Origin of the sequence: Oceanicaulis alexandrii DSM 11625, from assembly GCF_000420265.1 — a bacterium.
Taxonomy (GTDB): domain Bacteria; phylum Pseudomonadota; class Alphaproteobacteria; order Caulobacterales; family Maricaulaceae; genus Oceanicaulis; species Oceanicaulis alexandrii.
In genome coordinates this window covers 1-56,597 of the sequence record NZ_ATUP01000001.1, presented here as the reverse complement: position 1 = coordinate 56,597, position 56,597 = coordinate 1, and the positions used below count along the sequence as shown (strand labels likewise).

Genomic DNA, 56,597 nt, shown 5'->3' with positions numbered 1-56,597 from the left:
CCACATGGTCCGCGCGCGCCGCGTAGAGCAGCAAGGTTTCCGCCAGCGGCGACCAGCGGCCTGTCTCGCCCTCCACCAGCAAATGGCGCAGCGCCTCCGCATTGGGCGTACCGCCGGGCTCGCGGGTGATCAGGGTTTCGAAGCCTCGAGCCTGAAGGCCGGCCGCGAGCGCTTTGGCGAGCGTGGTCTTGCCAGCGCCCTCGCCGCCTTCAAGCGTGATGAAGCGTCCTTGCGTCATGCCGGCTATCCGCCGCGAATGAGGCGCGCGAAGGCTGCGCCTGCTCGCCCAAGCGCTCCTTTGCGGGCCACGGACTGAGCCGCTTCGACCGGTACGCTCAGTTCGCGGCCATCAGGCAAACTCACTTCAAGATGACCCACGAGGTCACCTTCCTGAACCGGGGCGTTCAGCGGCCCCTCATAAACCAGCTCGGCTGTGACGCCGTCACGATCGCGACGGTGCAGGCCAAAGGACAATGCCTCTGAGGCACGCAGCTCGACGGACGGTTCCAGCCCGAGATAGATGTCGGCGCGGCCCAGAACCTCGCCTGCAGCCACCAGGTCTATGGTCGAGAATTCAGAGAAAGCGGCGCGCATCAGGCGCTCGGACTCGTCGGCGCGGTCACGATTGGAGTCCATACCGTTGAACACCACGATCCGGCGTTGGCCATCGCGCTCCGCCGAGGCGACCAGCCCATAACCGGATTCTTCTGTGTGGCCGGTTTTCAGGCCATCAGCGCCTTCAAACACGCCGAGCAACGGGTTGCGGTTGAATTGACGGATACCGTTATAGGTGAACTCACTTTCCGCATAGATGTCATAGTATTGCGGGTATTGGGTGATGATGTGGCGGGCCAGTCGGGCCAGGTCGAGCGCGGAAATTCTGTGCTCGGGATCTGGCCAGCCCGTCGCGTTGGCGAAGCTGGCGCTATCGAGCCCCAGCTCGTGCGCGCGTTCGGTCATCATCTGGGCGAAATTCTCTTCGGTGCCGCCAAGCGCCTCTGCGACCACGATGCAGGCGTCATTGCCGGACTGGACGATGATGCCGCGGATCAGATCGCCCACCGCTGCGCGTGAGTTCACTTCCAGAAACATGGTGGATGAGCCGGACGCCGCCCCGCCCCGGCGCCAGGCGTTTTCGCTCACTGGCAGGGTCGTCTCCAGCGTCAGGCGTCCGTCTTCGAGGGCTTCAAACACCATCAAGGCGGTCATCAGCTTGGACATGCTGGCGGGCGGCATGGGCGTGTCGCCATTCTTGGAGAACAGCATGTCCCCGGTCTCATGATCCAGGATCACCGCATGTGAGGCGCGAGTGTCGAACGCGCTCTGGGCCAGCGCTGTTGCGGGCGTCAGGCTCAGGGTGATCAGGGCGAACAGGCAAAGCAGTCGACGCATGAGTGGAGTCCCGGGTTGGCGGTTGCAGCGGAATCGGTGAGCGAGTGACGACACCCTAGCCTTCATCGGAACCAGGCTGAAGCGTATCACCCAGATTTTGGGTGTTTACCGGATTGTGGGTGCCTGGCGGCCCGAAGTCCGGGTCAAAGAAGACGGGCGGCGCTTCGCGATCCTCGGGATCGGCGGGGCCGAGCCCTTCCACGCGCACTTCAGCCAGCCCGTCATCTTCAAAGCCCAAGGCCTGAGCGGCGGCATGGCTGAGGTCGATCAGGCGACCGTCGATATAGGGACCGCGATCATTGACTCGCACGATAATGCTCTTGCCGGTGTCCAGCCGTGTCACGCGGGCGCGACTGGGCAGGCGCATGGTCCTATGGGCGGCGGTCAGAAGCGAGGAGTCGAACACCTCGCCATTGGCGGTCTGTCGGCCTTCAAAGCCCGGGCCGTACCAGCTGGCGACGCCAGTCTGCACGCTTTGCGGAGCAAGGGCCTGATTGGCGTCAGGGAGTGAGGACGGCGCGTGTTGTGCGACGGGCGCTGGCGCGAAGTCCGGCCGCGTTTGTGGCGCAGGCTGGCCTGAACATGCCGATAGCGCCAAAGCGCTGACAAGCCAAATACATTGAAAGGTCCGTGTACGGAGATGTGCGTGCATGAGCTGACCCTGAATGCTGACACCAGTCTAATTCATGGTCAGTGTGGCGAAAGTGCGCAACACACGAGGCCTGAATGCAGCAAGGGCCGCGATCACAGATCGCAGCCCTCGCCGTGTTCAGATGCAGATGCGTGACTAGCCGTTGGCGAGATCGAACCGATCCAGCTGCATGACTTTCACCCAGGCGTCTACAAAGTCGCTCATGAAGCGCTCTTCCGCACCGTCAAACGCATACACTTCCACGACAGCGCGAAGTTCTGCGTTGGAGCCGTAGACAAGATCCGCTTCGGTGGCGGTCCATTTCAGATCGCCGCTCTGACGGTCACGGCCTTCAAAAACATATTCCGCATCTGTGGCGTTCCAGACGGTGTTCATGTCCAGCAGGTTGACGAAGAAGTCATTGCTGAGCACGCCTGGCTGGTCGGTCAGCACCCCATGCTCCGCACCGCCGGTATTGGCGTCCAGAGCGCGCAGGCCGCCCAGAAGCACCGTCATTTCCGGCACGGTCAGGGACAGCGTATCCGCCCGGTCGACCATCAGTTCTGACGGCGACCGGCGGTTCGCGGGATCATAGTAATTGCGGAACGCGTCGGCCCGAGGTTCGAGATAGCTGAACGCGTCGGCATCCGTCTGGGCCTGGGACGCATCGGTGCGGCCTGGTTCAAACGGAACCGTAATGTCATGACCGGCCTGTGAAGCCGCGCGTTCAATACCCGCAGCGCCGCCCAGCACGATCAGGTCTGCGAGTGAGACGCGGACATCATCGGCCTGGGCGTCATTGAAGTCGGATTGCACGCTTTCAAGCACGGACAAGACACGCTCGATCTCTTCGGGATTGTTGACCGCCCAATTGCGTTGCGGGTCCAGACGCAGACGCGCGCCATTCGCGCCGCCACGCATGTCGGTGTCGCGATAGGAGGACGCCGCCGCCCAGGCGGTGCGGACCAGCTCGGCATTGGTCAGATCTGTGTCCAGAATGGCGTCCTTGAGCGCGGCGATATCGCCTGCACTGACCAAGGCGTGATCCACGCTCGGCACCGGGTCCTGCCAGAGCAGTTCCACATCCGGGACATCTGCGCCCAGATAGCGGGCGCTCGGCCCCATATCCCGATGAGTGAGTTTGAACCAGGCGCGCGCAAAGGCGTCTTCAAACTCTTCCGGGTTCTCCAGAAAGCGCGTGGTGATCTCGCGATACGCCGGATCGACTTTCAACGCGAGGTCGGTCGTGAACATGATCGGGGTTTCAAATTCGTCCGGATTATGGGCGTCCGGAACGATCATCGCCTCTTCCGCATTCGCCGGAACCCACTGAATGGCGCCGGCCGGACTGCGGCTCTGAACCCATTCAAAGTTATAAAGGTTTTCCAGATACTGCATGGTCCACATGGTGGGGGCGGCACTCCAGGCGCCTTCCAGGCCCGAGGTCACCGTGTCTGCGCCATTGCCGGTTCCGCATGAATTGTCCCAGCCCAGGCCCTGGGCTTCGACGCCATTGGCGGCCGGCTCCGGTCCCGTGCATTCCTCAGGGCTGTGAGCGCCGTGCGCCTTGCCGAAGGTGTGGCCGCCTGCGATCAGCGCCGCGGTTTCCTCGTCATTCATCGCCATGCGCCCGAAAGTGTCGCGGATGGCGTCAGCGGCCAGTTGCGGGTCGGGAACGCCATTCGGGCCTTCAGGATTCACATAGATCAGACCCATCATGGAGGCGGCGAGCGGACGCTCGAGCTGACCTTCCTCCGAGTAGCGTTCTTCGTTGCCAAGCCATTCTTGTTCGGCGCCCCAATAGACAAGCTCGGCCTGCCAGTCGTCTTCACGGCCGCCTGCGAAGCCAAGCGTGTCAAATCCCATGTCTTCCATGGCGACGGTGCCCGCCAGGATCATCAGATCCGCCCAGGAAATGTTCTCGCCATACTTCTGCTTGACCGGCCAGAGCAGGCGTCGCGCCCGATCCAGGTTTGCGTTGTCTGGCCAGCTGTTGAGCGGCTCAAAGCGCTGTTGGCCGCCACCGGCGCCGCCGCGCCCGTCAAAGGTGCGATAGGTGCCCGCGCTGTGCCAGGCCATGCGGATGAAGAACGGGCCGTAATGCCCCCAGTCAGCCGGCCACCAGTCCTGGGACGTGGTCATCAGCTCGCGTAGATCCGACTTGACGGCGTCAAGGTCCAGAGACTGGAAGGCAGCGGCGTAGTCAAAATCCTCGCCGAGCGGATTGGAGCGGGTGGTCTCGTTCTGTCGCAATTGCGTCAGGTCCAGTTGTTCCGGCCACCAGGCGGAGTTGGGACGCGGCTGTTGAACGCCATGGCCCATGGAGGCGTGCGGATAGTCACGAGCCTGCATGCTCTCGGGAGCCGGTTCATTCACCTCAGACTGGATTCGCGTGCCGGGGAAGCTGGCGCACGCCGAAACGCTCAGCGCAATGAAAGCGCTAGAGGCGAGCAGAACCCCTTTGTTAAACAGCGTCATATTGAAGTCTCCCTATGTAAAGAATGACACGCAAAATCAAGTCCAGATGATCGATTGCGCACTATGGGCGTGTTGAGACGGCCCAAAAAATAGCTGACACCATAGTGCATGCTGCATCTCTGACAGATTTGTGCGTTTTATATTACAGGAAATACAGGGTCTGCCTCAAATTCGTCAAAATGATTGCTTTGATGGCTGCGATTAAAACTTTTTATGGGGCGCCGCAGCATTTGCTGCATGATTTACTGCACGGCGCTCCTGCGCCAGCTTGTGTCCAGACCCCGTCGCAGGCTAGAAACTGTGTGACGGAGGGGTGGCAGAGTGGTCGATTGCGGCGGTCTTGAAAACCGTTGAGCCGCGAGGTTCCGGGGGTTCGAATCCCTCCCCCTCCGCCACATTTTCCCGTTCAGGACCTTTTGTCTCACCATCGCTTCTGCGGGTTGCGAGGCCCTCTTGATCGAGACAATCTCCGATTCTGTTGCGGTTGATCAGCCAATGAGGACGAGCCGTGTCCCGCCTGCATACTCATGCCGAACATCACCTTGTCTCTCGTGTGGGCTGGCTGCGTGCGGCGGTTCTGGGCGCCAATGACGGTATCGTCTCGACCGCCAGCCTGATCGTCGGGGTCAGCGCAGCGTCTGCGGCGACCTCAGATGTAGTGATCGCCGGTGTCGCAGGACTGGTCGCAGGCGCCATGTCCATGGCGGCGGGTGAATATGTCTCCGTCAGCTCTCAGTCAGATACGGAAAACGCCGACCTCGCGCGTGAGCGCGAAGAATTGTCGACGCAACCCGAATTTGAACGCGAGGAACTGGCCGAAATCTATATGAAGCGTGGGCTCGATCCTGATCTGGCGCGCAAGGTCGCTGACCAGCTGATGGCGAAAGACGCTCTGGGCGCCCATGCGCGCGACGAGCTGGGAATCTCTGAAATCAGTACGGCCCGCCCCATCCAGGCGGCTTTCACTTCGGCTGCGACTTTTGCCGTTGGCGCAGCTTTGCCCCTGTTGATGGTTTTTCTGATGCCGTCCCAGTGGTTAGCGGCGGGCGTGTCTGCCGCATCACTGGTCTTTCTGGCGCTTTTGGGCGGAGTCGGCGCACGCGTGGGCGGCGCCAATGTCACCAAGGCCGCTGTCCGTGTCACATTCTGGGGCGCGCTGGCGATGGCGTTGACCGCCGGGATCGGGTCCTTGTTCGGCGCTGTGGTCTGAACGCAGAGACGGGCGGACTCAATGCGCCTTAGAACTGGCTTTCAAAGCTGGCTTGCGCCGCTGCATAGGCGCTGGCCCAGGCCCATTGAAAATTATAGCCGCCCAGCCAGCCCGTCACATCCACGCATTCGCCGATGAAATAGAGCCCCGGACATTGACGGCTTTCCATCGTCTTCGATGACAGGCCCGCCGTATCAACGCCGCCGAGCGTGACTTCAGCGGTGCGATACCCTTCGGTGCCGGCCGGTTTCAAACGCCAGTGCGACAGGGCGTCAGACAGCGCTTCAAGGTCGGCATGGGAGACATCAGCCAGACGTGACCAGTCCGGCAATTGACCGCTTTGGTCCAGATGCTCGACCAGACGCTTGGGCAAGATTGCTTCGAGCGCCTTGCCCAGGGATTTCATGGGCATGTCTTTTTTCAGGGCTTTCAGGCGTTCCGCGCCCTTCCCGCCCGCGAACAGATCGATCTCGATCTCCTCACCCGGACGCCAGTAGGACGACACCTGCAAGATCGCAGGGCCTGATAATCCGCGGTGGGTGAACAGCATCCCTTCTTGAAACGCACCGTCGCCAGCGCTGGCGACAACCGGGGTGGAAACCCCGGCCAGGCTGGCGAATTCGGCTTTGGCCTCGCCTTCAAATGTCAGCGGCACAAGCGCGGGTTCAGGCGTGATGAGTTCATGTCCGAACTGACGCGCCAGATCATAGGCGAAGCCGGTCGCACCGATCTTGGGGATGGACAGCCCGCCCGTGGCGACCACCAGCCGGCGAGCCTGTACGGGGCCGTTTGACGTGGTCAGCTCAAACAGATCATCACTCTTGACGACCTCCGAGATCTCGACACCGAGCTTCAGGACCGCGCCTACATTGCGCATTTCATCGAGCAGCATTGTGATGATCGCGCCCGATTTCTGATCGCAGAACAGCTGACCAAGCGTTTTCTCGTGCCAACTGAGGCCATGGCGCTCCATCAGCGCCAGGAAATCGGTCGGCGTATACCGGGCCAAAGCCGATTTGGCGAAATGAGGATTGGCCGACAGAAAGTTGGCCGCTCGGGTTCCCAGATTGGTGAAATTGCAGCGCCCGCCGCCTGAAATGCGGATCTTTTCAGCCGGCTTTTGCGAGTGATCGAGCACCAGAACGGACAGTCCCAGAGCGCCAGCCTGCCCGGCGTAGAACAGCCCGGCGGCGCCGCCGCCCAGAACCACAGCGTCATAAAGGGGAGAAGGTCGGGTCATACGCAGTGCGATGGCGCATTCAGACAGTTCGCGCAAGACGAAAGCCTGCAATGAAAGTCTTGCTTCTGGTTCTGGTTTTCCTTCATGCGGCGCTCTGACTGGGTTAGGCTCTATCCACTTGAAGACGCAAAGAAGGACCTGATGATGCGCCGCCCTGCCCGGTTTGGACTTCGCGCGCTGGCGCTGTCCCTGATTATGTTAGGGGCGCTGATCTGGGGCGCAGACAGCTTGGCGCGTCAGGCAGAAGTGGATCAGGCGCGTGTGATGAGCGCCGAGATCATCGGACCGATTGGTCCGGCGACGTCCGCCTATATCCAGCGCGCCATAACACTCGCGAGTCAGGAAAACGCACAGGCCCTGATTGTGGAAATGGACACTCCGGGCGGTCTGGATACTTCCATGCGCGACATCAATCGCGCCATTCTGTCCAGTGAGACGCCGGTCATTGTCTTCGTTCACCCTTCCGGCGCGCGGGCGACCAGCGCAGGCGTCTATATCCTCTACGCCAGCCATCTCGCCGGCATGGCGCCCGGCACCTCCCTGGGGGCGGCGACGCCTGTTCAACTGGGCGGTTTGCCGGGCGGTGATCCGGCCCCGGCCCCCGAAGGCACCGATCCCGCGTTTGAACGCGCTGCGGAAGGCGCAGGGGAAGAGTCCGGCTCAACACCGCAAAACGCGACTGGAAACGCGCAAGCCTTGCGCAACAAGGCCGTCAATGACGCCGTGGCGTATGTCCGGTCACTGGCCGAACTGCGCGATCGCAATGCGGACTGGGCGGAACGTGCGGTGCGCGATGGCATAAGCGCGACGGCGGATGAGGCTCTGACGCTAGGCGTTATTGAAATCCGGGCAGATAACCTGTCAGACCTGCTTGCGCAGGCGGACGGTCAGTCCGTGCAGTTAGGGTCCGGAGATGAACGCGTCTTATCCGTGACTCAGGCGCAGATCACCCGGATCGAAAAGACCGCTGCGGAAGACATCCTGTCGGTGATCACAGACCCCAATATCGCGTTCTTGCTCGTAAACCTGGGTTTTGTCGGCCTTCTGGTGTCTTTCTATAACGGGCTTGAGCCTGTCACGGCGATTGCCGGCGTGATCTGTCTGATCGTCGGATTTTACGCGCTGAACACCCTGCCCGTGAACTATGCTGGCGCTGCCCTGGTGGTGCTGGGGCTCGCCCTTTTGGTTGCGGAAGCGTTTTTCGCGTCTTCAGGTCTATTGGCGCTGGGTGGGCTGGCCGCGTTCGTTTTGGGCGCCTTGATGCTGATCGAGACAGACGCCCCTGCCTTCCGCATTGATTGGCGTCTGATCGCCGTCATGGCTGTCGTCCTTGGCGGGACGATGTTTGCGATGCTGAGTTATGGTCTCGCCGCTCAGGCCCGCAAAGTCACCACGGGCGGCAAAAGCCTCATTGGTGCTCAGGGGCATGTGCTTGAATGGTCGGGACAGTCCGGCTTTGTGCAGGTTCAGGGCGAGCGCTGGAAAGCGGTGGCTAAGACGGCGCTGAATCCAGGTGACGCGATTGTGGTCACCAAGCTGGTCGGATTGACCCTTTATGTGAAGGCGAACGGATGAAGCCTCAGCAAGCAATCGAACCCGCCGCTCAAATGGCGCAAGACGGAGTATTGAACATGGCTGAACTCGGCGTGAATCTCGGCGTATGGGTCGCCTTGGCGTTTGTCGCCTTCGGTGTGATTTCCTCAGCGCTGAAAATCCTGCGCGAATACGAGCGGGCGGTGATCTACACGCTTGGCCGCTATACCGGAACCTCCGGGCCGGGGCTGATCATCCTGATCCCCTTCATCCAGCAAATGGTGCGCGTGGATATCCGGACCGTGGCTGAAGACGTGCCCAGCCAGGATGTGATCAGCCAGGACAATGTCTCGGTGAAGGTGAATGCGGTGCTTTATTATCGCATCATTGATCCGGCCAAGGCGATCAACCAGGTCGAGGATTTTCGCATGGCCACCAGCCAGCTCGCCCAGACCACGCTGCGCTCTGTGCTGGGCAAGCACGAGCTTGATGAAATGCTGGCCGAGCGCGACAAGCTCAACTCTGACATCCAGCAAATCCTCGATGACCAGACCGAAGCCTGGGGCATCAAGGTCGCCAATGTCGAGATCAAGCATGTGGATCTGGACTCCTCCATGATCCGGGCGATCGCGCGGCAGGCCGAGGCTGAGCGCGAACGGCGCGCCAAGATCATTTCAGCAGAGGGCGAACAGCAAGCCTCGATCAAGCTCGCAGAAGCCGCACAAGTGCTGTCATCCCAGGAAGGCGCCTTGCAGCTTCGCTATCTGGGCACGCTGACTGAAATTAGCAGCGAAGGCACGCAAACCATCGTCTTCCCCATGCCGATTGATCTGTTGGGCCAACTCTCCAAGGCTCCGATTCCGACGAAATCGGACACATCTGAAGCGTAAGCCTGAGCTTGCGGTCCGCGGCAGGCTCGCTAGTTTCGAGCTGAGTCAGCAAGAAAGATCACGCCCATGACCGCTTATGTCATCAACCCGCCGGTTGAAACACTTATTCCGGTGGAAGGCGGCGGTCAGTTTCCTGTCCGGCGGATTTACTGCGTCGGTCGAAACTACGCAGATCACGCACGTGAAATGGGCGCTGATCCTGATCGTGAAGCGCCCTTCTTTTTCTCCAAACCCCGCGATGCGGTGACCAGCCGCAGCGAAGTCGCCTACCCGCCCGCGACTGAAGACCTTCATCATGAGGTGGAGCTTGTGCTGGCGCTTGGAGCCGGCGGCGCGGATCTGAGCCCGGAACGCGCGAAGATGATGGTTTATGGCGCGGCGGTCGGCGTGGACCTGACACGTCGAGACCTTCAGGCCGCCGCCAAGAAGCAGGGACGTCCCTGGGATGCGTCGAAAGGCTTTGACCAGTCCGCGCCCATCGGCCTGATCCGTCCGGGGCATTCTCCGTCTGAAGGTCCTATAACGCTCAGCGTAAACGGTGAAACCCGGCAATCGGGCGATCTGGCGCACATGATCTGGTCCAGCGCCGAAGTGATCTCACATCTGTCGAGCCTGTTTCGCCTGGAGCCGGGCGATCTCATCTATACCGGCACGCCCGCCGGTGTGGGGCCTGTTGAAAGAGGCGATCAGATCGAGGCCTCCATTACGGATCTGCCGCCCCTGCGCTTTAGCCTGATCTAGACAGCCGTACCGGGCGAGCGGACTGACCGCGCAGCAGTTTGCGGCTGTGGCGAAGATGAGCCCTCTTGGCTTGCCCGGCTGGCTCAGCCTGTCTACATGCGGGGCGATGTGGCGGCGAACGGAACCGGTATGAGCGATCAGTTCAAGACATCTGTCGACCTTCAGGGCGAGGATATCCATTGGGATCCAGACGCGGGTCTGTCCTATGGCCGGTATCTGGGTCTGGATAAGGTGCTCAGCGCGCAGACGCCGCTGACCGATGAGCATGACGAGATGATGTTCATCATCATCCATCAGGCGTCTGAGCTCTGGCTCAAACTGTGCCTGCATGAGCTCAACGGCGCCCTCTCCCATCTGCAGAACGATGAAGTCCGGCCAGCGATGAAGATGCTGGCGCGCATCGCCCGCATCCAGGAGCAACTGACCCAGTCCTGGTCAGTGCTTTCCACCATGACGCCGGCCGATTACCTGAAGTTTCGCGACGCGCTGGGCCAAAGCTCGGGCTTTCAGAGCCATCAGTATCGCATCCTCGAATACCGCTTGGGCAACAAGAATGCGGCGCTGGCCCGCGTGTTCGCCAACGAGCCTGAAGCGCACGCCGCCGTCACCGCTGCGCTCAATGCGCCGTCGCTTTACGATGAAACGCTGAAGCTCGCCGCCCGTCAGGGCGCAGCGCTGCCCGAGGACGTGATCGAGCGTGACTGGTCGAAAGCGTATGAGCCGAACGCCCAGGTCGAAGCGATGTGGCGAGAGGTTTACCTCGACACCGCGAAATGGTGGGAACTCTACGAATTCGCCGAAAAGCTCGTCGATCTGGAACAGAAATTCCAGCAATGGCGCTTCAACCATATGAAGACCGTCGAGCGCATCATCGGCTTCCGGCGCGGCACCGGCGGGTCCGGCGGCGTCAGCTATCTCGTCAAGGCGCTCGACCTGCGCCTGTTCCCTGAACTCTGGACCGTTCGCACACAGCTTTAATTCCGCCTCGGGAGTCTTTCATGCGCAGCTTTTACATCTTCATCAAATGCGAGCTGGGCCGCACCTATGACGTGGCGTCCGCCATTGTCGATACGGTCAGCGAGACCCGTCAGGTGCATTCGGTGTCTGGCGAATTTGATCTGCTCGCCCAGTTCGCTGTCGATGACGGCGCGGATATTGGCCGCTTCGTGAACAAGTCGGTGCAGACCATTGACGGGGTGAAAGACACCCAGACCCTGATCTGTTTCAACGCCTTTACGCCTGATCGCGGTCAGGGCCTGGATTAAACAATGCATTTTGGCGTTTTCGACCTGTTCAAGATCGGCGTCGGCCCGTCGAGCTCTCACACTGTGGGGCCGATGAAGGCGGCGCGCCTCTTTCTAGAGCGCGTGGATGAAGAGCATGGCTTGTCGAGCGTCAAACGCGTGCAGGCGGAAGCCTATGGCTCGCTGGCGCTGACGGGCTCCGGCCACGCGACGGACAAGGCGATCCTGTGGGGGCTGGAAGGCGTGACGCCCGAAGGTGCGGATCCTGACGCTCTGCCCTCGCGTATCGACCGCATCAAGGCTGAAAAGACGCTGAAACTGCTCGATACGCATGAGATCGATTTCAACTGGGATGCTGATCTGATTTTTAACGGATCCAAGCGTCTGCCGTTTCACTCCAACGCCATGAAATTCATCGCCTTTGACGCATCTGGCGACGCTTTGCGCGAGGAAATCTGGTACTCGATCGGCGGCGGCTTCGTGATTGATGAGACGGAAGCGGGGCGTAATTCCGCCGCGGAAGCGCTGAAGGGCGAACCCTATCCGTTTAACTCCTGTGATGAACTGCTGGAAATCTGCGACCGCGAAGGCCTGACCATCCCTGAGCTGATGATGGCCAACGAAACCGCTTTCCGCGAGGAAAGCGAAGTCCGTGGCTGGATCACCAGCGTCACCCAAACCATGGAAGACTGCATCGAACGCGGCGTGCGCCAGCGCGGGGAATTGCCCGGCGGGCTGAACGTCAAACGCCGCGCGCCCCTAATGCGCGACAAGCTGATGGCGGAAGCGGCGCGGGCGGAGACCGACCCCCTCGCCTCGATGGAATGGGTCAATCTGTGGGCCATGGCGGTGAATGAAGAAAACGCCGCCGGCGGCAAGGTCGTCACCGCGCCGACCAATGGCGCGGCGGGCATCATCCCGGCTGTGCTGCGCTATTACGACCGCCACCATCGCCGCTCGAATGATCCTGACGCCATTGCGCGCTTCTTCCTGACCTCAGCCGCCATTGGCGCGCTCTATAAGCAAAACGCGTCCATTTCGGGCGCGGAAGCGGGCTGCCAGGGTGAAGTTGGCGTCGCCTGCTCCATGGCCGCCGGCGGGCTCGCCGCGGCGCTGGGCGGCACGAACCGCCAGATCGAGAATGCCGCCGAGATCGCCATGGAGCATAATCTGGGGCTGACCTGTGATCCTGTGGGCGGGCTCGTTCAGATCCCTTGCATCGAGCGCAACGCCATTGGCGCGATCAAGGCGATCAACGCCGCCCGTCTGGCGTTGATGAGCGAGGATGCGGATTACAAGGTGTCGCTTGACCAGGTGATCGAGACCATGGCCCAGACCGCCGCGGACATGAACGACAAATACAAGGAGACCTCCACAGGTGGTCTCGCGGTCAATGTGCCAGTGTGCTGAGGCTGGCGTCCGAAAGATAATGAAAAACCCCGGAGCATCCGCCCCGGGGTTTTTTACTTCAGCGCCACTGACGCGGCTTAAGCCGCCAGACCCTCAGCCACCGTGTATTTGGCTTCAGTCTTCTCGGCGATCTCATCAAGGGTCACGCCGTCGGCCAGCTCCACGAGCTTCAGGCCGTCCTCGACCACATCAAACACACCCAGCGTGGTGATGACGCGATCGACGCAGCCCTGACCAGTCAGCGGTAGGGAGCATTCCTTCAAGAGCTTGCTTTCGCCCGCCTTGTTGGTGTGGTCCATGATCACCACGACGCGCTGCACGCCGGCGACCAGATCCATCGCGCCGCCCATGCCCTTGACCATTTTGCCCGGGATCATCCAGTTGGCGATATCGCCATTCTCGGCCACTTCCATCGCGCCCAGAATGGACAGGTTGATATGTCCGCCGCGGATCATGCCAAAGCTGTCCGCCGAGCTGAAATAGCTGGTCTTGTCGAGCTCGGTGATGGTCTGCTTGCCGGCGTTGATCAGGTCGGCGTCCACCTCGTCTTCAGTCGGGAACGGGCCCATGCCCAGCATGCCGTTCTCAGATTGTAAGGTGACGTCCATACCGTCAGGGATGAAGTTCGCGACCAGGGTCGGAATGCCAATGCCCAGATTGACGTAAAACCCGTCCTGCAGCTCTTTGGCGGCGCGTTCAGCCAGTTGTTCTCTCGTCCAAGCCATGTGTGAGATCCTCCTGCTTACGCGCGCACGGTGCGTTGCTCGATGCGCTTTTCGAACGAGCCTTGAACAAGGCGCTGAACGAAAATGCCCGGCGTGTGGATGTGGTCGGCGTCAAGCTCGCCGTTCTCGACGATTTTCTCGACCTCGGCGATCGTCACCTTGCCGGCGGTCGCCATCATCGGGTTGAAGTTGCGGGCGGTTTTGCGGAAGACGAGATTGCCCGCCTTGTCCGCTTTCCAGGCCTTCACGATGGAGATGTCGGCCACAAGGCCGGTTTCCATGATGTAGGTCTCGCCGTCAAAATCCTTGTGCTCCTTGCCTTCCGCGACCAGCGTGCCGACGCCGGTCTTGGTGTAAAAGCCCGGAATGCCGGCGCCGCCTGCGCGGATGCGCTCGGCCAGCGTGCCCTGGGGATTGAACTCCAGCTCCAGCTCGCCGTTCAGATACTGTTTCTCGAACGTCTTGTTCTCACCCACATAGGAGGAGACCATCTTCTTGATCTGGCGGGTGTGCAGCAGCAGACCCAGGCCGAAATCATCAACGCCCGCATTATTGGAGATCACCGTCAGGTCCTGGGCGTTGCTGTCGCGCAGCGCCAGAATGAGGTTTTCCGGAATGCCACACAGCCCGAAGCCGCCCGCCATCACGGTCATGCCGTCAAAAGTCAGCCCGTCGAGGGCCGTTTTTGCATCTGGGTAGACTTTGTCCGCCACCGCGCGGTCTCCTTCCCTGAGTTTTTCAACGATCGTTTAATTTGGGTTCGCGTTATAGCCCATATCGCTCTTGAGGCTAGTGCTTTTCCTCCGGCGCCGGTTTTTGATCAGGGTGGGCTTCACCTCTGTGACGATCAATCTCGACGGCGAGCGCCCCGCCGAAAAACACGGCGTAGGCTGACCAGTAGACCCATAACAGAAACACGATCAGCGTGCCTAGCGGTCCATAGGTGCTGGGATTGACGATGGTCGCCACATACAGCGTGAAGCCTTTGGACGCGATCAACCACAAGGTCGCGCCGGCGCCGGCTCCGATCAGCGAAGCGGGCCAGCTGGTCTCTCCGGCGCGCTGCATCACGAAGCGATAGAGCAGCGTCAGAGCCGCCAGCATGGCGAGATAGGAGATCGACCATTCATTGATCAGGCTGGCGCCGAAATCTGCTGCTTCGCTGCCCAGCAGGCGCAAGGCGGGACGGATCATGTTAGGGATGGTCAGGATCGCCAGATTGGCCAGGACCAGCAAGGCCCCGCCGGCGATCACAGCTCCCATGGCCAACAGGTTGAAATGGAGGATATTGCGCAGATCGCCCCGCCGCGCGATTTGATTGAGGCCTGCGATCATGGCCTTGGCCCCGCGCGCTGCGGCGAACCAGGCGATGAACAAAGCCACGGCGCCTTGCAAGGTCAGCGACGCGTTCGACGTTCCGGCGAGTTCAGACAGCTGAGTGGTCAGGAAGGTGTTGGCCGACGGCGGCAAAACGTCAGTCACTTCAAGTCGCGCGACCTGATTGACGGCGTCATCAGCTGAAAACCACAAGCCATATATGGACGCCGCCACCAGGACGGCAGGCACAAGCGCCAGAAGACCGAAAAACCCCGCGCCGCCCGCAAACAGCATCACTTCGCGGGCCATCATGCGGTCCACGGCGCGAATAGTGATCTTGATCGCCGGGATGTCCCAGGCGCGGCGGATCAGGGATTTGATTTTGACCAGCGGCATGGCGCCCAGCGTTCAAACCTGTTCGAGCATAAAGACACCGAAGGCCGTACGCCCGCGATTTGCGTCTGTTTAGCGCCTATTGCAGCGCTGTGTCAGCCTAAACCCCCGGCGTTTTTCAGCGTGCCGATCTCGGCGTCGGAAAAACCCCAGTCGCGCAGGATGTCTTCGGTATGCTCGCCGGGCTTGGGCGCAGCGCCTTGAATGGCGCCGGGCGTACGAGAGAAGCGCGGCGCAGGCGCGGCCTGCCGCACACCCTCGACCTCGACAAACACGCCTCTGGCTTTCATATGCGGATGCTCTGTCGCGTGCCCGGTATCGAGAACCGGAGCGAAACAGCAATCCGTGCCGTCCAGAAGCGCCGTCCAGTGTGATTGCGGCTCGGCTTTGAACGTCTCTTCAAACACTTGCCGCATGGCTGGCCAGGTCTTGGCGTCATATTGCGCCTGCATGGCGGGATGGTCTGACAGGTCCAGCTTGTCGATCAACAGCTGGAAGAATTCCGCCTCCAGCGCGCCGATCGAGACAAAAGCGCCGTCCGCACAGGGATACACATCATAAAACGGTGCGCCGCCATCGAGCAGGTTTTCGCCGCGTGGCTGGTTCCATAATCCCATGGCGTCCAGCTGATGCACCGCGCCCATCAAATGCGCAGCGCCATCCACGATCGCCGCATCGACAACCTGCCCTTCGCCCGTTGCTCGCGCATGATGCAAGGCCGACAGAACCCCGACGGCGAGATACATCGAACCGCCGCCGAAATCGCCAACCACATTGACGGGAGGAACCGGTTTGTCTTTGGGGCCAATGGCGTCGAGCGCGCCGGTCAGAGCGATATAATTGAGGTCATGACCCGCGGCATGGGCGAGCGGGCCGTGCTGCCCCCACCCCGTCATGCGTCCATAGACCAGCGCCGGATTGGCTTTCAACGCCTCTTCCGGTCCCAGCCCCAGGCGCTCCATCACACCCGGGCGATAGCCTTCGAGGATGATGTCGGCGTTTTTGATCAGCTTCAGACAGGCTTTGACCGCGTCGGGACTTTTGAGATTAAACGCCGCCGATCGCCGACCGCGCGCCAGGATCTCAGCCGGACCGCCGCCGCCAGCATGCGGGCGGTCAATCCGGATGACCTCTGCGCCCAGGTCGCTGAGGAGCATGGCGCAAAAGGGCGCAGGCCCTAATCCGACAAATTCCAGGACTTTAACGCCACGCAAAGGGCCTTGTGCTTTTGTATCGGTCGGCATGTTGCTGAATCGCTTTGTGACAATTTCAGGAATCAAAGTTTTGACACTGAACTCAGAACGACACAATCTTGCTGCCTCGGGTCGAGGGGGGCAGACGGGGCGGATGTTTTCCATAGCAGTCATTGGCGATGACGCCGCTGCGCGAGAAACCGCAGAGCTATTGGCTCAGATGGGGTTTCTGGTCGCCACTCATATTGAGCCTGGGTGCGAAGCCGTCGTGAGTTTTGGCGCTGTTGACGCCGACCTGCCTTCGGAAACCCTGCATCTGGCGATTGGCGAGCATGACTGCGCCCAACCGGATGCACGACTTCCCAAGAACGCTCATCCCATCCAGATCGCTTCGCGTTTGCGCGCCCTGTCCCGCCTTAAAGTGCTGGAACATACGGCGCAGCTGAGACTGCAAAGCGCCCTAGAGGCGGGGTATCAGCCCGCACCGGTGCCTGTGAATGCTGATGACTCGACGGTTTTGTTCGTCGGCGCGCCCGGCCCGTCTTTCATGCGGCTGCAGTTTGCGATGTCCAAAGCGGGCATTCAGACCATCGCCGCTTTTTCGACCTTCAACGCCTTTGATTACCTGCATGAACGTACGTTTGACGCGGTGATCCTGAACACCCGCCCGGAACCCGGGCTGGCGCACACCGTCTGTTCGGCCATGCGGCGCAATACGCGGCTCTATCATACGCCTGCGATCTTGCTGACCGCCGAGACCGACTATGCGGGCGCGGATGAAGCGTTCGCGCGTGGCGCATCCGACATTCTTTCCGACGCCGCCAGCAATGATGAAATGCGCGATCGCGTGATGGCGCTGGCGTCTGAACGCCGCCGCCGCCGCTTGGCCAAAGCGCGGCTGGAAGCGTGCCGCCTGCCCAGCCTGCTCGACGAAACCTCCGACCTCTACAATGAAGGTTTCGGCCGTATTCATCTGCAAAGCCTGATGGATCAGGCTGCAGCGCGGCTAGAACCGCTCAGCCTGATCATGTTGACCGTCAGCGCGCCGCAGGAAGCGGGCATGAACGGCTTCGCAAAGGCGTCCAACCAGTTCGCCGGCATGTTGCGTCACTGTGTGCGCGCCGAAGACTTTGTCGTGCGCCTGGGTCAGGACCGATTCATTATCGCCCTTCCCAAAACGCCCAAGGTCGAAGCGACGATGGTGTCCAATCGCGTCTCCGCCATCGCCGAATGCACGGCCTATGAAGGCGCAGATCCGCTCAAGCCCTTCCGGCTCGAGCTGAGCCCGTCTATCGAGGACGCTGGCGGTGAAACCAGCGCTGAAGCCCTGATCGACCAGATGGTGCGGCGCTCGAACGTCTTGCCTTTCAGTTCCGCCAAGACTGGTTAAGCGGCGTCTTTCGCCCGGCGGGCGGCATCAGCCACGGGCGCAAGAAGTCGTAGCGCGCCTTTGAGGCGATCCATGGGATCGGGGAAGTCGCCCTTGAGAACCAGTGTGTTGTCTGGCCGCAGCTTGTAATCGGCCGGGCGCTTGGTCATGAGTTCGACAAGCGCCGCCGGATCGCCGAAGCCGTGCTCACGGAATGTCGCGACGGCACCCTTGGGACCCGCATCGAGCTTAGCCACATTCGCCCGTTTGCATAGGGCTTTAAGGGCTACAACCTGAAGCAGGCTCTCAACTTCGTCAGGCAGCTTGCCGAAGCGGTCGATCAGCTCGGCCGCGAAGCCTTCGCGCTCTTGTTTGGTGTCCAGAGACGACAGACGGCGATAGAGCGCCATGCGCACGTCGAGATCCGGCACATACTCTTCCGGGATCAGCACCGCCGCGCCCACATTGATGGCAGGCGACCAGTCGCGCTCTTCCAGGCTGGAATCGCCCTGCAGGCTGGCCACGGCTTCTTCGAGCATGGACTGGTAAAGCTCCACGCCCACATCCTTGATGTGACCTGATTGCTCTTCGCCCAGGAGATTGCCGCCGCCGCGCAGGTCCAGGTCGTGGCTCGCCAGGGTGAAGCCGGCGCCCAGGCTATCAAGCGATTGCAAAACCTTCAGCCGCTTGTCCGCTGTGGCGGTCAGCTTCTGATTGGCTGGCGTCGTCAGATAGGCGTAGGCGCGGGCCTTGGCGCGTCCGACTCGACCGCGTAGCTGATAGAGCGGCGCCAGGCCGAACATGTCGGCGCGGTGGATGATCATGGTGTTGGCGGTCGGGATGTCGATGCCGGATTCCACAATGGTGGTGGAGACCAGAACGTCGTACCGGCCTTCATAGAACGCCGTCATGATGTCTTCGAGCTGACTGCCGGACATCTGGCCGTGCGCGACCACGAAACTGACCTCGGGTACCTGTTCACGCAGGAACCGCGAGATCTCGTCCAGATCTGTGATCCGCGGCGCCACATAATAGCTTTGGCCGCCGCGATAGCGTTCGCGCAGCAGGGCTTCACGTACGGTGACGCTGTCAAAGGGCGTCACATAAGTGCGCACCGCCAGACGGTCCACCGGCGGCGTGGCGATGATCGACAGGTCTCGAATGCCCGCCATGGACAGTTGCAAGGTCCGCGGGATCGGCGTTGCGGTCAGCGTCAGAACGTGGACGTCCGATTTGAGCTCCTTGAGCCGTTCCTTGTGCTTGACGCCAAAGCGCTGCTCTTCGTCGATCACCAGAAGGCCCAGATCGGCGAACTTCACGGTCTTCGCCAGGAGCGCGTGGGTGCCGATGACGATCTCGCACGTTCCCTCCGCCAGCTCCTTGCGCGTGGCGGTCGCTTGTTTCGCGGGCACGAGCCGGGAGAGTTGCCGCACTTTCACCGGCCACCCCTTGAAGCGTTCTTCAAAGGTTTTGAAGTGCTGGCGCGCGAGCAAGGTGGTCGGCGCGACGATCGCGACTTGACGTCCGCTCATGGCGGCGACAAACGCCGCGCGCAGGGCCACTTCGGTCTTGCCGAAGCCCACATCGCCGCAGATCAACCGGTCCATGGGGCGGCCCCGGGCGAAGTCAGAGAACACGTCATCGATGGCGTGTAGCTGATCATCGGTCTCCACATAGGGGAAGCGCGCCGCGAACTCGTCATAAAGCCCGCTGGGCGGGGTCAGCACTTCGGCGTCGCGCGCATTGCGGGTGGCGGCGATCTTGATCAGCTGATCGGCCATGTCGCGCAGGCGTTTCTTGGCCTTGGCCTTGCGCGCTTGCCAGGCGCCGGCGCCCAGGCGGTCAAGCTGGGCGGTTTCGCTGTCCTGACCATAGCGCGACAACAGCTCGATGTTTTCGACCGGCAGGTAAAGCTTGCTGGCGCCGGCGTATTCCAGCTCCAGGCAATCATGCGGCGCATCACCCACCGACAGGGTTTTCAGGCCCAGATAGCGCCCCAGACCATGATCGGCGTGAACCACCAGATCTCCGGGCGTCAGCGCGCCAGCTTCTGCGATGACGTCCGCCGTCTTTTTCTTGCGACGAGGCCGCGCCAGGCGGTCGCCCAGCACATCCTGCTCTGCGATGACCACGAAGTCAGGCGTCTCAAACCCGTGCTCCAGCGGCAGAACGATGCGCGAGATGGTCTGCCCGCTCATCTTGTGAGCGGCCCGCCAGTCGGTCGCCTCCATGATCGGTTTCAGGCCATGATCGCCCAGCACGCTGGCGAGACGGTCAGAGCCGCCTTCCGACCAGCTGGCGAATAGCACACGCTTGCCGGATGAACGCAGGGCGACGGCATGCTTAGCGGCGGCGTCAAAAACGTTCTGATCGGCCTGGCGTTCAGCGGCGAAGCTGCGCCCCTGCTTGCCGCCCATGTCGATAACGTTCTCGCCCGCTTCCTGAAACGCGGTAAAGCGGCGCGCAGCATGCCGGTCTATTTCACGCGCCCATTCGTCTTCATCAAGATAGAGCGATGTGGGTTCCAGCGCGCGATAGGCGGGCGCGCCCATGGCCCCGGCGCCGGATTTCGACGCGGCCTGCCGAGCGTCGTAATAGTCGCGGATTTGCTCGAGCCGCTCATCAAGCGCGTCCTTGACCAGCGGGTCGAGCCCGACCAGAGCGCCCTCGCCTACATAATCAAAGACCGTATCGAGATGATCATGAAACAGCGGCAGCCAATGTTCGGCCCCGTTCGGGCGTGCGCCTGCGCTGACAGAATCATAAATCGGATCGCCGGAGCCGACCGCGCCGAAATTTTTCAGAAAGCCCGAGCGGAAGCGCGAAATGGCGTCAGCGTTCAGCACGATCTCGCTGACGGGCGCGAAGCTGACCGATTTGAGCTGACTGGTGGTGCGTTGGGTTTCAGGGTCAAAGCCGCGCACGGTTTCAAGCACATCGCCAAAGAAATCGAGCCGCACCGGTTCTTCCGCATCGGCGGGGAAGACATCGATCACCCCGCCGCGCACGGCGTAATCGCCGCGTTCAGTGACGGTGGCGGTGCGCACATAGCCGTTTTCCGCCAGATGCTGTTTGAGCACTTCGGAATCGAGCACCCCGCCGGGCTTGGCGCCTAACCCCCCGCCTGACATCGCCGCTTTCGGCGCGCAGCGCTGGATGGCGCCAGATACGGTGGAGATCACCAGAAGCGGCTTTTTCTCTTTCGGATCGCGTTGCGCCAACGCATGAAGCGCTCCGGCGCGCCGGGCCGCCGTGCGCGGACTGGGGCTGATCCGGTCATAGGGCTGACAATCCCAGCCCAGAAGCCGCAATTGTTCGAGGTCTGGCGCGAAGAACCGCGCCGCCGCCGCGAACGCGCTGGCCCGCGCCTCGTCGGTGGCGATGTAGAGCCCCACCCCGCCACGCGCCCGCAAGGCGTCGCAGAAGATCAGGGCGTCAAAGCCCTCAGGCGCGCCGCAAACGGTCAGCGATTGGGTCGACTCAGCAAGCGCTTTGAACTCGTTCACGGCGGGGCGTCCTCAATACAATTTCGCCCCCGCGCCAGTTTGACGGGGGGTGATTGGTTCTCTTTACACCACTCTTCCCCGGCGAAGGTCGGGGAACAGAGCAGTCAAACGTCGCGCTCGATCCTCTCTGGATCCCGGTCTTCACCGGGAAAGAGGGCAAATGCTGACGGTTTAGCTCGACGGGCCGTCGCCCTCGGCGGCGAGCGCCTCATAATCAAAGCTTTTCAGCGCATCCAGCACCGGGCCGTCATAATTGGCCGGAGTCTCGATCGTGCCGCAGATCCAGGCGTAGACCTCGGTGTCGGGCGCATCGAGCAGACGCTCAAACTCATCCACCTCGTCTGGCGACAAGTCATAGAGCTTGGTGTCCGCGAAGCGTCCCATGATCAGGTCGGCTTCCTTGAACCCTCGCCGCCAGGCGCGAAACGTCAAACGCTTCAGCCGCGCTTCAGGGTCCAGGGGCGTATTCGGATCGGAGAAAGGATTATCACTCATGTGAGCGCATATAGCGCGCGGAGGGGCGCGGGTGAAGGGCTGCGCCTTCACCCGGTTCAAGCCTGTTCAGATCAGGGGCGTTTTCGACCGGTTATCATGGAGGCTGGCAGGTTCTCACGATGCACGAGGCTTGAGACCAGCACGCCGATCACATGGATCCCGGCGAGCGCGAGCGTGATGTAAACAAAGATCGAATGGAGCGACTCGTATAGCTCTTCTGCGCCTTCGTCGCCCGCTTCTCCGGCTTCATAGCGGTCGTCATGCTCTTCATGTTCATCGTCATAATCTTCATAAGCTCGCGTCTGATGGTCTTGCGACGCCTCGCCGAGTTCCGGCACAGGAGGGCCTGAGCTCGCCATGATCCCAGCAAGCGGGCCTGCCCCGTCTTCGATCGCTTGCAAGGCGAGACCGGACACCATCACGCCTGACAGAGCGATCAGCAAAGCCACCGTCATGGCGCCGCCAGCCGCGTTATGGCCAATGGAGCGTTTGGCTTCGCCCTTGAGCAGGCCCGAGACATAGCGCCAGACCGACCCTGGGCCTTTGACAAAACTGGAGAACCGGGCGTGTCGAGTGCCGACAAAACCCCAGATGACTCTCACAATAACGGTGATCCCGACGATGTATCCGGCCCAGATGTGGACGTTGGGCACTTCATCGCCAGTGAAGTATGCGGTCAGGACTCCGATGACGATAACCCAGTGACCGATCCGTACGACGGGGTCCCAGACCTTTACAGTGGTCAGTTCGTGCGAACCTGATCCGTCTGCTTGTTGGTTGTTGCTCATATCGCTCTCCAGTTGACGCTGACGGTCGAGGATTGCGCTTGCGGTTTTCCCTGCTCGTTTCCTCGGTCGACGGCTGTGGATCAGTGCTGGCGCGAACAGAGAGCAAGGGCCATACGTCTTTTGACAGTTCCCCCGGTCCCGCGTGTGAATGGAGGCGTCCTATGTCGGAAAACAGATCCCAGAGGCTTATCCACATTGTCACATCAGGCGTCTTCGGTTTGATCGCGTTGCTGATAGCCGCTGACCTTCTGATTGACGGGCGTGAAGGCGTGAGCCTGACCCATCTGATGCTTGAAGGGTTTGTCCTGGTGGCGGCGCTGGTCGGAGCGGGTCTGACCTTGCGCCGTTTTTTGCAAGTCAATCGGGATCTGGTCATCGCGCGACGCGACACAATCCATTGGCGCGATCAACACCGCGCGCTCGTGCAAGGCCTGAGCGCGGCCATATCTGATCAGTTTTCGGCCTGGAACCTGACCCCGTCAGAGACCGAAATCGGCATGCTCTTGCTCAAGGGGCTTTCACATGCCGAGATCGCAGACATTCGCGGCACGTCAGAACGGACGGTTCGGGAGCAATCGCGATCCCTGTACCGGAAGGCGGGGCTGGAGGGTCGGGCGGACCTGGCCGCGTTCTTTCTTGAAGACCTGTTGCCGCCCCAACGCTGAAGGCGGGTGCGGTTGGGTGAAGGGCGAGACTTTCGCGAATCCAGTTCACGGGCGATGTTAGCGACATGCGCCCACAATCGCTCTTCCCGCTGTTTGCTGATCTGACCACGCTGAAAGGCGTGGGGCCTCGGCTTGCGGCCTTGATGGAGAAGGTGGCGGGGCCGCGGGTGAAGGATCTGATCTTCACCGCGCCCACGGGGCTGGTGGACCGGACGCACCGGGTGTCGATCTCTAATGCCGGTGACGCCGGAAACCAGGTGCTGGTCAGCATCGAGGCGGAGGTGGAGGCCCATATCCCCCGCCCCACCATGAAGCAGCCCTACAAGGTGCGCATGCGCGACGAGACGGGCTGGCTGCATCTGGTGTTTTTCAACGCCAAGTCCGATTATTTGCGCCGCATGCTGCCCGAAGGCTCAACCCGGCTGGTGTCAGGCAAGGCGGAGCGTTTCGCCAGCGAGATCCAGATGGTGCATCCCGATCTGATCGCCGACCCCAAAGAGGTCGAGGACAAGGATCTGTTGCAGCCGGTCTATCCGCTGACGGCGGGGCTCTCGATCAATGTGATGCGCAAGGCGATGGCTGAGGCGCTCGGCACCCTGCCCGATCTGCCTGAATGGATCGATCCGCCACTGAAAGCGCGCGAGGACTGGCCGGGCTGGCGTGAGGCGCTTTTGGAGCTTCACGCCCCGCAATCAAATCTTGATCTGGAGCCCGGCGCGAGGGTTCGCAAACGTCTCGCTTTTGACGAGCTGTTCGCCCACCAGCTGGCTTTGAAACTGGCGCGGCGCGATCGCAAGGCGCGCAAAGGCCGACCTTTATCGGGAGACGGCGCCCGTGTGGCGCAAGTCCTCGAGCATGCGCCCTTCACGCCGACCGGCGCTCAGATGCGCGCGTTTGAGGCCTGCAAGACCGATATGGACAGCGCGCAGCGCATGATGCGGCTGGTTCATGGCGATGTGGGCTCGGGCAAAACCTTCGTCGCCGCGCTCTGCGCCGCCCATGCCGCCGAAGCCGGGGTGCAGACTGCCCTGATGGCGCCGACTGAAATCGTCGCCCGTCAGCACGCCAAGGTGATGAGCGACTTGCTCGCGCCCGCCGGGATAACGGTCGTGGCGCTGACCGGACGCGACAAGGGCAAGGCGCGCAAGGAGTTGGAGGCGCAGATCGCCTCAAGCGAGGCGCAAGTGGTCTGCGGCACTCACGCCCTGTTCCAGGACAGCGTGGAGTTCGCCGATCTGGGCCTGGTGGTGATTGACGAGCAACACCGTTTTGGGGTGTCTGACCGCCGCAAGCTGACCATGAAGGGCCGTGCGCCGGATGTGCTCGCCATGTCCGCCACCCCTATTCCGCGTACGCTGACGCTCGCGGCGTTCGGTGATCTCGATGTCAGCCGTCTGGATGAAAAACCCGCTGGCCGCATTCCGCCTGACACCCGCGTCGTGTCCGGCGAACGGCTCTATGAGATCGTCGAAGGGCTCAAGCGCGCTCTGGCCAAGGGTGAGCGCGCCTATTGGGTCTGCCCGCTGGTGGAAGACAGCGACACGTCCGATCTCGCCGCCGCCGAAGCGCGACACCACATGCTGTCGGAAATGCTGCCGAACGCGCGCATCGGTCTGGTGCATGGCCGCATGCCGGCGCGCGACAAGCAAAAGGCCGCCGAGGATTTCCGCGCTGGCGAGATTGATGTGCTGGTCGCCACCACTGTGATCGAGGTCGGTGTGGATGCGCCGGACGCCACCATCATGGTGATCGAGCACGCCGAGCGGTTTGGTCTGGCGCAGCTCCATCAGTTGCGCGGGCGTGTGGGTCGGGGCGACAAGCCCTCCACCTGCCTCTTGCTCTATCATGGCCAGCTGGGCGAGACCGCCCGGGCGCGGCTCGAGATCATGCGCAATTCCGATGACGGCTTCGTCATCGCCGAGGAAGACTGGCGCTTGCGCGGCTCGGGTGATCCGCTGGGGCTGAAACAGTCGGGCCTGCCGGATTACCGAATCGCCGATCTCGCCGCTCATGCCGACCTTCTGGAACTCGCCAGCGACGCGGCGCAGTATGAAGCCGCCCGTGACGACGTGTTCGCCGGAGAGCGTGGAGAGGCCCTGCGCACCTTGCTGTACTTGTTTGAACGCGATGAAGGCGTGCGATTGATGCGGTCGGGATAGACCGGGCCGCAGATTTCTCTGGCTATCGGCTTCGGTCTGTAGTATCTAATCGCCATCGATACATGGCCAGGTTTTCGGTCACCGCGCTTCGGCGCTGATTCCACTCCCTCCAAATGTCGATGTCCGCCATGCTCTTATTCGGAGGGCGTGGTGATTATCTCTTGTCTAAAAAAGGACATTCATCAATGGCTACCGGCATTGTGAAGTGGTTCAACGCCACCAAAGGCTACGGTTTCATTCAACCTGACGACGGTTCCAAGGACGTGTTCGTGCACGCGTCCGCCGTTGAGCGTGCGGGCATGCCCGAGCTCACCGAAGGTCAGCGCATTTCTTATGAAGAAGAGCGCGACCACAAAAGCGGCAAAACTTCCGCAGGTTCGCTTGCGAAAGCCGACTAATCTGATCTGAAAAGATTTGGATGAAGAGCCCCCCGGATGGATCATCCGGGGGGCTTTTTTATGTCGCTATCTCGAAAACTCAGGGCTTCGGGGAATCAGGGTCTTCAGACTCGGGCGCATCGCCGCCCTGGGTATCGTCGGGCATCAGGCCAGCGCCGGCCTTGCCCGGTTCGGCTTGCGGGATCGCGCCGTCCGGCAAGCGATCCGGCGTCACCATGCCGAAGGAAATGATCAGCTTGGCGGCTTCCTCCACCGTCAGGTCGAGCGCGATCGCCTTGGAGCGCGGCACGAACAGCAAGAAGCCCGATGTCGGGTTTGGCGTGGTCGGAATAAAGACGCCGATGACGTCATCGCCCTTGCCCACGACCGAGCGGATGACGCCGCGGCCGGTCGAGGCCACGAAAGCGACCGCATAGCTGCCCGCCATGGGGTATTCCACCAGCACCACTTCCTTGAAGGAGTTCTGTTGGCCCTGGAAGACCGTCTCGACGATCTGTTTGAGTGCGGCGTAGATATTGCGAATTAGCGGCACGGAATTGAGTACGCGCTCGCCCAGATCAAGCAGGCTACGGCCGAAAATGTTCGCCGCCAGCGCCCCCAGCAAGGTCAGTCCCAGCACCGCGATCAGAAGCCCCATGCCGGGTATGGCGAAGGGCAGATAGCTTTCAGGATTGTAGCGGGCCGGAACCAGCGGCTTGATCACCTGGTCCACAAAGGTCACGAAGCTGTAGATCAGCCAGAAAGTGATGCCGATCGGGGCGGCGACAACGACGCCGGTCAAAAAGCGATTGCGTAGCCAGCGAAGCACGTCGCTCAACTCCTGTTACAGCGTCCAGAGCGGACGCCTCTCTGCAATGCCCGCGAATATGGGAGGAATCAAGGCTCCCTCTTGCTGACGTCCCAGTTGCAAGCGTATGAGTGTGAGCATGAACGGCCCCTTCAACATCCCCCTCACCGCCTGGTTGCGCTGGCTCCTGTTTGGCGCTTTGGGCGGCTTTGTTCTGCTGTCCGCGTTGAGCGCCTTCGTTTTACGCGACCAGATCTTCCAGACGTTTCTGGATCCCGGCGTGCCGTTTCAGACCTATCAACGCCCCCCGGCCCCCGATTACACACAGGATGAAGCCTGGGCGGCGCGACCGGACGTGCGCTTGCCTGACGAGGCAGGGCATCCGGCGGTCTTTTTCATTCATCCCACCACCTATGACGGCGGCAGCCACTGGAATGCGCCCTATGATCGGCCGCAGGAAGCGGTGGAGTTGTCCCAGATCATCCTGCCGAACTACGCCGCGCCGTTCCTAGTTCAGGATGTGGAGCTTTATGCGCCGCGCTATCGTCAGGCGTCGCTCTATACCTTCATGAATAATCGCGAGGATTCAGTCCTGGCGCGGGAGCTGGCGCAAACGGATATCCAGCGCGCCTTCACCCAGTTTCTGCGCGAGACGGATCCCGAGCAGCCTTTCTTCATCGTCGGTGTGGGCCAGGGCGGCGCCATCGCGCTGGACGTTCTGGCGCGGCGAGTTGCGCCTGACCCTGCAGTGCGCCGGCGCCTGACAGCCGCCTACATCATCGAGGCGCCGACGCCTCTGGATCTTCTGGCTGGGCCGCTCTCGACCGTTCCGGTGTGCACAGATCCGTCCGAGGTGCGTTGTCTGGTGGGCTGGGTCGCCGTTCGCCCGCAGGAGACAGCCCGCATCGAGGCTTTGACGCAGCGCTCGCGAGCGCTTGATTCCCGAGGGCGGCTGCCCCCTGTCGAGGACCGGGCTCTGTTGTGCGTCAATCCTGTGTTGTGGACCGCGAATGAGGACTATGCCCCTGCACGATTGCATCGGGGCGCGGCTGCGGCGGAGGGCTTGATGCTGACGGATGCGCCCTCGCCCATGACCAACCAGACGGGCGCGCAATGCCAGGGCGGCTTGTTGATGATTGATCAGCCGCGCGCCAGCGCCTTGCGCCGGCCCGGGCGCCTTGCGGAGGATCGACGGGTGCGTCCCTCCAACCTGTTCTACATGGACATCCGCGCCAATGCTCAAGCCCGGTTGGAAGTGATGCGCGCGATCATGGCCGATGAAGCGCGTTACGCCCCGCCGCTTGATGCGCCGCTTGAGGTTGAGGTCGCCCCTATCACGCCCATTGATGGCTAGTTACGGATCGCCCTGCCGCAAGCGATTGACGATATTGGTGGTGGAAAGCCCGTCCATCAGCGGCGCAAGGACGATTTCCCCGCCAGACTGCCGGATGAAATCTGCGCCGGGCAGTTCGTCCGCCACATAATCGGCCCCCTTGACCATGACATGGGGGCGGATTTCCGAGATCAGCTCTGCAGGCGTGTCTTCATCAAATATCACCACCCTGTCCACCATTTCGAGCGAGGCGAGCATGGTTGCGCGGGTGACCTGATCATTGATCGGGCGGTTCTCACCTTTCAGGCGTTTGACCGAGGCGTCAGCGTTCAATCCGACGATCAGACGATCACAGACCGAAGCCGCATGGCGCAGCACGGACAAATGCCCCGGATGCAGCAGATCAAAGCAGCCATTGGTAAAGCCCACTTTCAAACCGCTCGCACGCCAGTCCGCCGACAGCGCCGCCATGGCCGGGCGGGACATGATGCGCCAGTCCGGCGCTTCCTCACCCGCTTGTGCAGCATCGAGCACTTCTTCGGGCGAAACGGTGGCTGTTCCCGGCTTGCCGACCGCAACGCCTGCAGCAAGATCGGCGAATTCCATCGCGTCCTTCAAAGACGCGCCGGCCGCCATGGCGAGAGACAGTCCGGCAAGCGCCGTGTCGCCAGCGCCTGAAACGTCATAGACTTCGCGAGGGCGAGATCGGTGATGATGAATGGCGCCGGTTTCATCCAGCAAGGTCATGCCAGCGCCGCCACGTGTGACCATGACGGCCTCAGTGCGCGACAATTGCGCCTTGAGGGCTATCAGCGCTGTCGCCGCGTCGTCATCACTGGAGACGGTCAGTCCGGTTTCGGCTTCAAGTTCGCCGGCATTGGGCTTGATAATGCTGGCGCCGTCATACCGGCTGTAATCATGACCGCGCGGATCGACGCTGACAGGCTTGCCCGCTTCGCGCGCAAGAGCGATGGCGGCTTGCACCAACTCACGCGTCACCACGCCACGACCGTAGTCAGAAACAATCAGAATATCAGACTCTTCAATCGCATATTTAATGTGATTTAAGAGCTCTGAAACCGTGTCGCTCCGGATCGTCTCTGTCGGGTCGCGATCAACGCAGAACATCTGCTGATTATTGGAGACATAGCGGATTTTAGACGGCGTTGGGCGCTCAGGCGTCCGGACGACTCCCTCCGCATCGCCACAGGCGGCCTTGACCAGGTCAATCGCAGCGTCGCCGTCAGCGTCAGTCCCGGCGACGGAAATCAGGCGCACTTCAGCGCCGAGGCTTGAGAGATTACGCGCAAGATTGCCTGCGCCGCCCAGCATCGCCGTGCGTCGCTTCTCTGACAGGATCGGCACCGGCGCTTCTCGCGAAATGCGATGGGTGTCGCCATAGACAAAGCTGTCATACAGCAGATCGCCGAGCACCATGGCGCGGCGGTTTTGTATGGCGGCAAGAAGGTGCGCAGCCCGTTCACGCAACATGGCGCTCTCCAGAGCGATTAGAGTTGAATGACGGGATTGGACTTGGCCAGCGCGTCAAAAGCCATCAGATCGCGCACAACCTCTTCAAACCGGTCGAGCGGGATCATGTTCGGGCCGTCAGAGGGCGCATTATCCGGATCCGGATGGGTCTCCATGAAGACGCCCGCTATGCCCAGAGAGACCGCCGCCCGCGCCAGATGCGGCGCGAACTGACGTTGACCGCCGGAGGATCCGCCCTGCCCGCCCGGTTGCTGCACGGCGTGGGTGGCGTCCATGACGACCGGCGCGCCGGTCTGTTTCATGATCGGGAAGCTGCGCATGTCCACCACCAGCGTATTATAGCCAAAGCTGGCGCCGCGTTCGGTGGCGATCACATTGGGGTTCCCGGCGCCGGTCAGCTTGCCGATCACATTGGGCATGTCCCAGGGCGCCAGGAACTGGCCTTTTTTGACGTTGATCACCTTGCCGGTTTCCGCGGCGGCGATCAGCAGATCGGTCTGGCGGCAGAGAAAGGCCGGGATCTGAAGGATATCAGCGGCTTCGGCGACGATGGCGCATTGCTCTGCGGTATGAATATCCGTCAGCAGCGGCAGGCCGCTGGTTTCCCGAATCTCGTTGAAGACCTCCATGGAAGCCGACAGGCCCAGGCCCCGTTTGCCGGACAGGCTGGTGCGGTTCGCTTTGTCAAACGAGGTCTTGTAGACGAGGCCCGCGCCTGTGCGGTCCGCGATCTCCTTGAGCGCCATCGAAACCTCAAGGCCATGCTCGCGGCTTTCAAGCTGGCAGGGACCTGCGATAATGGTGAGCGGCTTCTCATTGCCCATTTCCAGCACGCCGCCCTTGGGCAGCGGAATTTCTACGACGGCGTTCGGATTCATGAGAAACGCTTCTCCACTTGGCGTTGGGACAGACGGCTATGTGTGTCAGCCCCTGATCCAGAGGATATAAATCACCGTATAGCCTGACACCATACCTCGTCCCAGAACGCGTGCATTGCAAACCCATGACTGATTTGAAAAAGCCTGTAATTGTCTGGTTTCAACAAGACCTTAGGCTGGCCGACAACCCCGCCTTGCAAGCCGCCGCGGCCACGGGCGCGCCTGTTCTGCCTGTCTATATCCTCGATGATGACGCACCGGGTGCGTGGAAGCCTGGCGGCGCGAGCCGGTGGTGGCTGCATCATTCGCTCACATCACTGGCTCGCGATATCGAGCAGCTGGGAGGGCGGTTGATCTTCCAGAAAGGCCCTGCGCAGTCTTGCCTCGAGGCGCTGATTGAGGATGTCGGCGCTGACGCGGTGTTCTGGAATCGCCAGTATGAGCCCTGGGCGCGCAAGCGCGATGAATCCATCAAATCAGCGCTGAAAACGGCCGATGTGAAAGCCCGCTCATTCAATGGTTCGCTGATTGTGGAGCCGTGGGATATCGCGACGAAAGCCGGCGCGCCCTACAAGGTTTTCACGCCCTATTGGCGCTCCCTGAAAGCGGGTCATGCGCCGTCCGAACCGACCGCTCGCCCGGACGCGCTGAGGTTTCAAGACTATCAAGGCGGTTGCGCGCTGGAAGCCTTGAAGCTCTTGCCGACCAAGCCTGACTGGTCAGGCGGGCTCGATGACAACTGGACGCCTGGCGAGGCGGCGGCCCATGGCCGGCTGGGTCAGTTTCTCCAGCACAGCGTCACTGCGTATTCAGATCGCCGGAACCTGCCCGCTGAGCATGGCACTTCGAAATTATCGCCGCATCTGCATTTCGGCGAGATCAGCCCCAGACAGGTCTGGCACGCGGTCAAACGCTCTGATCACGCGCAATCAGAGGGCGCTGACACCTATCTCAGCGAAATCGCCTGGCGTGAGTTCAGCTATAACCTGCTCTATCATTTCCCCGACCTGCCCGAGGCGAACTTCCAGTCAAAATTTGACGGATTTGAATGGACGGGACAGGAGAAAGATCTTGAGGCCTGGCGCCGGGGGCGCACAGGGTATCCGATCGTGGATGCTGGCATGCGAGAGCTTTGGGCTACAGGCTGGATGCATAATCGCGTCCGCATGATCGTGGCCAGCTTCCTGATCAAGGATCTGATGATTGACTGGCGTGAAGGCGAAGCCTGGTTTTGGGATACGCTGGTTGACGCCGACCTGTCGAGCAATTCAGCGTCCTGGCAGTGGACGGCCGGGTCAGGCGCGGACGCCGCTCCGTATTTCCGGGTTTTCAATCCTGTCGGACAGTCAGAAAAGTTTGATCCGGATGGCGACTATCTTCGTACGTGGTTACCAGAGCTGACGAAATTACCAAACAAGGCGATTCATGCCCCCTGGATGGCGGATGCGTCGGTTCTAAGACAAGCCGGTGTTCGCTTGGGGGAAACGTATCCCGAGCCGATCGTCGACCATGGTGAGGCGCGCAAACGCGCCCTCGCCGCCTTTGAAAAGATCAAGGACTCCGCATGAGCCCGATTACGCCTTTGCATTCCCGCCCCTTGCGCATCGCTGTGATCGGCGCGGGCGTTTCCGGTCTCGGCGCCGCTTGGGCGTTGCGCAACGTCCATGACGTCACAGTCTTTGAAAAGCGCGATCGGCTGGGCGGACACGCCAACACTGTGCGCATTGATTATGATGGCGCGCAGATTGACGTGGATACGGGCTTCATCGTCTTCAATCCGCTCAACTACCCCAATCTGATTGCCTTGTTCGAGCATCTCGGGGTCGACAGCCATCGCACTGATATGAGTTTCGGTTTCAGCCTGGACCGGAGGTTCGAGTGGTCTTCAAATGGGCTCAAGGGCCTGTTCGCCGATCCCTCCAACCTGTTCAATCTGCGCTATCTGGGCATGTTGCGCGATATCCTGACCTTTAACAAAGCCGCCCAGAAAGATCTGGAGACTGGCGGGCTTGAGGGCTTGAGCCTGGGTCAGTATCTGGACCGTCTGGGAATGGGGGACGCGTTCCGTTCGCAATACCTCCTGCCCATGGGGGCTGCGATCTGGTCCACATCTGAAGCGGGGATGTCGGACTATCCCGCTGAAACCTTCGTGCGCTTTTTCAAGAACCACCGCCTGATGCACGCCAGCCGACCCAAATGGAATACGGTCAAAGGCGGGAGCCGCACCTATGTACAAAAGCTGGAAGCGGACCTGATCGAGGCTGGCGTCGAATTTCAGCCGCAGGCCACCGCCCTCCGCCGCACAACAGACGGCGTTACCCTTGAAGATGAAAACGGGAAGACGCACCAATTCGATGAAGTCATCCTCGCTTGCCATTCCGATCAGGCCCTGTCCTTGCTGACGGACGCGGATGAGGATGAGCGTCAGCTCCTGGGGGCGATCCGGTATGGCGCAAACGAAGCGGTCTTGCATTGCGATACGACCCTCACCCCGGCTCGTAAGGGCGCTCAAGCGGCCTGGACCTATCTGCGCGAAGGCGGAGACGAAGCGGCTGTCACCTACGATATGAACCGTTTGCAAGGCATTCGATCAGACAGGCCGCTCTTTGTGACGCTGAACCCCGTCCGTCAGCCCCGACCTGAAACCGTCTTTGGCCGTTATCAGTACGACCATCCGCAATTCAATGCGCCGGCCCTCGCCGCGCAGCGGATCTTCAATTCCATCCAGGGCGTACGCAAGACCTGGTTCGCGGGCGCCTGGCTGGGCTATGGGTTCCACGAAGATGGCTTGCGCGCCGGTTTGAGAGTGGCCTTGCGCTTGGGCGGTCAGATTCCGTGGAGTTTTGCAGAAGGCGATGTGGATGGCGGCGCCTGGGCGCGATCGGCTGAGCCGTCGCGTCTGAAAGCCCATGTCGCGGCTGAATAACATGACGCGCGACACTCAACCTGCGGGCTGCCTTTACATCGGCAAGACGGTGCATGAACGCCGGGCGCCCTTCCTGCATCGGTTCAGCTACAGGTTGGCGTCAGTTCTTCTGGACCTCGACCAACTCAAGGCGGCGGATCAGGTCAGCGCGCTCTTCTCTGTCGGGCGGTTCAACCTCTACAGCTTTTATCCCAAGGATCTCGGTCCGCGCGACGGCGGCGATCTGTCGTCCTGGGCGCGCAACCTGTTTGCGTCATCCGGGGTCGAGGTGGATGAACAAGACCAGATCTCCCTGCTTTGCGCTCCGCGTGTGCTGGGATACCAATTCAACCCCTTGTCGATCTATTTCGCCCATGACGCTGAAGGTCAGCTCAAGGGCCTGATCTATGAAGTCCACAATACCTTTGGCGACAGCCATTGTTATGTGGCGAAGGCCAGTGAGGGGTCACGCCAAACCCACGACGCAGAGAAGATCTTTCACGTCTCCCCCTTCTTCGATCTGGGCGGACGCTATGAGTTCACGCTGCGCGAGCCTGATGACACCTTCCATCTGACGATTTTCAAACAGCGTGAGGATGGCCCGGATTTTCTGGCGACCATGGCCATGAAGCGCGCGCCGCTCAGCACCGCGCGGCTCGCGCGTTTGTTTCTCACGCAACCGTTCTCAAGCCTCAAAACCATCCTGGCCATTCACTGGGAGGCCTTGAGGTTGTGGATCAAGGGCGCGGTCTATCACAAGCGAAACCCGCCACCCGCAGACGCCTCAATGGCGCATCCCGTTTCCCGACCCTCGCGCGCTGAATTTGGCGCCGCGCCCGATTAATTGTAAACTTGACGTTACACGCAAATGCGTAACCGACGGAGCCGCCAATGACCGACTTCGCCGCCACCCCGCTGGTGCGGGCTGACTCTCCGGCTGTGATCGACCGCCTCAAGGGCGTGCCGCGGGGGGTGCGTTTAACCCTGCGCATGTTGTTGAAACTCAAAGTCGGGACACTGACCGTTGTGCTGCCTGATAGTCGCGCCGTTCAGTTTGAAGGCCAACGTGAAGGCCCTAACGCCATCATTGAGCTGGCCAATTACGCTGTCGTCCGAAAGGTGATTTCGGGCGGCGATGTCGGCTTTGCCGAAAGTTATATGGACGGCGACTGGACGACGCCGGATCTGGCGGCCGTCCTGACCGTGTTTTCCGCCAATCTCGATGAAATGGCCCATATTACGCGCGGCGGACCGATCACACGGTTCTTCCACTGGCTGTACCATTTGCGGCGCGCCAATACGAAGAGCCAGGCGCGCAAGAACATCGAAGCGCATTACGATCTGGGCAACAGCTTTTACGAGCTGTGGCTGGACGAAACGATGACGTACTCGTCAGCGCGGTTCACCGATGGGGCGCAAACCCTGAAAGACGCGCAGACCGAGAAATACGCTGCCCTCGCCCGCTCCATGGATCTTCAGCCCGATCATGATGTGTTGGAAATCGGTTGCGGCTGGGGCGGGTTCGCAGAATTCGCCGCCGGCCAGATCGGCGCGAACGTCACCTGCCTGACCCTGTCTCCGGCGCAGCGTGATTACGCTTTGGCGCGGATGGAGCGGCTCGGCCTCTCAGACAAGGTGACCATCAAGCTGCAAGACTATCGCGACGAGACGGGCGTTTACGACCGGGTCGCCTCGATCGAGATGTTTGAAGCGGTTGGTCAGGAATTCTGGCCCAGCTTTTTCGATAAGGTGTCTGCGGTTCTCAAGCCCGGCGGCAAGGCGGGGCTCCAGATCATCACCATTCGCGACGATCTGTTTGAAACCTATTCAAAGCGCGCGGACTTCATCCAGCGTTATATTTTCCCCGGCGGCATGATGCCGAGCGTGGAGAAACTGGAAGCCTGCTTTGAAACTGCGAAGCTTGATCTGGTGAAAACCGATCAGTTCGGCCTTGATTACGCGGACACGCTCAAGCTCTGGAAAGAGCGCTTCGACGACGCGTGGCCGACCATTGAGCCCATGGGGTTTGATGACCGGTTCAAATGCATGTGGGATTTCTACCTCGCCTATTGCGAGGCGGGCTTTCGGACCGGCCGTATCGATGTCGGCCAGTTCACCATTAGCCGCGCCAGATAAGACACGAAAAAGCCCGCATCATGCGGGCTTTTTTGTTTCCGGCGGCTTGTCCCAGCTCGTTTGTTTTCGGACCAGTGCGATGTGCCAATCGCGCGGAAGCGCGTAGATCAGCTTCAACATCCAGGTGAAGCGTTTGGGAAAGGTGATCTCGAACCCTTTACGGTTCATCCCTTTGCAGATGCGCTTGGCAGCGGTTTCCGCGCTCACCATGAAGGGTTTGGGGAAGGCGTTGTCATCCTGAGCCGGGGTGTCGACAAACCCGGGCGTGACGCACTGGACTTTCACCCCATAGCGATGAAGCTCAATGGCGAGCCCCTCGGCCATGTTCAAAAGCCCTGCTTTTGTCGCGCCATAGGCGGTCGCGGTGGGCATGCCGCCAAAGGCCGTGGCGGATGAGACGATCACAAGCTGGCCCTTGCCGCGCTCACAAAAAAGCGGCGTGAGCGCGCAAACGCAGGCGGCCGCCCCCTTCAGGTTGACGTCAAACGTCTTGGCGTAATCCTCAAAGCGTGGGTTTTCCGCGTCGATCGAGATATAGACGCCGGCATTGAGGATCGCCCGTGCGATCGGTCCATGGTCAGATTCAATTTGAGCGACTGCGGCGGAGACTGCGCGATCATCACTGATATCCACGGGATAGGCGAAGACCTGACCGGGATGGCGGCGTGACAGCGCATCGAGCTTGTCCGCGCTGCGGGCCGAGATCGCGACGCGCCAGCCCTCCTTGACCAGATCGGCGAGCAAGGCTTCGCCGATCCCGGAACTCGCGCCGGTGAGCCAGCACACGCCATCAGCAGGCGTCGGTATTGAAGGCGCTGTCATGGTGTTCAGTCCTTACTCGGCAATGCCGATGCGTTTGAAAAACCGTTGGCTATCTGCGGCGATGGCATCGGTCTTTTCGTCCGTCATCCGATCCAGCGTCTTGTAGATCATAGATAAACGGTGATTGCCCTTCAGCCGTTCCCGATTTTCGATCAGGAAGTTCCAGTACAGATAGTTGAACGGGCACGCTTTCGGCCCGTTTTTCTTGGTCACTGCATAGCTGCAGGATTTGCAACTATCGCTCATCTTGTTGATATAACTTCCTGATGCGGCGTACGGCTTGGTCGCCATCAAACCGCCATCGGCATAGAGCGCCATGCCGTGGGTATTGGGCGCTTCCACCCATTCATAGGCGTCCGCGTATACGGCGAGATACCAGTCATTGACCGCCTTGGGATCAATACCGGCAACCAACGCGAAGTTTCCTGTCACCATCAGCCGTTGAATATGATGCGCATAGGCGTGTTTGCGGGTCGTGGTGACGACATCACGCACGCACGCCATGTCGGTGTCCGCTGTCCAGTAGAAGTCAGGCAGCGGACGCTTGGCCTCAAGCGCATTGCGCTCAAGATAGTCCGGCATGAACCGCCAGTAGATTCCGCGAACATATTCACGCCAGCCCAGGATTTGCCGAATGAAGCCTTCCACCGCGTTCAGCGGGGCGTCGCCCTTTTCATAGGCCGCCTCCGCCTTTCGGCAGGCCATGAGTGGGTCGAGAAGGCCGATATTGAGATAGAGCGCGATGACAGAGTGAAACAGGAAGGCCTCGCCCTGTTTCATGGCGTCCTGGTAATCGCCAAAGCTGGGCAGGCCGTTGTGTAAAAACCAGTCCAGTTGCGCGTCCGCATCTTCGGCCGTGACGGCGTAACCAAAGGGTTCAAGATCGCCGAATTGATCAGGAAACTGTTCCGCGACCAGCTCAATGACCTGCCGGGTCATCGCATCAGGCTCGATCCAGGCGCGCTCGGGAAGGGTCACATCAGCGGGCAGTGATTTGCGGTTGTCCTGATCAAAATTCCATTGCCCGCCAGCGGGCTTGTCGCCCTCCATCAAGATACCCGTCTCCCGCCGCATCTCGCGATAGAAATACTCCATGGTGAGGCGCTTGCGTCCGTCCGCCCACGCGTCAAACCGGTCCAGCGAACAGATGAAACGGTCGTCGCGACGGATTTGAACGGGTATATCAAAAGCGTCCGACCAGCTCTCAATATCCGTCTTCAAGCGATATTCGCCCGGAGAGGTGGTGACGACCGTATCAAAGGCCTGTGTCTCAAGCGCCCGAGCCACTTCTGATTTCAACGCGCCGGTGTTGTCCGGATCGTCAAACCTCACATAGCGCACGGACTTGCCGCCCCCTTCCAGGCTGGAAGCGAAATGGCGCATGGCGGAGAAGATGAAGGCGATCTTCTTGGCGTGATGAGGGACGTATGACGCTTCTTCAGCGACCTCCGCCATCAGTATCAAATCGCCATCGCTATAATCAGCTAGGCTGGCGATGGATGCGCTGAGCTGATCGCCGAGAACAAGTCTGAGCGCAGGCATCAGCCCCTCAAAGGATCAGCACGGCGTTCATAGCGAATGGTCTGGCCCCTCGCCTCAAACTGGCAGCCGGCCCAGCGACCGTTTTCGTCATACCACAGGTCTACGGTCAGATCGCTGGAGAGCCGATAGCGATGGGCGGTGATGCGCGCGCCATCGGCCGCCAGCATTTCCTCGCCCAGATAATCCACCGTCACATCCAGCTCACTGCCATGTTCGGTGTTCAGGATGTCGTAGGCGCCTGTGCGATAGCCGCGCCAGTGCGAGCTGGGCAGAACCGAGAGCGGAAACTCGAGTGAAATTGCGCCCGCATCCGGGGTTTCACCCTCCACATCCAGACCCTCATTGGTGGTTTGAGCCTGCACACGATAGGTCTCGCCATCCTTGAAGGTTTCTGCGTTCAGTCCGATCAGCTGGCCTTCACGCCAGCGCTCAGTAGATTGGTGCTCATAGCGAAAGACGGTGATCGGCCCCAGACCGGCGCGAAGCTCGATGTCGACGGAGACCAGCAAATCATCCCCGTCCTGCTCGAAATGGACGGCGTGCGTGCCCATACGCTTGTCGCCATCGCGATAGACATCAAAGACAATGCTCTCGCCCGCGTTCGGCATGGGAGTGGGCGAAGGCGCGTTATCAGCGGAGCCCCATGCGGCGCTCGTCAGCACAGCGCCTGCGCTCAAGGTCGTCATGATCAGTCGCAGCATGGTGAAACCTCCAAACAAAGGATCAGGACCGGTCCCAGCCCAGGACGCGGCTGGCCAGTGAGATGACCGGGTGTGTGAACTGCAGGCGTCCCATTTCAACCGACAGGCAAATGCAAGGACCGTCCGCATGAGCGCGTGGATTATGCGTCAGGGACGGATCGGCATGACAGACATCGCCCGCGCGATAATCCGCGTGGCCATCATTGAAACCACCCTTCAACACCAGGGTCAGCTCTTCAGCCTGGTGAGTGTGTTCGGCGACGCCGCGCCCGGACGGCAGGCTGAGAAGGCGCACATGAACGCCATCTTCTTCCAGGGGCTCTAGCGGCATTTCCTGAATTCCGCCCATCTTGTTCATCCAGATGGGATGCGGATGGTAGCTCAAGACACGCTTGAGAGTATCGGGCAGGTCCAGGTTCAATTGATCAGACAGACGCGGACGCTGAGTAGCGGGAGCATGCGACAAGCCGCCCAGTTTTTGAGACAAAGCCTCAAAGGCGCCGACATTCATGGCGGCCGGCTCTGTGTCTTCAAGCAGACCGCCCATGACGTGCTCAGCCTGATGCAGCAAGGTGTAGGCGCTCGCATTCATCTCTGCGTGGCAGGCGGCGAGAACCTGCACCGCTTTGGGCGCTGCGCCGCTGGCCACGTCCACCATCCATGCTGCGTCAAGCGTATGCATTTCGGTCACTCCAATTGTTCGTATCTTCTTACGCAGACGCGACGAAAACGGATCACGCCTGTGTTAAGGCGAGCCCGTTTGATTGCAGCCAGGTCAGACAGCTCCTAACTTGGCGCTCAGAACGCTGAAAAGAGGCTCGCCATGATCCCCCGCCCCGCCCGCTCTGTCATTGATCTCATCGGCGATACGCCGCTCCTTCGTCTAAACAAGGTGTCTGACGCAACAGGATGTGAAATCCTGGGCAAGGCCGAGTTCCTCAATCCGGGCGGATCGGTGAAGGATCGTGCGGCGCTTGGCATCATACGCGAAGCGGAAGCCAGCGGCGCGCTCAAACCGGGCGGGACCATTGTGGAAGGCACCGCCGGCAATACCGGCATCGGCCTGGCCATGGTCGGACGCGCTTTGGGCTACAAGGTGGTGATTGTATTTCCGCGCACCCAGTCACGGGAGAAAGCGGACGCCATCCGCCTGATGGGCGCCAAGCTGATCGAAGTGGATGCCGTCCCCTATTCCAACCCCAATCATTATGCGCGCTATTCAGGCACGCTGGCGGAAGAGCTGAACGCGACTGAACCCAATGGCGCGATCTGGGCGAACCAGTTTGACAACACCGCCAACCGTCGCGCCCACGCCCAGACCACAGGCCCTGAAATCTGGGAGCAGACCGGCGGCAAGGTGGATGCCTTTGTGGCGGCGGTCGGATCCGGCGGCACGATTGCGGGCGTGTCAGATGCGCTGAAAGCCAAGAATGACGCCATCAAGATCGCCCTCGCAGATCCCGGCGGCGCGGCGCTATACGGCTATTACGCCCATGGCGAGCTGAAAGCTGAAGGCAATTCAATCACCGAAGGCATCGGACAGAGCCGCATCACCGCCAATCTGGAAGGCGCTCAAATCGATGAAGCTTTCCGCATTCCGGATGAGGAAGCGCTAGGCATTCTCTATGATCTCGTGATGGAAGAAGGCCTGTGTCTGGGCGGTTCAGCTGGCGTGAATATCGCCGGCGCGGTCCGCCTGGCCCGCAAGATGGGGCCGGGTCACACGATCACGACCATTCTTTGCGACCATGGATCACGCTATCAGTCCAAGCTCTACAACCCCGACTTCTTGCGTGAAAAAGGCCTGCCGACCCCGCCCTGGCTCGATTAGACGGAGCGTTCAGCGCACGGGCGGAGCATACAGCAGCCCGCCCTGGTTCCATTGGGCGTTCAGTCCCCGCTCTAGCTGAAGCGGGGACGCTTCACCCAGATTGCGTTCGAACATCTCGCCATAATGGCCACCTGCAGCGATCGCTCGCCGCGCAAAGTCCTCGTCAACACCGAGACTTAAGGCGATATCTTCATCCAATCCCAGAAGTCTGCGGACTTCCGGACGGTTTGAAATCTGGCCCGGCTCTGAAAGCTGGCTTTGCGTAACCCCGTATTCTTCGGCCGCAATAAGCGCCATCAGCACCCATTCCACCGCCATTTCGAACCGGGGATCGCCGGCTTTCACCACGGGCGTCAGCGGTTCCTTGGAAATGACGTCAGGCAGGACCATGTGCCGGTCGGGTTCAGTGAGGCTGCGTCTGAAGCCGGCCAGGCGTGAGACGTCGCTGGTGAACGCATCACATTCCCCCGCCTCATACGCTATGCGGGCGTCCGCGACGGTTTCAACGGATACGGTGGTGAAATTCAGCCCGTAGCGTTCTGAATAATCGTCGAGATTAAGCGCGCTGGTGGTCTCGGGCTGCACGCAGATGCGCGCGCCGCTCAGCTCCTGCGCTGAGGTGAGGCCCAGGTCGGCCGGGGCCAGAAAGCCCTGGCCATCGTAATAATAGACGCCTGTAAATCGCACTGCTTGAGTGGCTGCCCGCGACAAGGTCCAGCTGGTGTTGCGCAACAGGATGTCCACATCGCCGTCCCGCAAGGATTGAAACCGGTCGAGGGTTGTTGTCGGCACAAACTGGGTGCGGTTGGGATCGCCAAGAAAAGCGGCGGCGTAGGCGCGGCAGAGATCGACCTCGAACCCGCTCCACACGCCGTTTTCGTCAGTTTCTGCAAACCCCGTCAGCCCGGTGTCGACGCCGCATCTGAGCACGCCGCGATTCTGTATATCGGCCATGTGCGAGCGGGATGCCGCCACATCGCTTTGGGAAACCGCGAAGCCCAATGCAAACGCGGTCGCCCCTTTTGCGAGGCGACGCGGGTCCATCAGGTCGAACAAAGACGCTGGCGTCATCGGTCCAACCGCCTTACATGCTGAAATCAATACCTCAGGTGTAACGAAGAGAAGGGAGCGCGTCGACATGAAACGCGACACCCGACTGATCCATTCCGGTCAACCTCGCCGCAGCGACGATTTGGTCAATCCGCCGATCGAGCGCGCTTCGACCGTGGTCGCGCCCTCAACGGCCGAGCTGTACAACCCTACTCCGCCTCGGCGCCATTACGGGCGTGGCGGGCTAAGCCCCAATACAGAATTACGTGACGCGATCGCTCAGCTTTATGAAGCGGACCACGTGGCGCTGGCGCCGTCCGGGCTGGCGAGCGTGATCCTGGCGCTTCGCACGGCCCTGCCCGAGCAGCCTTCAGGCATGCAAGCGCTGATTACCGATTCCGCCTACGGACCGGTGCGGCGCTTCTGTGATGAAGAATTGCCGCGCTATGGCGTGACGCCAGTCTATTACGACCCGCGAATTGGCGCAGACATCTCGACTTTGCTCGCCAAACCGACCGCGCTCGTGCTTCTGGAAGCTCCCGGATCCTTGACGTTTGAGGTGCAGGACATCGCCGCCATCGCCCGCGCAGCCCGAGACGCCGGCGCCGCCAGCGTGATCGACGACACCTGGAGTGCGGGCCTGTTGATGAATCCGCTTGAGCTGGGCGTGGATTACGCAGCCCAGGCGCTGACCAAATATGTCGGCGGGCATTCCGATTTCCTGATGGGGGCGGTGGCCGCGCGCGGAGACGCGGCGGCGCGCCTGAAAGACAAGGATGTCTTGTTCGGCGGCCATGTTTCGCCCGATGACGCTTATCTGTGCCTGCGCGGTTTGCGGACATTGTCCTTGCGGATCGAACGCTCCGGCGCTTCTGGTCTCGCCATCGCCCGCCAGCTTGAGGATCACCCCAGGATCGCCCGCGTGTTGCATCCAGGCCTTGAGAGCCATCCCGACCATGCCCTGTTCGCGCGCCAGTTCAGCGGCTCATCGGGCTGTTTCGCCTTTGTGCTGGACGGGATGGACGCGCGGGCGGGCGAAGCGATTGCAGAGTCTCTGCATCTGTTTCGCCTGGGGTTCAGCTGGGGCGGCTATGAAAGCCTGATCCTGCCCTGCGACCGCCAGATCCGGCGCACCGCCGTGCCCTGGACAGCCGAAGGCGCTCTTCTGCGCCTGTCTGTGGGACTTGAGGATGTGGACGACCTCTGGGCGGATCTGACTCAGGCGCTTGGCTGAGAGTCAGACCCGCCCCGAAGGCGTCTAGCCGTGCACTTCCAGGAGCGGCACGCGAGAGGCGCGCAAGGCCGGGAAAAAGCCGCCCAGCAAGCCCACCAGCAGCGCCAGGACCACCCCGTTCACCACCGCTGCGGGCGTTACCGCGAACGAGAACACCACTTGTGTGAAGCTGCCGCCAAGGGTGGATGCGCTCACGCCGTCAAAGACGAAATAGGTGATCAAGGCCCCTACAAGGCCGCCGATAAAGGCGAGCATCAGGGACTCCACCAGCGTTCCCACAAAGGCGGCGAAACCTGAAAAGCCCAAAGTCCGCAAGGTGGCGATCTCGCGAATGCGCGAATCCACCGAGGCGTACATGGCGTTCCACGCCCCGGCGAGCGCGCCGACGGCCATGATGATGGCCAAAGGCCAGCCCAGATACATGATCAGATTGGACAACCCACCCGCTGATTGGGCGAAGAAGTCCTTCTCCGTTTCTACATCGAGATCCAGACGCGGTTCGTTTTCCACATAGTCCTGAAGTTCGGTCAGGCCGGTTTCGCCATCAAGCTCTACCCGGATCGACTGATAGCTCGCGCCGCGTTGATAAAGATTCTGAACAGTGCCGATATCGGCCCAGATCTCGGAATCAAAGACTGAACCGCCGGTCGAGAAGATGCCGACAATGCGCCATTCATTGGGGCCCATGCGGATGGTGGAGTTCAAATCAAAACCGGAGAACTCCCGGATGACGCCCTCGCCCACCACGATCTCGTTGGAGCCTTCGGCGAACATGCGGCCCTGAACGATCTGGAAGTTTTCGCGCAGGCGCGGCGCCATCTCATCCACGCCCCGCAAGGACAGGCTGGCGTCATTGCCGGTCGAGCGTTTGGTCGCGTCGGTGATGACATACAGCTCGGCCGACAGAATGGCGTTCCCTTCCGCATCCCGAGCCACGCCGGGTGCGGTTTCGATCAGGCGCACCGTATCCCGTCCAAAGCCGGAATTGAGTTCAGCTTGAGCGCCAGAGCGCAGAAGGACGGCGATCTGCTCTGATCCGGTCCCGCTGACGGTGGCGCGGAAGCCGTTGGCCATGGCGAGGAAGCCCAGAAGGACGCCCACCACCAGAGCGATGGAGAGGATGGTCGCCAGCGACATGCCCCAGCGTTGCGGGATGGAGCGCAGATTGATCGAGGTGACCGCAAGAATTTGCGAGATCATGGCGATTACTCCTTACCCAAAGCGTCGACGATTTTCAGACGCATGGCGTTGAGGGCCGGTACAAACCCGGTCACGAGACCGAAGGCGATCATCAGGCCAAACGCCTGGATCCAGGTGTCTCGGCCCACACCAAGGCCCGGCAATTGCCCACCTGCGACCTGGGCGATGCCGCTGAGCAGGAGCACGGCGGCCCCCAGTCCCAACAAGCCTCCGACCAGGCTGAGGAGCACTGATTCCGACATCACATGGGTGAAGATGCGCGAGGATGAGAAACCAAGCGTCTTCATGACGCCCACTTCCTTGGTCCGCTCATTGATCGCCATCACCATGGTGGTGCCTACGATCATCAAAATGGTGGCGAAGGCCGCGCTGACGACAAGGCTCAGGATCAATCCGATATTGCCCAGCTGTTCGACAAACGCCTGGGAAAACGCGGCTTCGGTGGTGGTTTCGGTTTCAGCCGGCGAGTTGGCGAACATGTCGTCAATCCGCTGAGACACCGCATCATTGATCGCTGGATCCCCTGTCAGCATGATCATCCAGCCGATCTGGTCGCGATTGAACGCCAGCGCTTCGTTGTAATAGTCGTACTGCATCAAGAGGTAGTTGGTGGGGAGGTCCTCATCTTCCGTGGTCAGGATCGCACAGACCTCCACATCCCAGGCGCTGGAGCCGTCCTGCTGCCGCCAGATGTTCGAGCTGAGCGGGAAACGATCCCCCACACTCCATTCATACTGTTCGGCGAGATCCGCCCCGACGGCAACGCAATCGCGGCGTTCAGCCAGTGCGGCGCGCTGGTCGGCGGGCAGCTCCAGTTCGGGGTAGACGACCAGATAGCTGTCCATATCCACGACGAATGACTGCACGAAGTTGCGCACGTCCTGGAAATACCCGCCAAACCAGGAGGCGTGCGTGACGGCCTGCACGCCATCCACACCTTCAACCCGACCCCAATAGGCGAAAGGCATGGTCTGGGTGAAATTGATCTTGTTCACCGTCACTAGGCGGTCAGCCCGCGACAGTTCTTCAGAAGAGTTGAGCACCCGGTCGATCGAGGCGAGCGCGCCAAAAATCAGGAAGGCCGTCATGATCGAGAGGATCAGCAGGATCGCGCGGGTTTTCTTCCTGAACAGGGATTTGCGTATGAGCGTGAGGTCATTCATGCCATCGCTCCGGATTCCACAAAGCGCCCTTTATCAAGGTGCAATTCGCGACGGGCGTATTTGGCGGCCGCCGGGTCGTGGGTGACCATGACGATCGTCTTGCCGAGCTCTGAATTGAGCAGCTGCAGCGTTTCAAGGATTTCGTCCGCGGTGGTGCGATCAAGATCGCCCGTCGGCTCGTCACAGAGCAGCACGTCGGGATCGGCGACCAGCGCCCGGGCAATGGCGACACGCTGTTGCTGACCCCCTGAAAGCTGGCGAGGACGGTGTTTGCCGCGATCGGCCAGCTTGACCACTTCCAGAGCGGTCTGAACCCGACGCTTGCGTTCCTTGCCAGACAGATTGGTCAGCAGTAACGGCAATTCCACGTTCTGGGCCGCCGTCAGGGTCGGCATCAGATTATAGAATTGGAAGATGAAGCCCACATGGCTCGAGCGCCATTTGGACAGCTTCGCCTGGCTGAGATTGTCGATCCGGAGCCCGTTGCAGACCACCTGCCCGCCAGAAGGCTTGTCGATGCCGCCCAGAAGGTTGAGCAAGGTTGTCTTGCCAGACCCGGACGGCCCCATGATCGCGATGAAATCACCGCGATTGATGGTCATGGTCAGGTCTTCAAAGATCGCAACGCTCTCTTTGCCGCGGGTATAACGCTTGGAGAGATTTGTGAGTTCGTAGAGCACGTCGGTCATGATCTGTCCCTATCGCCTGGTGCTGAGATCGAAATTCAGTCTTGTTCGAGAAACGTCACGCGGGCGGCCATGTCCGGCAGGACCCGGTCATCACGCTCTCCCAGAGCCACGCGGACGCGGATGGTCGCCCGAGCGCGGTCTGCTGTGGGAATGATGGCTTCCACATGGGCGGGAATGCGCCAGTCCGGGTAAGCGTCCAGAATGGCCTCAACGCGCTGGCCGGCCCGCACGCGCTGGATCTGGCCCTCGTTCACATCCACTTCGAGCTCCAGGCTGTCCATGTCGACCAGGGTCGCAATGCCGGTCCGGGTGAAGCCGCCGCCTGCGGATACAGGTGAGAGGATCTCACCGACTTGCGCGTTCTTGGCGATCACCACGCCGCCAAACGGCGCGCGCACCACATGACGGTCCACATAATCGCGCTGGCTGCGTACGCGCACACGGGCGGCGGCAAGATCCGCACGCGCGGCGCTGAGCTGAGCCTGAAGGCTGTCGAGCTGGGCCTGTTCGGCGGTCCGTCGTGAATCGGTCGCGTAGCCTGAGCTGATCAGCTGTTCTGTACGGGTCAGTTGCGTGCGCGCTTCAGTCACTTGCGCGGCGAACGATTGCGCCCGCTCGGCTGCAGCCGCCTGCTGAGCTTCAAACAGATCAAGATCGATGCGGGCGCGATCATCATCGAGATAGGCGAGCACTTCGCCCTCCTCGACCACGGCGCCTTCTTCAATCAGCACATCGCGGATGCGGCCCGTGATCTCTGCGGAAACCGTCGCTTGTCGGCGCGCCACCACATACCCGGACGCCACAAGGCCCGAGCTTGGCGCGGGACGCGTTGATGCCGTTGGTGTGGCGGCAGGCGCCGTCTCGACCGTTTCAACGCTGCGGTCCGGTCTTTCCGTCGTGACCGCCGGAGCGGGTTCAGCCTTGGGAGAGAAATACCAGGCAGCGCCGGCGCCGCCACCGCCCGCCAGTACAATTGCGACCAGAAGCGCCACCCATCCGGGTCCGCCCGATCCGTGCGACTCCTGGGTTCGCTCAATCGTCAGAGAGTGCAATTGCTCTGTTCGTTCGTCATTCATGCGTCATGCCCCCTGTGCGCTATTCGCGCGAGCAGTGTATCAGTTCCCGCCATGGGCGCTGGAGAAATCGATTAGTCGGTCCCGGCCTCGCCCATGGATTTCACTTAGCCCCTGTCTCCGGGCGCGCGTTAGTGACAGGTGTCACCCAGCGTCAAATCCGTTCAACGCGAAACAAAATAATCAGGGCCGAGTGTTGCGTTGCAGCAAGGGCCGTGTCAGAGCACGCAGCTTGTTTGCCGCTCAATGGCGCACACTATCTTATCCAGCCGGGATCTATCGTGATGGTCAAAGCCACCCTCAACGCGCTTGTGGAACGTCTTTCTCTGACCGAGCAGGACGCGAACCTGTCTCTGACCAACCCCAATCGGCTGAAAACCGAAGTGCTGGCCGGTTTGACGGTGGCGCTGGCGCTGGTGCCTGAAGCAGTGGCCTTCGCCTTTGTGGCCGGCGTGCATCCGCTGGTTGGCCTGTATGCGGCTTTTATCGTGGGCCTGATCACCGCGGTGTTCGGCGGCCGTCCGGGAATGATCTCGGGCGCGACGGGCGCGCTGGCGGTCGTGATGGTGGCGCTGGTGGCCGAACATGGCGTTGAATACCTGTTCGCGACCGTCGTGCTGATGGGCGTGCTTCAGCTGGGCGCGGGCATCTTCAAACTTGGCAAATTCATCCGGCTGGTGCCGACCCCGGTGATGCTGGGCTTTGTGAACGGCCTGGCCATCGTGATTTTCCTCGCCCAGCTGGGCCAGTTCCAGGTTCCAGGCTCCGACCATGGCGGCGGCGGTCACGGACTGGCGGGAGGCGACTGGCTGACTGGTGTCCCATTGATGGTGATGCTGGGACTGACGGGCCTGACCATGCTCGTCATCTGGGCGTTGCCAAAGTTCACCAAGGCGATCCCGGCGCCGCTGGCGGGCATCGCCATCACCGCCGCCATCGTCATCGGCTTTGGTCTGGACGCGCCGCGCGTGGGCGATCTCGCCAGCATTCAGGGCGGGCTGCCGGGCTTCCACATCCCCACTGTGCCGCTGAATTTCGAAACGCTTCAGATCATTTTCCCCTATGCGCTGGTCCTGGCCGCCATCGGTCTGATTGAAAGCCTTCTGACGCTTAACCTTGTGGGTGAGATGACCGGCAAACGCGGCGGCGCGTCCCAGGAATGCGTGGCTCAAGGCGCAGCGAACCTGGTCACCGGTTTCTTCGGCGGCATGGGCGGTTGCGCCATGATCGGCCAGTCCATGATCAATGTGCAATCGGGCGCGCGCACGCGCCTCGCCGCGATCATGGCGGCGCTGTTCTTGCTCAGCTTCATCCTGTTTGGCGCACCGCTGATCGAGCAGATCCCGCTGGCGGCGCTCACGGGGGTGATGTTCATGGTGGTGATCGGAACGTTCGCCTGGAACTCGCTCCGGATCATGTTCAAGATCCCGCGCTCTGATGCGCTGGTGATCGTTCTGGTCACGGTGGTGACCGTTCAGTACGACCTGGCCGTGGCGGTCGTCGCCGGCGTGATCGTATCCGCGCTCGTTTATGCCTGGCGCTCGGCGAAACGTCTTCATATTTCAGCCCATGACAGCCATACGGTGCCCGGCGCGAAAACCTATGAACTGGACGGTCCGCTCTTCTTCGCCTCGACCGACAATTTCAGCGAACTGTTTGATATCGAGAACGATCCGGATGTGGTGATCGTGGACTTCAAACGCTCGCGTGTGGTGGACCAATCCGCCTTGCAGGCGATTGAGGACCTGGCGCTGAAATATGAAGCCAGCGGCAAGGAGCTTCGTCTGCGTCATCTGTCTCGAGATTGTCATCAGCTGCTGACGAAAGCCGGTCAGCTGATGATCGATTCCGATGATGATCCGGAATACCAGATCGCGACGGACTATTCGGTGAAGACGGGGGCGTTCGGCGGCGGTCACTAGAGCCGCTATTGGGCTGACCGCCCCATCAGCCAGTAGATGGCGTCGTGGCGCTCTTCAAATAGGCGCATTTCCACGGCGCCGCCGCCGGTGGGGAAGAACCGCGTCCAGGCGTCGACCGTATCCCGGATGCTGTCCTTCACGCCATAGAAGGCATTGAATTGCCGTGTGCGGGACTTGTCGCCGAAATCGCGCGCGCGTTGATTGGCGAAGCTGACAAGATCGGCGGAGGTCAGGGTGATTTCTTCAACCTCTGTGAGATTGATCAAAGTCCGGCCATGGGTCGAGATCGGGCCAACCTGCATATAGGTCATGGCTTCGCGAACCGCCGGCGCATCCATACAGGCCGGATAGATCACTTCCAGAATGTCGCGATCTTCATCGAAGACGAAGCGGAGTCGCCCCTGCCCTGAAATAGTGTCCGACATGACTGCCCCCGTGCCTTCAGCCCATGGCGACCCCGGTAGGACTCGAACCTACAACCGTCGGATTAGAAGTCCGGTGCTCTATCCAGTTGAGCTACGGGGCCTGACCGTCACCCTCATTAGAACGGAACGCCGCATCCTGTGAAGATACGGCGTTGCGGGAAAGGGTCAGTTTTAAGGGCTGCCTTGCGGCGGCTTGGCCTTAGTGAGACCAGGGTTCCTTGCGATCCGCATCGAAATTGGCGGCGTAGGATTTGATCTTGCGCGGGGTCTCGCGCACTTCACGGACCTGAAACGCGATGCCGTAACGCTGTGCGTAAGACACAGCGGCGTCCTTGGTATCGAAATGAAGGTGGATCTGACGGCGGGTGTCGCCGCTGGACGACCAGCCCATCAAGGGGTCGGGACGCTTGGCCATGGCGGGTTCAAATTCCAGCACCCAGTCCTGAGACTTGGCGCGGCCTGATTGCATGGCGGTTTTTGAAGGGCGGTAGATCTTCGCGAACATGATTCTCGTCCAGACTTGGCTGTCGACAGTCCTGTCTCACCCAAAGCTTCCTAAGAAGCCCTGAAGATGATGGTCGGGGCGGCAAGATTCGAACTTGCGACCCTCTGGTCCCAAACCAGATGCGCTACCAGGCTGCGCTACGCCCCGACATGCAAATCGTTTAGGGGGCTGCGCCGTCCGGCGCAAGCACCCTAGCGCTGCGGATCTGTTTCTTCCGCAGTCTCATCGGCAGCCATCGGCGACTCTTCGTCGGAGACATTGTCAAACAGCGGGTGTCGCACCAGGTCGCCCGGCTCGATGCCCAGCTCCAGCGTGCGCCCGCCATTGAGCTCCACCACTGCGATCACGCGATAGTCTGACGACATGGGGCGACGTGAAAACGGCTGCGCCCCGGTGACGATCTTGGCGATCTCGCCATTGGCCCGCACATAGAGAATGTCGAGCGGGATGATCGTGTTCTCCATCCAGATGGAGATGAAATCCTCACGCCCGAAATCAAACAGCATGCCGGCGTCAGGATCCATGGATTCGCGATGCATCAGACCCCGCTCACGGGAATCATCGGTGTTTGCGACTTCAACAGTGAAGGTGTGCGAGCCGAAATCCCCTTCGATGGTCAGCGGGTCAGGACCGCCATACTCAACGATAGCGTCAGGCGCAGTGGGGTCGATAGACTGCGCCAGGGCGCAGCCGGCGGAGCCGAAACCGACAAGTGCGGCGGCAGCCAGGGCAAGAATGCGAGTTCCGATCATCATGGGCGGCAAGCTAGCTCCGCCCGCCTTTGCGCGCAATCTCTCAACGCGCCTGCAGACGGTCTGAAAATCAGAAATTGTCTTGCACCGCACAAATCACTTGCAGCTGGACGCTCAACACGGTTTTTTGCGCGCCAACATTCGCGTTTCGCTGGAGGACTATTCGTGCGCATTGATAAAATCAGCGCCGGCGTGAACCCGCCTGAAGACATCAACGTCATCATCGAGGTTCCCGTCGGCGGCCAACCGGTCAAGTACGAGCTGGATAAAGACTCAGGTACGGTGTTCGTCGACCGCTTCCTGCACACCCCGATGCGCTATCCGTGCAATTACGGCTTCATGCCGCACACCCTGTCAGATGACGGCGATCCCATCGATGTGATGGTTCTGGGTCAGACCGAGCTGGTGCCGGGCTGCGTCGTGCGCGCCCGTCCGATCGGCGTGCTGATGATGGAAGACGAGAGCGGCCAGGACGAGAAGATCCTCGCCGCCCCGCACGCCAAGCTGACCCCGTTCTATGACGACATCAAAGACTATAACGATGTCCACGGCGCTCAGCTGGCGCGCATCACCCACTTCTTTGAGCACTACAAGGATCTCGAGCCCAATAAATGGGTGAAGGTTCAGGGCTGGCATGGCGTCGAACGCGCCCGCGAGATGATCACGGCCGCCATGGAGCGCGCCAAGAAGGCCTAGCCCTCTTGCCGATGAAGATCTTGAAGACGGCGCACGGGTCTCTCGTGCGCCGTTTTTCATGCACAGGCCACAAAGGCGCGACCGTTTGCTGACGCGGTTCTGAGACGATTGTGAGGAGAGGCGACGCGCGTGGCAGGCCCTAGGGGAATCGAACCCCTCTTTCCAGGTTGAAAACCTGGCGTCCTAACCGATAGACGAAGGGCCCGCATCGGTGTGGAGGCGGTGATATATCTGTCCCGGCGGTGTCATGCAAGCATGTCTGTGTAGGTTTTACAGCAATCGGTGCAGATCGTTTCAGTCCGCCTTGGCCAGATCTTCCAGATGCAGTTCCGCCTTGCGTCCATAGCGATTATCTTCGGCTTTCAGTTTGCCCGCCACGTGCCACAGCCCGTCCGGACCATTCAGCAGCGCCTGCCCCATCGGACCGTCAGCGGTGCGGAAGCTGATCCCGGTCAGACGCCCGCCGCCCGGCGATTCAAAGGTGAAACGCACATGATCGGTCCCGACCCGTTGCGCGTAACTGCGCCGCAAGGATGAGAACGCGAATCGCGGTTCGGGATTGCCGGCCCCATAGGGCGCAGCAGCGGACAGGGCCTCGCAGAACTCAAAACTGACAGCGGAGGGGCTGACGACGGCGTCCACCTGATAGGTGCGCGCTTCATCCGCCCTCGCCCATTCATCCTTGAGTGTTTCAGAGAGAAATTCAGTCAGCTCACCGATTCGCGACGCCTGGATCGTCAGGCCGCAGGCCATGGCGTGACCGCCGCCCGCTTCCAGCAGTCCCGCTTCACGCGCCGCTGCAACCGCGCCGCCCAGATTGACCCCGGCGCAGGATCGGCCGGAGCCTTTCCCAAGACCGGTTTCAGGATCAATGCCGATGACGATGGCGGGACGGTTGAAGCGTTCCTTGATCCGGCCCGCCACAATGCCGATGACGCCGGGATGCCAGTGATCGCCGGACGCGACGAGGATAGACGTGTCATCTGCAATGGATTGCGCTTCGACCTGGGTCTGCGCCTGCTCCAGGACATCGGATTCAATGGCCCGGCGTTCCGCATTGAGGGCATCCAGAGTCTGGGCGATATGAGCGGCTTCCGCTGGATCGGTCGTCATCATCAGGCGCGCGCCGAGATCAGACTGCCCCACGCGACCACCCGCATTGATGCGCGGCCCCAGCAGGAAACCCGCATGATAGGGCGAGGCCGGCCCTGTAACGCCCGCAGCGGCCGCCAAGGCCGCCATGCCGGGACGCGTCCACGCGCTCATCACTTTCAGTCCCTGGGTGACGATCGCCCGGTTCACACCCGTCAGCGGCACCACGTCACAGATCGTTCCAAGCGCGGCCAGGTCGGCAAAATCGAGAATATTGGGTTCAGCTTGATCCTTGAAAGCGCCGCGTTTGCGCCCTTCCCGGTTTAGCGCCGCCAGCAGCACGAACGTCACGCCCGCCGCCGCCAGATGCCCGCATCCGGACGCATCGCCCGGCTGATTGGGGTTCACCAGCGCATCCGCCGGGGGGATCTCGCCGTCCATCAGGTGGTGATCAATCACCACAACGGGCAGATCCATCTTGTGCGCCGCCGTCAACGGCCCGACGGACGCCGCCCCGCAATCGAGCGTGATGACCAGTCGAGCGCCTTGTTCTTTGAGATGTTTCAGCGCCGGAGCGTTCGGGCCATAGCCTTCCTCAATCCGGTCTGGCACGTAGATGATGGGTTCTGCGCCCAAAGCCCGCAGCCAGCCGCCCAGCTGAGCGGCGGAGGTGGCGCCGTCCACGTCATAATCTGCGAACAGCGCGATCCGATCGCCCGCCTCGACAGCGTCCCAGATGCGCACCGCGGCTTCGTCCATGCCTTTCAGGCTGGTCGGATCGGGAAAGCTGTCGCGGAGTTTGGGGGCGAGGAAGGCCGGGGCGGCGTCTGCGGTCAGTCCGCGCGCCGCCATCAGCCGCGCCAGAGCGTCAGAGACGCCCGTAGCGCGGGTGATCGCTTGTATGGCTGCGTCGTCAGCCGCTTTCAACCGCCAGGTCCGCCCGGCCAGAGACTGGCGGACGCCAAAAAGCGGCTCGGCGGACATCGGGCTCAAGACTGATGCGGCCGCCGGGTGGTGATGACGCGGCGCATCCCGGAAGCGGACGAGAAGACGAGAGATTGTGTCTCCACATACCCGGGGCCGAAGGTGACGCCGGAGACCATTTCGCCATGGGTCACGCCCGTGGCGATGAACAGGCAATCCTGAGACGCCAGCTCTTTGAGATCATATTTGCGATCGAGATCAGCGATCCCGACGCGTTTCGCGCGTTCACGTTCGTCGTCCGTTCGGAAGTACAAACGCCCTTGCATCTGACCGCCCAGGCATTTCAGGGCCGCTGCGCTCAAGACGCCTTCAGGCGCGCCGCCGCGACCGATATAAATGTCCGCCTCGCCGTCAGGATCGGCAGCGTTGATGCAACCCGCCACATCACCATCCGTAATGAAGTTGATGCGCGCGCCGGTCGAGCGGATCGACTCGATGATGTCTTCATGGCGTTCGCGATCCAGCACGCATGCGGTCATGTCAGACGGAGCGACGCCCTTGGCTTTCGCCAACGCTTTGACATTGTCCGCCGGGCTGGCGTCCAGATCGATGACGCCTTCAGGATAGCCCGCGCCGATGGCGATCTTGTCCATATAGGTATCTGGCGCGTTCAAGAGGCCGCCTCGCGGAGCCAGCGCCAGAACGGCCAGAGCGTTCGCCATGCCTTTCGCGGTCAGGCTTGTGCCTTCGAGCGGATCCAGGGCGATGTCGATTTCAGGCCCCTCGCCCGTTCCCACTTCCTCGCCGATATACAGCATGGGCGCTTCGTCGCGCTCGCCTTCGCCGATGACGATACGGCCTTTCATCTCGGTCGCATTCAACCCGGTGCGCATGGCGTCCACAGCGGCCTGGTCGGCGGCGATCTTGTCGCCTCGTCCCACAAGGGCGGAGGCGGCGATAGCGGCCATTTCAGCCGCATTCAGCGCGCCGGTGACAAGACGATCGAGGGCGAAACCATCGGACATGGGGAGTCTTCCTTCAGGCAATCCGGAGTAAATCGGTGTTTATTGCGGCGGTTGGGTGCGGGCGCGCTGTTCAGCGGCGTAACGTTCAGAATCAGGGTCGGGACCGCGCAGCGCCTGGCCGGCCTCCAGGACAGCGAGACCGCTTTGCAGCACATCGGCTTCGTGCAGGTGCAAATCGGTGCGTTCATCCTCGGACAGGCGCAGCGTCGGCACGAAAACAGGCGCAGCATGGGCCGGTTGCGCCGCCAAAGCGTCATCGGTCCAGCGAGGATCCTGGTGGGCTGGCGCCATCATGCAGCCGGTGAGCAGCATGGATGACAGAAGAAGAAATGCTTTTTTCAGTGTCATGGCCTTCCAGCGACCTCCTGACCGGTGGACGCGGTCGTGGCTTTCTATACGCTTTGTCCCGTGGCTGTCACCCACTGTAAGGAGTCCGGGCGAATGACAACGCGCAAATCATCTTCCAAGTCCTCTGACGGATCGCAAGCCGAACCGAAAAAGACATCGACTCCGAAAGCGTCCGTCTCGAAGGCGAAAAAGCCGACGACCAAGCGGGCTCCCAAAGCCTCTGCGGCGAAAGCCAAGAGCAAGACTTCAGCCGATGCTCCGAAACCGCCGCAGCCCGATCAGCAGGACGAACTCCTGAGCCATATGCCTCAAGCGTATCTGGAGAAGCTGGACGAAATTTCTCGCAATGTGCTCAAGGCCTCCTTGAGCGGTCAGAAGCTCCTGAGTGAGCGCGTGCGCCGGTCGCTGGAAGGCGATCCGTCCATGATGCCTCAGGCCGACCCGCTTCACGCCAATCCAGAGGTGCTGAACACCTGGGAGCATATCCTGTCTGACCCTGAATTGCTCATGCAGTCCCAGGCAGACCTCTATGCCGGGTATCTGGATCTGTGGTCGAACGCCACACGCCGGATGATGAGCGGTGAAGCGTCGGATCCGGTGATCACGCCTGACCCCGCTGACAAGCGCTGGAAATCTGACGCCTGGCGCGATCATCCGCTGTTTGACGCCATGAAGCAGTCCTATCTGCTCAATCAGAGATTTCTGATGGGTCTGGTGGAAGGCGCCAAAGGGGTTGATGAAGCGACCAAACGCAAGGTCCAGTTTCTCACCCAGCAATTGGTGGACGCCCTCGCCCCGACCAATTTCGCCCTCACCAACCCCGAGGTGCTGGAAGAAATCGTCAAGACAAAGGGCGAAAACCTGACGCGCGGCCTGATGCGTCTGGTGGAAGACCTGGAACGCGGCGACGGCCGCCTGGCGCTCAGCCAGACCGACATGACGGGCTTTGAAGTCGGCAAGGACCTCGCCACGACGCCTGGCCAGGTGGTTTATCGCAACCGGGTGATGGAACTGATCCAGTACGAACCGGTGACGGAGCAGGTTCGCAAGCGACCCTTGCTGATCGCCCCGCCGTGGATCAACAAGTTCTACATTCTCGATCTGCGCCCGCAGAGCTCGATGATCCGTTGGCTGACCGAACAGGGCTTCACGGTTTTCCTGATTTCCTGGGTGAACCCTGATGCGTCCATGAAGGACGTGACGTTCCAGGACTACATCAAAGAAGGCTTGTTTCAGTCGCTCGAAGTGATTGAAGAGGTGACCGGAGAACATCAGGTCGACACGGTCGGGTATTGCATCGGCGGCACCATGCTGGGGACGGCGCTGGCCTGGATGGCGGTCGAGCACGATGACCGCATCGCTTCCGCGACCTTCTTCGCCGCCCAGCATGACTTCAAGCTCGCCGGTGACTTGCTCGTCTTCGCGGATGAAGAATGGATCGCTGAAATCTCACGCCTGATGGACGCTCAGGGCGGCGTTCTGGACGGCCGCACCATGGCGGACACCTTCAACATGCTGCGTTCGAACGATCTTGTGTGGTCGTTCGTGATCAAGAATTATCTCTTGGGCCGAGAGCCGCAAGCCTTTGATCTTCTATACTGGAACGCCGATCAAACCCGCATGCCCAAGGCGCTGCATCTGTTTTATCTGAATGCGTTCTATCGCCAGAACTTGCTCGCGGAGGGCAAGCTGGAGCTGGACGGTCATCTGCTGAACATGAAAGACGTCCAGATCCCGATCTTCATGCAGGCGAGCCAGAAAGACCATATCGCTCCGGCCGACAGCGTGTACCGATCGGCCCGCCTGTTTGGCGGACCGGTTGAATACATGATGGCGGGCTCAGGCCATATCGCCGGCGTGGTGAACCATCCCGACGCCCAGAAATATCAGCACTGGATCAACACCAAGCTGCCTGAAACGCGCGAAGACTGGATGAAGGATGCAGTCGAGTATCCCGGCTCCTGGTGGCCGCACTGGCGAGACTGGCTGCTGGCGCTCAGTGATGAACAGGTTCCCGCCCGGCAACCGGGAGGCGGCGTCAGAGAACCGCTCTGCCCGGCGCCGGGGGAGTACGTGAAGGTTCGAAGCTAGAGCAAAGGCTTGCGGGCGATGACAAACACCGTCGGCGCTTTCGCCGGACGGTGGGTATAGGTGATGTCAAACCCCGCCTGCCGCATTTCGTCGATCAGCCGTGTTTGGCGGAAAATCTGAAAATCTGGCCAGCCGCCAAACAGACGCATGATCGGCTTGATCAGCGCCAGAAACCACATGCCGTCTCCCAGACAGGCCGTGCTGG

Annotated in this window: 51 protein-coding genes, 4 tRNA genes and 1 pseudogene (1 of these 56 running past the window's edge); 22 read left to right on the top strand and 34 right to left on the bottom strand. The window is 61.1% G+C overall.

Annotated elements, in window-relative coordinates:
- The 4 genes from tmk to katG form a co-directional block, all read right to left on the bottom strand.
- Positions 1-238 carry the 5' portion of a dTMP kinase gene (tmk, locus tag G405_RS14575; protein ID WP_022699491.1) on the bottom strand. It extends 398 nt beyond the left edge of the window, so the window shows 238 of its 636 coding nt (coding positions 1-238); it begins with the start codon at positions 236-238; its stop codon lies beyond the left edge, outside the window.
- A 5-nt stretch (positions 239-243) separates the two neighbouring features.
- Entirely contained in the window at positions 244-1,392 is a 1,149-nt protein-coding gene (locus tag G405_RS0100280) for a D-alanyl-D-alanine carboxypeptidase family protein (protein WP_051143324.1), read from the bottom strand.
- Positions 1,393-1,447: 55 nt separating this feature from the next.
- On the bottom strand, positions 1,448-1,864 hold the full coding sequence (locus G405_RS17120) for a septal ring lytic transglycosylase RlpA family protein (protein ID WP_022699489.1): 417 nt from the start codon (positions 1,862-1,864) through the stop codon (positions 1,448-1,450).
- A gap of 315 nt (positions 1,865-2,179) precedes the next feature.
- Positions 2,180-4,495: a catalase/peroxidase HPI gene (gene katG, locus G405_RS0100270; protein WP_028284427.1), complete on the bottom strand. Its 2,316-nt coding sequence runs from the start codon at positions 4,493-4,495 to the stop codon at positions 2,180-2,182.
- 313 nt (positions 4,496-4,808) lie between these two features.
- Here katG and G405_RS0100265 point away from each other — a divergent pair.
- Positions 4,809-4,896: transfer RNA gene (locus G405_RS0100265), tRNA-Ser, on the top strand.
- Between the two features lie 113 nt (positions 4,897-5,009).
- Positions 5,010-5,711, top strand: coding sequence for a VIT1/CCC1 transporter family protein (locus G405_RS0100260; protein WP_022699487.1), 702 nt, complete (start codon positions 5,010-5,012; stop codon positions 5,709-5,711).
- 28 nt (positions 5,712-5,739) lie between these two features.
- On the opposite strand, the gene G405_RS0100255 is transcribed toward G405_RS0100260, so the two are convergent.
- The gene (locus G405_RS0100255; protein WP_156861292.1) at positions 5,740-6,951 is read right to left on the bottom strand and encodes a BaiN/RdsA family NAD(P)/FAD-dependent oxidoreductase; all 1,212 of its coding nucleotides are present in this window, start codon (positions 6,949-6,951) and stop codon (positions 5,740-5,742) included.
- Positions 6,952-7,092: 141 nt separating this feature from the next.
- On the opposite strand from G405_RS0100255, the gene G405_RS0100250 reads away from it, so the two are divergent.
- From G405_RS0100250 to G405_RS0100225, 6 genes are all read left to right on the top strand, one after another.
- Positions 7,093-8,526 carry an NfeD family protein gene (locus G405_RS0100250; protein WP_022699485.1) on the top strand — a complete coding sequence of 478 codons (1,434 nt, stop codon included), beginning with the start codon at positions 7,093-7,095 and terminating at the stop codon, positions 8,524-8,526.
- A 56-nt stretch (positions 8,527-8,582) separates the two neighbouring features.
- Complete coding sequence (locus G405_RS0100245) at positions 8,583-9,374, top strand: slipin family protein (protein WP_028284424.1); 792 nt, start codon at positions 8,583-8,585, stop codon at positions 9,372-9,374.
- 66 nt (positions 9,375-9,440) lie between these two features.
- On the top strand, positions 9,441-10,115 hold the full coding sequence (locus tag G405_RS0100240) for a fumarylacetoacetate hydrolase family protein (protein WP_022699483.1): 675 nt from the start codon (positions 9,441-9,443) through the stop codon (positions 10,113-10,115).
- 129 nt (positions 10,116-10,244) lie between these two features.
- Positions 10,245-11,093 (top strand): tryptophan 2,3-dioxygenase, encoded by an 849-nt coding sequence (gene kynA / locus G405_RS0100235; protein WP_028284423.1) that lies wholly within the window; start codon positions 10,245-10,247, stop codon positions 11,091-11,093.
- 20 nt (positions 11,094-11,113) lie between these two features.
- Positions 11,114-11,380 (top strand): Lrp/AsnC ligand binding domain-containing protein, encoded by a 267-nt coding sequence (locus tag G405_RS0100230; protein WP_022699481.1) that lies wholly within the window; start codon positions 11,114-11,116, stop codon positions 11,378-11,380.
- A 3-nt stretch (positions 11,381-11,383) separates the two neighbouring features.
- Positions 11,384-12,769, top strand: a complete 1,386-nt coding sequence (locus G405_RS0100225) for an L-serine ammonia-lyase (RefSeq protein WP_022699480.1) — start codon at positions 11,384-11,386, stop codon at positions 12,767-12,769.
- Positions 12,770-12,846: 77 nt separating this feature from the next.
- Here G405_RS0100225 and G405_RS0100220 read toward each other — a convergent pair whose 3' ends face one another.
- The 4 genes from G405_RS0100220 to G405_RS14565 all read right to left on the bottom strand — a co-directional run bounded on the left by G405_RS0100220 (position 12,847) and on the right by G405_RS14565 (position 16,448).
- Positions 12,847-13,494, bottom strand: a complete 648-nt coding sequence (locus tag G405_RS0100220) for a CoA transferase subunit B (RefSeq protein WP_022699479.1) — start codon at positions 13,492-13,494, stop codon at positions 12,847-12,849.
- A gap of 17 nt (positions 13,495-13,511) precedes the next feature.
- A complete protein-coding gene (locus tag G405_RS0100215; RefSeq protein WP_022699478.1) occupies positions 13,512-14,207 on the bottom strand; it encodes a CoA transferase subunit A in 696 nt (231 codons plus the stop codon).
- Positions 14,208-14,283: 76 nt separating this feature from the next.
- Positions 14,284-15,207, bottom strand: coding sequence for a YihY/virulence factor BrkB family protein (locus G405_RS0100210; protein WP_022699477.1), 924 nt, complete (start codon positions 15,205-15,207; stop codon positions 14,284-14,286).
- 92 nt (positions 15,208-15,299) lie between these two features.
- Positions 15,300-16,448, bottom strand: a complete 1,149-nt coding sequence (locus G405_RS14565) for a CaiB/BaiF CoA transferase family protein (protein WP_040705053.1) — start codon at positions 16,446-16,448, stop codon at positions 15,300-15,302.
- A 103-nt stretch (positions 16,449-16,551) separates the two neighbouring features.
- Here G405_RS14565 and G405_RS0100195 point away from each other — a divergent pair, with 103 nt between their 5' ends.
- Positions 16,552-17,787: a diguanylate cyclase domain-containing protein gene (locus G405_RS0100195; RefSeq protein ID WP_022699475.1), complete on the top strand. Its 1,236-nt coding sequence runs from the start codon at positions 16,552-16,554 to the stop codon at positions 17,785-17,787.
- On the opposite strand, the gene mfd is transcribed toward G405_RS0100195, so the two are convergent.
- The 3 genes from mfd to G405_RS0100180 form a co-directional block, all read right to left on the bottom strand.
- Complete coding sequence (gene mfd / locus G405_RS0100190; RefSeq protein ID WP_022699474.1) at positions 17,784-21,272, bottom strand: transcription-repair coupling factor; 3,489 nt, start codon at positions 21,270-21,272, stop codon at positions 17,784-17,786. The genes G405_RS0100195 and mfd overlap by 4 nt on opposite strands.
- A gap of 171 nt (positions 21,273-21,443) precedes the next feature.
- The gene (locus G405_RS0100185) at positions 21,444-21,767 is read right to left on the bottom strand and encodes an FAD assembly factor SdhE (RefSeq protein ID WP_022699473.1); all 324 of its coding nucleotides are present in this window, start codon (positions 21,765-21,767) and stop codon (positions 21,444-21,446) included.
- A gap of 71 nt (positions 21,768-21,838) precedes the next feature.
- Positions 21,839-22,555 (bottom strand): cytochrome b/b6 domain-containing protein, encoded by a 717-nt coding sequence (locus tag G405_RS0100180; RefSeq protein ID WP_022699472.1) that lies wholly within the window; start codon positions 22,553-22,555, stop codon positions 21,839-21,841.
- Between the two features lie 218 nt (positions 22,556-22,773).
- Between G405_RS0100180 and G405_RS0100175 the strand changes: the two genes are divergently transcribed.
- The 3 genes from G405_RS0100175 (at position 22,774) to G405_RS0100165 (ending at position 25,777) form a co-directional block, all read left to right on the top strand.
- Positions 22,774-23,220, top strand: a complete 447-nt coding sequence (locus tag G405_RS0100175) for a helix-turn-helix transcriptional regulator (protein ID WP_051143323.1) — start codon at positions 22,774-22,776, stop codon at positions 23,218-23,220.
- Between the two features lie 65 nt (positions 23,221-23,285).
- A complete protein-coding gene (gene recG, locus G405_RS0100170; RefSeq protein ID WP_022699470.1) occupies positions 23,286-25,379 on the top strand; it encodes an ATP-dependent DNA helicase RecG in 2,094 nt (697 codons plus the stop codon).
- Positions 25,380-25,564: 185 nt separating this feature from the next.
- Positions 25,565-25,777: a cold-shock protein gene (locus G405_RS0100165; RefSeq protein WP_028284420.1), complete on the top strand. Its 213-nt coding sequence runs from the start codon at positions 25,565-25,567 to the stop codon at positions 25,775-25,777.
- Positions 25,778-25,856: 79 nt separating this feature from the next.
- On the opposite strand, the gene G405_RS14560 is transcribed toward G405_RS0100165, so the two are convergent.
- Positions 25,857-26,585: a DUF502 domain-containing protein gene (locus G405_RS14560; RefSeq protein ID WP_051143354.1), complete on the bottom strand. Its 729-nt coding sequence runs from the start codon at positions 26,583-26,585 to the stop codon at positions 25,857-25,859.
- Between the two features lie 118 nt (positions 26,586-26,703).
- On the opposite strand from G405_RS14560, the gene G405_RS0100155 reads away from it, so the two are divergent.
- A complete protein-coding gene (locus G405_RS0100155; protein ID WP_028284419.1) occupies positions 26,704-27,918 on the top strand; it encodes a DUF3089 domain-containing protein in 1,215 nt (404 codons plus the stop codon).
- Here the strand turns inward: G405_RS0100155 and rfaE2 are convergent, their stop codons facing one another.
- Complete coding sequence (gene rfaE2 / locus G405_RS0100150; protein ID WP_022699467.1) at positions 27,919-29,388, bottom strand: D-glycero-beta-D-manno-heptose 1-phosphate adenylyltransferase; 1,470 nt, start codon at positions 29,386-29,388, stop codon at positions 27,919-27,921.
- A gap of 17 nt (positions 29,389-29,405) precedes the next feature.
- Positions 29,406-30,266 carry a 3-deoxy-8-phosphooctulonate synthase gene (kdsA, locus tag G405_RS0100145; RefSeq protein ID WP_022699466.1) on the bottom strand — a complete coding sequence of 287 codons (861 nt, stop codon included), beginning with the start codon at positions 30,264-30,266 and terminating at the stop codon, positions 29,406-29,408.
- Between the two features lie 125 nt (positions 30,267-30,391).
- Between kdsA and G405_RS0100140 the strand changes: the two genes are divergently transcribed.
- From G405_RS0100140 to G405_RS0100125, 4 genes are read left to right on the top strand one after another with little or no spacing between them, the layout of a single operon-like run.
- Entirely contained in the window at positions 30,392-31,834 is a 1,443-nt protein-coding gene (locus tag G405_RS0100140; RefSeq protein WP_022699465.1) for a cryptochrome/photolyase family protein, read from the top strand.
- Positions 31,831-33,192, top strand: a complete 1,362-nt coding sequence (locus tag G405_RS14555) for an NAD(P)/FAD-dependent oxidoreductase (protein ID WP_022699464.1) — start codon at positions 31,831-31,833, stop codon at positions 33,190-33,192. Before G405_RS0100140 ends, G405_RS14555 begins: the two co-directional genes overlap by 4 nt.
- 1 nt (position 33,193) lies before the next feature.
- The gene (locus G405_RS0100130; protein ID WP_051143322.1) at positions 33,194-34,015 is read left to right on the top strand and encodes a DUF1365 domain-containing protein; all 822 of its coding nucleotides are present in this window, start codon (positions 33,194-33,196) and stop codon (positions 34,013-34,015) included.
- 47 nt (positions 34,016-34,062) lie between these two features.
- Positions 34,063-35,307, top strand: coding sequence for an SAM-dependent methyltransferase (locus G405_RS0100125; protein ID WP_022699462.1), 1,245 nt, complete (start codon positions 34,063-34,065; stop codon positions 35,305-35,307).
- Between the two features lie 18 nt (positions 35,308-35,325).
- Here G405_RS0100125 and G405_RS0100120 read toward each other — a convergent pair whose 3' ends face one another.
- From G405_RS0100120 to G405_RS16235, 4 genes are read right to left on the bottom strand one after another with little or no spacing between them, the layout of a single operon-like run.
- Positions 35,326-36,129 carry an SDR family NAD(P)-dependent oxidoreductase gene (locus G405_RS0100120; protein ID WP_022699461.1) on the bottom strand — a complete coding sequence of 268 codons (804 nt, stop codon included), beginning with the start codon at positions 36,127-36,129 and terminating at the stop codon, positions 35,326-35,328.
- 12 nt (positions 36,130-36,141) lie between these two features.
- Positions 36,142-37,671: a cryptochrome/photolyase family protein gene (locus G405_RS0100115; protein WP_022699460.1), complete on the bottom strand. Its 1,530-nt coding sequence runs from the start codon at positions 37,669-37,671 to the stop codon at positions 36,142-36,144.
- Complete coding sequence (locus G405_RS0100110; protein ID WP_022699459.1) at positions 37,671-38,372, bottom strand: DUF6134 family protein; 702 nt, start codon at positions 38,370-38,372, stop codon at positions 37,671-37,673. Before G405_RS0100110 ends, G405_RS0100115 begins: the two co-directional genes overlap by 1 nt.
- A 22-nt stretch (positions 38,373-38,394) precedes the next feature.
- Positions 38,395-39,054, bottom strand: coding sequence for a cupin domain-containing protein (locus G405_RS16235; protein ID WP_022699458.1), 660 nt, complete (start codon positions 39,052-39,054; stop codon positions 38,395-38,397).
- A gap of 141 nt (positions 39,055-39,195) precedes the next feature.
- Here G405_RS16235 and G405_RS0100100 point away from each other — a divergent pair, with 141 nt between their 5' ends.
- Positions 39,196-40,203 carry a cysteine synthase A gene (locus tag G405_RS0100100; protein WP_022699457.1) on the top strand — a complete coding sequence of 336 codons (1,008 nt, stop codon included), beginning with the start codon at positions 39,196-39,198 and terminating at the stop codon, positions 40,201-40,203.
- A gap of 9 nt (positions 40,204-40,212) precedes the next feature.
- Here G405_RS0100100 and G405_RS0100095 read toward each other — a convergent pair whose 3' ends face one another.
- Positions 40,213-41,274, bottom strand: coding sequence for an amino acid ABC transporter substrate-binding protein (locus G405_RS0100095; RefSeq protein ID WP_022699456.1), 1,062 nt, complete (start codon positions 41,272-41,274; stop codon positions 40,213-40,215).
- A 67-nt stretch (positions 41,275-41,341) separates the two neighbouring features.
- On the opposite strand from G405_RS0100095, the gene metC reads away from it, so the two are divergent.
- Positions 41,342-42,487, top strand: coding sequence for a cystathionine beta-lyase (gene metC / locus G405_RS0100090; RefSeq protein ID WP_022699455.1), 1,146 nt, complete (start codon positions 41,342-41,344; stop codon positions 42,485-42,487).
- 24 nt (positions 42,488-42,511) lie between these two features.
- Here the strand turns inward: metC and G405_RS0100085 are convergent, their stop codons facing one another.
- From G405_RS0100085 to G405_RS0100070, 4 genes are read right to left on the bottom strand one after another with little or no spacing between them, the layout of a single operon-like run.
- The gene (locus G405_RS0100085) at positions 42,512-43,687 is read right to left on the bottom strand and encodes an ABC transporter permease (RefSeq protein ID WP_022699454.1); all 1,176 of its coding nucleotides are present in this window, start codon (positions 43,685-43,687) and stop codon (positions 42,512-42,514) included.
- 5 nt (positions 43,688-43,692) lie between these two features.
- Positions 43,693-44,850 carry an ABC transporter permease gene (locus G405_RS0100080; protein WP_022699453.1) on the bottom strand — a complete coding sequence of 386 codons (1,158 nt, stop codon included), beginning with the start codon at positions 44,848-44,850 and terminating at the stop codon, positions 43,693-43,695.
- Positions 44,847-45,539: an ABC transporter ATP-binding protein gene (locus G405_RS0100075; RefSeq protein WP_022699452.1), complete on the bottom strand. Its 693-nt coding sequence runs from the start codon at positions 45,537-45,539 to the stop codon at positions 44,847-44,849. The genes G405_RS0100080 and G405_RS0100075 overlap by 4 nt, the downstream gene beginning before the upstream one ends.
- 35 nt (positions 45,540-45,574) lie before the next feature.
- Positions 45,575-46,615, bottom strand: coding sequence for an efflux RND transporter periplasmic adaptor subunit (locus G405_RS0100070; protein WP_022699451.1), 1,041 nt, complete (start codon positions 46,613-46,615; stop codon positions 45,575-45,577).
- A gap of 281 nt (positions 46,616-46,896) precedes the next feature.
- Here G405_RS0100070 and G405_RS0100065 point away from each other — a divergent pair, with 281 nt between their 5' ends.
- On the top strand, positions 46,897-48,534 hold the full coding sequence (locus G405_RS0100065) for a SulP family inorganic anion transporter (RefSeq protein ID WP_028284413.1): 1,638 nt from the start codon (positions 46,897-46,899) through the stop codon (positions 48,532-48,534).
- 5 nt (positions 48,535-48,539) lie between these two features.
- Here G405_RS0100065 and G405_RS0100060 read toward each other — a convergent pair whose 3' ends face one another.
- From G405_RS0100060 to G405_RS14545, 5 genes are all read right to left on the bottom strand, one after another.
- On the bottom strand, positions 48,540-48,959 hold the full coding sequence (locus G405_RS0100060) for a hypothetical protein (protein WP_022699449.1): 420 nt from the start codon (positions 48,957-48,959) through the stop codon (positions 48,540-48,542).
- 24 nt (positions 48,960-48,983) lie between these two features.
- Positions 48,984-49,060, bottom strand: a tRNA-Arg gene (locus tag G405_RS0100055).
- Between the two features lie 98 nt (positions 49,061-49,158).
- Positions 49,159-49,464: an ETC complex I subunit gene (locus G405_RS0100050; RefSeq protein WP_022699448.1), complete on the bottom strand. Its 306-nt coding sequence runs from the start codon at positions 49,462-49,464 to the stop codon at positions 49,159-49,161.
- Positions 49,465-49,534: 70 nt separating this feature from the next.
- Positions 49,535-49,611: transfer RNA gene (locus G405_RS0100045), tRNA-Pro, on the bottom strand.
- 44 nt (positions 49,612-49,655) lie between these two features.
- Positions 49,656-50,219 (bottom strand): DUF192 domain-containing protein, encoded by a 564-nt coding sequence (locus G405_RS14545; protein WP_022699447.1) that lies wholly within the window; start codon positions 50,217-50,219, stop codon positions 49,656-49,658.
- Positions 50,220-50,381: 162 nt separating this feature from the next.
- Between G405_RS14545 and ppa the strand changes: the two genes are divergently transcribed.
- Entirely contained in the window at positions 50,382-50,912 is a 531-nt protein-coding gene (gene ppa, locus G405_RS0100035; RefSeq protein WP_022699446.1) for an inorganic diphosphatase, read from the top strand.
- A 130-nt stretch (positions 50,913-51,042) separates the two neighbouring features.
- On the opposite strand, the gene G405_RS0100030 is transcribed toward ppa, so the two are convergent.
- The 4 genes from G405_RS0100030 to G405_RS0100015 form a co-directional block, all read right to left on the bottom strand.
- A tRNA-Glu gene (locus G405_RS0100030) sits at positions 51,043-51,117 on the bottom strand.
- Between the two features lie 89 nt (positions 51,118-51,206).
- Positions 51,207-52,988, bottom strand: a complete 1,782-nt coding sequence (gene recJ / locus G405_RS0100025) for a single-stranded-DNA-specific exonuclease RecJ (RefSeq protein WP_022699445.1) — start codon at positions 52,986-52,988, stop codon at positions 51,207-51,209.
- A gap of 5 nt (positions 52,989-52,993) precedes the next feature.
- Positions 52,994-53,953: a class II fructose-bisphosphatase gene (glpX, locus tag G405_RS0100020; RefSeq protein WP_022699444.1), complete on the bottom strand. Its 960-nt coding sequence runs from the start codon at positions 53,951-53,953 to the stop codon at positions 52,994-52,996.
- A 39-nt stretch (positions 53,954-53,992) separates the two neighbouring features.
- Positions 53,993-54,301, bottom strand: coding sequence for a hypothetical protein (locus G405_RS0100015; protein WP_022699443.1), 309 nt, complete (start codon positions 54,299-54,301; stop codon positions 53,993-53,995).
- 93 nt (positions 54,302-54,394) lie between these two features.
- On the opposite strand from G405_RS0100015, the gene phaC reads away from it, so the two are divergent.
- Entirely contained in the window at positions 54,395-56,392 is a 1,998-nt protein-coding gene (phaC, locus tag G405_RS0100010) for a class I poly(R)-hydroxyalkanoic acid synthase (protein ID WP_022699442.1), read from the top strand.
- Here the strand turns inward: phaC and G405_RS17055 are convergent.
- Positions 56,389-56,597: pseudogene (locus tag G405_RS17055) on the bottom strand (SAM-dependent methyltransferase); the annotation flags it as partial. The gene phaC and the pseudogene G405_RS17055 overlap by 4 nt on opposite strands.

What these genes read in the sequence shown, in the direction of transcription:
- G405_RS14555 (WP_022699464.1), top strand. Translation starts at nt 31,831, where the DNA reads ATGAGCCCGATTACGCCTTTGCATTCCCGCCCCTTGCGCATCGCTGTG.
- G405_RS0100165 (WP_028284420.1), top strand. Translation starts at nt 25,565, where the DNA reads ATGGCTACCGGCATTGTGAAGTGGTTCAACGCCACCAAAGGCTACGGT.
- recG (WP_022699470.1), top strand. Translation starts at nt 23,286, where the DNA reads ATGCGCCCACAATCGCTCTTCCCGCTGTTTGCTGATCTGACCACGCTG.
- G405_RS0100180 (WP_022699472.1), bottom strand. Translation starts at nt 22,555, where the DNA reads ATGAGCAACAACCAACAAGCAGACGGATCAGGTTCGCACGAACTGACC.
- G405_RS0100240 (WP_022699483.1), top strand. Translation starts at nt 9,441, where the DNA reads ATGACCGCTTATGTCATCAACCCGCCGGTTGAAACACTTATTCCGGTG.
- recJ (WP_022699445.1), bottom strand. Translation starts at nt 52,988, where the DNA reads ATGTCCGCCGAGCCGCTTTTTGGCGTCCGCCAGTCTCTGGCCGGGCGG.
- G405_RS0100085 (WP_022699454.1), bottom strand. Translation starts at nt 43,687, where the DNA reads ATGATCTCGCAAATTCTTGCGGTCACCTCGATCAATCTGCGCTCCATC.
- G405_RS0100225 (WP_022699480.1), top strand. Translation starts at nt 11,384, where the DNA reads ATGCATTTTGGCGTTTTCGACCTGTTCAAGATCGGCGTCGGCCCGTCG.
- G405_RS16235 (WP_022699458.1), bottom strand. Translation starts at nt 39,054, where the DNA reads ATGCATACGCTTGACGCAGCATGGATGGTGGACGTGGCCAGCGGCGCA.
- G405_RS0100095 (WP_022699456.1), bottom strand. Translation starts at nt 41,274, where the DNA reads ATGACGCCAGCGTCTTTGTTCGACCTGATGGACCCGCGTCGCCTCGCA.
- glpX (WP_022699444.1), bottom strand. Translation starts at nt 53,953, where the DNA reads ATGTCCGATGGTTTCGCCCTCGATCGTCTTGTCACCGGCGCGCTGAAT.
- rfaE2 (WP_022699467.1), bottom strand. Translation starts at nt 29,388, where the DNA reads ATGTTGCGTGAACGGGCTGCGCACCTTCTTGCCGCCATACAAAACCGC.
- G405_RS0100140 (WP_022699465.1), top strand. Translation starts at nt 30,392, where the DNA reads ATGACTGATTTGAAAAAGCCTGTAATTGTCTGGTTTCAACAAGACCTT.
- G405_RS0100110 (WP_022699459.1), bottom strand. Translation starts at nt 38,372, where the DNA reads ATGCTGCGACTGATCATGACGACCTTGAGCGCAGGCGCTGTGCTGACG.
- G405_RS0100060 (WP_022699449.1), bottom strand. Translation starts at nt 48,959, where the DNA reads ATGTCGGACACTATTTCAGGGCAGGGGCGACTCCGCTTCGTCTTCGAT.
- G405_RS0100220 (WP_022699479.1), bottom strand. Translation starts at nt 13,494, where the DNA reads ATGGCTTGGACGAGAGAACAACTGGCTGAACGCGCCGCCAAAGAGCTG.
- G405_RS0100210 (WP_022699477.1), bottom strand. Translation starts at nt 15,207, where the DNA reads ATGCCGCTGGTCAAAATCAAATCCCTGATCCGCCGCGCCTGGGACATC.
- G405_RS0100130 (WP_051143322.1), top strand. Translation starts at nt 33,194, where the DNA reads ATGACGCGCGACACTCAACCTGCGGGCTGCCTTTACATCGGCAAGACG.
- G405_RS0100155 (WP_028284419.1), top strand. Translation starts at nt 26,704, where the DNA reads ATGAACGGCCCCTTCAACATCCCCCTCACCGCCTGGTTGCGCTGGCTC.
- metC (WP_022699455.1), top strand. Translation starts at nt 41,342, where the DNA reads ATGAAACGCGACACCCGACTGATCCATTCCGGTCAACCTCGCCGCAGC.
- G405_RS0100195 (WP_022699475.1), top strand. Translation starts at nt 16,552, where the DNA reads ATGTTTTCCATAGCAGTCATTGGCGATGACGCCGCTGCGCGAGAAACC.
- G405_RS14545 (WP_022699447.1), bottom strand. Translation starts at nt 50,219, where the DNA reads ATGATGATCGGAACTCGCATTCTTGCCCTGGCTGCCGCCGCACTTGTC.
- G405_RS0100050 (WP_022699448.1), bottom strand. Translation starts at nt 49,464, where the DNA reads ATGTTCGCGAAGATCTACCGCCCTTCAAAAACCGCCATGCAATCAGGC.
- kynA (WP_028284423.1), top strand. Translation starts at nt 10,245, where the DNA reads ATGAGCGATCAGTTCAAGACATCTGTCGACCTTCAGGGCGAGGATATC.
- G405_RS0100080 (WP_022699453.1), bottom strand. Translation starts at nt 44,850, where the DNA reads ATGAATGACCTCACGCTCATACGCAAATCCCTGTTCAGGAAGAAAACC.
- G405_RS0100230 (WP_022699481.1), top strand. Translation starts at nt 11,114, where the DNA reads ATGCGCAGCTTTTACATCTTCATCAAATGCGAGCTGGGCCGCACCTAT.
- G405_RS0100250 (WP_022699485.1), top strand. Translation starts at nt 7,093, where the DNA reads ATGATGCGCCGCCCTGCCCGGTTTGGACTTCGCGCGCTGGCGCTGTCC.
- G405_RS0100065 (WP_028284413.1), top strand. Translation starts at nt 46,897, where the DNA reads ATGGTCAAAGCCACCCTCAACGCGCTTGTGGAACGTCTTTCTCTGACC.
- phaC (WP_022699442.1), top strand. Translation starts at nt 54,395, where the DNA reads ATGACAACGCGCAAATCATCTTCCAAGTCCTCTGACGGATCGCAAGCC.
- G405_RS14565 (WP_040705053.1), bottom strand. Translation starts at nt 16,448, where the DNA reads ATGCCGACCGATACAAAAGCACAAGGCCCTTTGCGTGGCGTTAAAGTC.
- G405_RS0100075 (WP_022699452.1), bottom strand. Translation starts at nt 45,539, where the DNA reads ATGACCGACGTGCTCTACGAACTCACAAATCTCTCCAAGCGTTATACC.
- G405_RS0100255 (WP_156861292.1), bottom strand. Translation starts at nt 6,951, where the DNA reads ATGACCCGACCTTCTCCCCTTTATGACGCTGTGGTTCTGGGCGGCGGC.
- G405_RS0100070 (WP_022699451.1), bottom strand. Translation starts at nt 46,615, where the DNA reads ATGAATGACGAACGAACAGAGCAATTGCACTCTCTGACGATTGAGCGA.
- G405_RS0100115 (WP_022699460.1), bottom strand. Translation starts at nt 37,671, where the DNA reads ATGCCTGCGCTCAGACTTGTTCTCGGCGATCAGCTCAGCGCATCCATC.
- G405_RS0100280 (WP_051143324.1), bottom strand. Translation starts at nt 1,392, where the DNA reads ATGCGTCGACTGCTTTGCCTGTTCGCCCTGATCACCCTGAGCCTGACG.
- G405_RS0100185 (WP_022699473.1), bottom strand. Translation starts at nt 21,767, where the DNA reads ATGAGTGATAATCCTTTCTCCGATCCGAATACGCCCCTGGACCCTGAA.
- G405_RS0100100 (WP_022699457.1), top strand. Translation starts at nt 39,196, where the DNA reads ATGATCCCCCGCCCCGCCCGCTCTGTCATTGATCTCATCGGCGATACG.
- G405_RS0100015 (WP_022699443.1), bottom strand. Translation starts at nt 54,301, where the DNA reads ATGACACTGAAAAAAGCATTTCTTCTTCTGTCATCCATGCTGCTCACC.
- kdsA (WP_022699466.1), bottom strand. Translation starts at nt 30,266, where the DNA reads ATGAATCCGAACGCCGTCGTAGAAATTCCGCTGCCCAAGGGCGGCGTG.
- G405_RS0100120 (WP_022699461.1), bottom strand. Translation starts at nt 36,129, where the DNA reads ATGACAGCGCCTTCAATACCGACGCCTGCTGATGGCGTGTGCTGGCTC.
- G405_RS0100245 (WP_028284424.1), top strand. Translation starts at nt 8,583, where the DNA reads ATGGCTGAACTCGGCGTGAATCTCGGCGTATGGGTCGCCTTGGCGTTT.
- G405_RS0100125 (WP_022699462.1), top strand. Translation starts at nt 34,063, where the DNA reads ATGACCGACTTCGCCGCCACCCCGCTGGTGCGGGCTGACTCTCCGGCT.